The organism is Streptomyces cyaneochromogenes, assembly GCF_003963535.1.
Taxonomy (GTDB): Bacteria; Actinomycetota; Actinomycetes; order Streptomycetales; family Streptomycetaceae; genus Streptomyces; species Streptomyces shaanxiensis.
Window position 1 is genome coordinate 5,868,723 of the sequence record NZ_CP034539.1, and the last position, 55,752, is coordinate 5,924,474.

Below are 55,752 nucleotides of genomic sequence, written 5' to 3' on the forward strand. Positions count from 1 at the left end.
TCGGGTTCAGCAACGGAGGAAGACCGGCCCGGCGCGATTCGCGCTCAGCTGACGTCCGGCAGACCGCCCGGCATCCGCCGCGCATCGGCCTGGCGCTGCGCGCACCGCGCGTTCTCCTGACGCAGCGCGTCCAGCCACCGCCACAGCCCGACTTCCTCCAGTGTCAGCCCCGGACACGCCAACCGATGCGGCACCCGGCACTCCGCTCCCGGTGCGGGCTCCTCGGGCCCGCTGTTCCATGCCGTGCCGTTCGAGTCGACGTACCACCTGTGCCACGCCGGCACCATGTGGGCGGGCGCCGTCAGGCCAGGCTCGAAGAGGGCATGCGCTCCGTAGTAGGTCGGGTGGCGCTCACCGATCAGTCCGCACTGCGGACATACGGGCGGAGCCGGTGGCTCGGGTGCGTCGGCGCCGTCCATGACGGCTTGGGCGCGGTCGGCGTTCGCCCACGGCTGTGGGGTGCCGGGCGGTGGCTGTCGCTGCTCGTCCGGGCCGGGTAACGGGATGACGCGCTGTACGTCGCCGTCCGGGTCGGGTAACGCGCCGGTACTCGTCTCAGGTGTTCCCCCCATGCTGTTGAGCGTCCGCGTGCGGCTTATGTGCGAGTAGGGCGCAATCCGGGCGCAATGGTGGAGGAACGCGGGGCAGACGGGCGCGCCGGACGCGGCCAGCCGGTTCCGCGGCTCGGTGTCGGGGCGGCTCAGCCGCCGGCACACCCCGCCCGAACCCCGAGAAACCCATGGTCGCATCCTGTGGTGGGATTCCAGGTCGCCTCGGTCCACTCGATGGTGCTGCGATCGCCCATGGGTCCCCTCCCGTAGCGGGTGGACACTGGTCATTAGCGCTTTCCCGCCCGGCGCTTCGACTGCGCTGCCTAACGAGCGACGTGCCGAACTGACACGTGATCACCCCCATCCTTCGCATCGAACGCATGTTCTGTGAAGGGGGTGTTGGAGTCGAGGTCGGTTCCGGCAGCTGTGCGGCTACCTGAGGGCGTCAACCAGCGCGTCACAAAGAGACTTCGCGTCGTCGAGGGCTTGGCGGCATGCGGCATCGGTGAGTACGAGACGCTGACCGATTCGAGTGGACGAACTGGGCACTCTGGTCAGGTACTTCTCATCCACGATGCCGTCGTTATGCGTGAAGACGTGCCGGGCGGCCCAGGTTTCGAGGAGGCGTTGCCACGACTGTGCGCCCAGGGTGATCCGCAGGTCGGAGAAGCCGGTGGCGACGATCAGGTCGGCCATGTGGTCGAGACGCTGGAAGATGGCCCCCTTGCCGTTCAGGAGGCTGTCGGCGTTCGGCGCGGCCGCGCGAAAGAGCGAGGAGGCCAGAGCCTCTACGACTCCGACCACGTTCTCGATGGTGTCGACCCAGTTGCGCGCGAACACCCCCTGCTCGCGGAGCAGGGACTTCGCGTCCGCGGGCAGGGCTTCCAGGGCGTCCAGGCGGGCGGTGTCGGCCTGGAGGGCGTCGAAAGCGACGGAGGCGGCGGGGAGTTGACCGCACACGGGGCAGTACCGATGTTCCCCGAAGACCGCGTAGTTGTTCTGGCAGTCCGCACAGGTGCGGACACGGACGAGTTGCTCCTCGTCGATCCCCGGCAGCGGGCGGGGGTAGAAGGGCTGCGACTTGTAGGAGAAGGAGATGCTGCTGCCGCGCGAGCCACGTGCCAGCCCACCGAACACCTTGTCCAACTCCTGGCTGACCATCTGCATGGCGAAGTCACCCGCGGCACGCATGATGCGGTCGCGCTGCTGCTCGGTCATGAACTCCGAGTGCTCTGCGTGGTGTCCGCAATAGACGCACCACAGGGTCAGGTCGTCGGGTAGCGCCTCGTACTGCTGGACGTCCATGCGGAAGACCAGCGAACACTCCGGGCACTGGCGGCCGAAGAAACCGTTGTCATCTGAAGGGATGCTGACCCGCATCTCGAAGGAGTCGCCCTGGCGGCCGACGAGTTCCGCACCATCGGCCATTCTGAATCTGCGGTTGTCGCCCATGAGTTGATTGTCTCCCTCGGCACTGACAGTGGCTTCTGCGTGCGTCGCTCATCAGCTGTGGCAGGTGATGCGTTCCTTGAACAGGTCGAAACCGCGTTGCATCATCGCCACGCTTCGGTCCGTGGCCCAGAACAGGACTTTGGGGGAGCTGGTCACCTGGGCGAGGTTCATCCGTCCCTGGGTGACCACCATGTTGCGCTCCAGGATGCTGAGCGTGCCGTAGATGTCGCCGTGTGCCAGGGAACTACAGCTGCTCCACACGATCTCGGCCTCCGCAGCACCCATAGGGGCCAGGGTTCCTGCTTCCCGCACGATCTCCGAGTAGGTCGTCGGTTTGAGGGCCTTCTTGGCGTCGGCCGGGTCCGTTCCCGCCTTGACGACAAGGTCCGTCAGCTGCTGCATCCGCACGTCTAGCGGTCGTCTGGGCTGCCGCTGGAGGAGCGAGTTCATGCGGTCCGAGTTCTTGTGCTCGCCAGCCTGCAGGCGCCGTCGCCGCTGCACGCGTACCAGGCGCTGCTTGGGGCCGAGCATCCATACCGCGCGGGCGCTGTTCTCGAAGGCGCCGCGCACGCGCCTACCAGAATCGTCAAGAGGCAGGCCGCGCGTGTGGTCAGTGCTGTGCCAGGGCGTCGAGCTCGTCGAGGAGTCCGCGGACGCGGCGTTCGATTTCATCGCGGATGGGGCGGACGTCGGCAGCGGTTTTGCCGGCGGGGTCGTCGAGGTTCCAGTCGAGGTACCGCTTACCGGGGAAGACCGGGCAAGTGTCGCCGCAGCCCCGTGTCGGACAGCCACGCTTTACCCATGAGATGAGCAGTCCACAGGACAAGGCATGCCCAGCTCCTGCAGCGGTGGACCTCGATGGCGTACGTGTTGGCGTTGGGAGCCGGGTCGCAGGCGGCGTGGTGGACTTGCCGGCGGGCAGACCCCGGGTAGGTCATGAGGCTCTCCCCGGAGTATCCGTGGATTCCGGGCGCCAGCTGTTCGCTTTCGAACTGTTCCCAAGCACGTCTGTTGACCGTTGCCTGGTCGACCTCCGACATGTCGACCCAGAGACTGCCCTCGCCATCAGCGACGGGTTTCTTGCATGCGTCACAGATGGCGAGAAGCTCGTGCGTCAAGGCGTTCCCGCCCAGCAGGTGCGCGGCTACTTCGAGGCGTCCTCGATGGCCTCGAAGATGTCGGCGTCGGTCTCCTTCTGCCAGTCGGGCAGGTCGGGCCAGTCGGCGACGTATCCGGGCTTGGGGTTCTCGAAGTGCTTGTACATCTGGGCGGTCCAGCAGGTGGCGACGAAGCGGCTCTTCTGCTCGCGGGTGAGGCGGGAGGCGTGGCGGTCGCTGAGGTCGAGGAACTGTCGCACCTGGTTGTACACGGCCCCGGCGGCCTGGCGCTCCCACTCGGGGGTTTCTTCCCAGGGGGTGATGTAGCCGGGCTTGGGTTCGCCGGGGAAGTGCTTTCGAACGCCGGTGATCCAAGCCTCGCGGAACACGCGTGCGCCCTCGATCTGCGACATGCCTTCCCCTCTCGTCACGTCGTGCACAGTGCGTCGATCTCGGCGCCCAGTTCGACCACGCGGGCGTCGCGGGCGAGGGAGCCAAGATCGGTTCGTAGCCCCTGGAGTTTACGGGCGACGTACCCGGAGGACGTCGCTCGGGCGAGCTGCAGGGCCTCGCGGCCGTAGGTGAGGACCTGGTCCGGGTCGTGGCGCTTGGCGCCGATGGACGCGAGGTCGGTGAGGACTGCGCCGCGGCGCCGGAAAGACTGCCCAGAGGCGAGTACGTCCTGGCTCAAAGCAGTGGTGAGGGCCTTCTCGGCGAGGTCGAGGCGGCCGAGTTGGAGGTAGCGGGCGCCGCGTTCCTCGGCGAGGCGGGAGCCGTCGAAGCGCAACCAGCCGCCGTTGTGAAACGGGCCGTTGAGGTCCGTGACCCTCTCCGCCTCGTCCAAGGCGCGCTCGCAGGCGGACAGGTTCCCGAGTCCGGCGTACGCCTCGGCCTGAACGGAGGCGACCCAGTGGCGGGTGGACAGGGAGCTGTCTCCTCGCCGCGCCACCCGCTCTGCAGCCGAGAGTGCGGTGGCGGCCTCGGCGTAACGCCGTTCGTACAGGTCGACGTATGCGTGCCGGACCAGGGCGCATGCCCAGAGGTCGTAGGACTTGGCTTCCTTGCTGGCGGAGGCGGCGAGTGTGTAGGACGCGGCTGCGTCGGTGTAGCGGTTGCCGTCGAAGGCCAGTTCTCCGGCGAGCTGGAAGAGGTCACCGGCCGCGCCGCACAGAGCCTGGGATTCAGCTGCCGGCTGGCCGTCGAGAGTGTCGTTGAGCGTGGTGAGCTGGTCGCGGACGATCGGGTACACGGAACCCTTGGCACGGGCGAGTTGGTACACCTGCCACAGGTGGCCGTTCATGCGCAGGAAGTCCTCCGACACCCCACGGCGGGTCCCGTCGGTGAGGGCGGCGCTCTCGTCGGCGGGCAGAGCCACGAGGGCGCTGGTGACGGCGATGGCGCGTAGAAACTGGCGTCGGATCATGTCGTCGAGGTCCCCTGAGCCGTGGTGGTCGCGAGGCGGCGACCCTGCCGGCGCTGGACGGGCTGCTTGTGGCTGTCCCATCAGGGCGTCGAGTTCGTCAAGGTCGAGGTGCAGCAGCTCGGCCAGCCGTGGCCGTAATGGCGGCTGGGGTGTGGTGGTCCGGGTCTCCCAGCGCCCGATCGTGCGCCGGTCGACGCCGAGGGCGTGCGCGAGCTCTTCCTGACTGTAGCCCAGCGCCCTGCGCCGCTCCGCAAGCCCCATGCCGCCCCCTTTCCACGTTCCCGTCCGTGTCTACCCTGGCGGCGCTGATCTGTCCCATGAGTGTCCCAGGACTGCCTCATGGATGCCGTGGTCCGCGCCAACCCGCTCCGGTTTTCTGGACGTTGTCAGCCACGACAACGGTGGACACCGGAGAAGGGGTGCGGGCATGGGAACACAGAGCGCCATGTCGTCCGAGGCGGCGCAGCTCCCGATCGTCTTGGAGGCGGTCGATGAGAGCGTGGCCACGGCGCTCGCAGTCGGGCTGGCGATGCCGGATCGCTCGGTGATCGAGGCGACGACCCGGGACCTGGTCGGTCACCTCAGAGCGCTGATGGCCGAGGACCTCGGCTTCGACGAGGACCCGGCCGTGCAGGCGCTGTTCCGGGAGGGTTACCGGGTCCTCGACCTGACGCGCCGGCCCACCGTGGAGTCCACCCACTTCGGCGCCTACCAGTACATGCGTGAAGTCGGCCTGCTGACCAGGCGCTTTGCCGATGTCTACCGCGAGGCGCAAGAACAGGACGAAGCCGATGCCTGACGAAGCCCCCACCGATCTGCCCATGCGCTGGCGCGGAGCGACATTGCCCGAGCAGGAACGGGCACGACGCCTCTTCATCAGTCCACCCGGCCTCCCGCCCTTCGTCCGGCAACCCGAGAAGAGCCACCGCGAACAGCGAAGAAACACATCACGGCCCAGGTCATGTACGTCGTCTCGGTCCTTGCGCTCGGCGGCTCGATCACGCTGGCGGTGTCGCGAGGATGATGAGACGGGGAAGCAACAGGCGCCGTGGTCCTTACGGCTGGCGGCAGTGGCTGTTGTCAGCCCTGATCATCGCCTCCACCTCGCCGGTCGCCTGGGCCTTCTGGTACTTCGACCGCTCCTAGCCCTCGACGGGCACTCACTGACTCCCGCTCTGGCCGCGCGAGCCCTCAGGAAGACCCGGTCCCCCACCGGGGCGGGCTCAGCAACTCCCCGGCGGCCGGAGCGGGATCCCACCACGGGGCAACCCGGTGTGCGCCCTGCCGCCGTGGCAGCAGTACCTCCGATAGGCCCCCGTCCCGGTCGCTGGATCTGCCTGCGGACGGGACGGGTCCTGGGCTTCGCAACTTGCGGGGCTCGTCCACTCACTCCGTAGGAGAGGAACGACCATGAACATCGACGAACTGTTCACCGGCGACCTGATCACCGGCGTCCCCAGCATGGACGCGGCGCTGCTCGACAAGATGCCCGGCGGCGGCGACAACAACGGCGACCACTGCAGCTGACCAGCCCGTGAACGCGGTGGAGCAGGGCCGAGCGCTCTGCTCCACCGCCCTGACTGAGGGGGAAGCAGGTGCTTTCGTTTCGTGTTCGGCTGGCTGACACCCGGAGCACAGCCTGGCGCTGGGACACAGATCGTTGGGTGAGCGGCGACAGCTGGATCAGACCCGCTCACGCGGCTGCCCTGGAAGCCGAGCTTGCGCCGGGCGATGGATCCGGCGTCCACGCACTGGTGAGGGAGGACACGGGCGGGGAGGTGGACTTCACATCGCTGCTCCTACGCCCGGACGAGGTTCAGGTTTCAGCGGGAGTGTTCGGCACCGCACCGCTCTACCTAGTAGCGGCCGGAGAAGACCTATACGGCTCATGGGACTTGGCCGACCTACGGCCGCACCTGCGACCCGACCGACTCAATCCCCGGACCGTGGCGCGCACCTTGACCCGCCGACACCGCTACAGCTCCGACACCCTCTTCGACGGCGTGTACCGGCTCACGGAACGCGCCACGGCCGTCTTCACGACCGCGGGACTCGCGATCCTCTACCCCGAGACCGCCCAGCACGTGCTGGAGCCCAGAAGGCTGCGGGCGGGTGTTGACCCGGTGGAGGCGTTCGATGCGCTGCTGACCGAGGCCGTGGCCGGGTGGCGTTCTACGGTGAGCTGCGTCGGCGTGGAGGTGTCTGGCGGGGCCGACTCGGGCAACGTGGCTCTCTCGACCGCCGCAGCCGGCTTCAGCTCGGTCCACACGTTCGGCTTGCTCATGGGCGGCCGGATCGGTCGGCTTCAGCGAGACCGACGTCGCATGCTGGTGGATCACCTGGGACTGCGGGACACCGCCGTCCCGGCCATGCAGCACCCGCCGTTCGTGCCCGGTGGAGTACGGGAGCGCGGATTGCCGCACGACCCGGCAGGAGCCTTCTACCAGGAGGCGTTCGACGTCTTGCGCGGGCACGTGGCCGCCCACGGTTGCGAGGTGGTCTTCACGGGCGGTGGCGGGGATGAGGTCAATGCCTGCCACTCCCGTACGGGCGTCGATCTCCCCGCGGCAGAGCCCATCCCTTGGCTCGGGGACAAGGCCATCGAGGCCCTGGCCCAGGTGGACGAGAACCTCGCCCCCATCCCCGTGCTCCCGGTGCCCACGCTCGTGGCCTTCGGCCTGCACAACCCGGCCTACCTGAGACTCGGAATCTGGCCCGTCGCCCCGCTCGCCCACCCCCGAATCGTCCGCTTCATGGAGCAACTGCCACACGAGCACAAGGGGGGCAAGGCGATGTTCCGCGACCGCCTGCGGCGTGCCGGACTGCCCGAGTCCGTCGCGGCCCCGACCGAACCGGAGAACTTCCTCGCGGTCATGGAGTCGGGCCTGCGCAGTTACGGCCTTCCCCTCCTGGACGACATGTTCCGCGAGTCACTGCTGGTCGACCTCGGCTACGTTGATCCCGTCGCCCTGGCCCGAGCCCGGGAGCACGCCGAGCGAGCCCCCGTGGTGCCTGACCTGCTGTGCGACACACTCGCCCTGGAAGTCGGACTCCGGAGCCTTGCATGAGCAGCCTGGACATCGTGGAGGCAGAACGCCTCGAAGCGTCGAACCTCTTCTACCGGGACCCCACGCTGTACGACCACGTGCAGGCCGACAGCTACAGCGCGAGCCTCTGCCGGGAACTCATCGACCGGCACTACCCCGAAGCCCGCACACTGCTGGACTTCGGCTGCGGCACCGGCAGGGACCTGGAACTGCTCGCCCAGCGCTTCGACTGCATCGGCGTCGATCTCCAGCCCGGCCTGGTCGACTACGCACGCCGCACGCGCCCCGAACTCGACATCCGAGTCGGGGACATGCGCACCGTCCGACTCGACCGCACTGCCGACGTCCTGGTGTGCTTGGGCAACTCGCTCGCGTACGTGCACGACAACGCTGACGTCCGGGCAGCGTTCCAGACCTTCGCCGCACACGCGCACCCGGGCACCCTGTTCGTCCTGTGCTCCCCGGTAGCCCCGATCGAGTCTCCGAGCCCTCAACATGCCCGCGTAGAGACCTCCCTCGGGGCCGCCACGGTGACCATCAGCTACCAGTGGGACCTGCGGACACAGATCAACACCATGCGTCGGCAGTGGGTGTTCGACTCGGGCGAGGAGTGCCACGATGCCATCCGGCGGCGTGTTCTCGGTCCTCGCGAACTGGAGCTGCACGCGCTCCTCGCCGGTTTCGAGGTCTTTGAGATTGTCAACGAAACCGGCGCACTGCCTGTCCTGGGTCCAGGCGCCTATACGGTGGCTCGCTATCAGGGGTGAGGTTCCGGCCAATGAGCGGTGTGCACCGTGAAGTCGCAGGTCGCGGGTCTGGTGTGAACGACGAGTGGGGTACTCGCGCCGGTCGGCGGCCGATGGCCATGGCGTAGATCATCGGGCAGGTCCGGTTCCGGCGGGATGCCGGGGTTCGGCTGCGCCCGCGACCGGCCCCCGCCTACGATCCGTCAGCAGGTCGGCACGCCATGAGAGCGCGGGAGGCTGCGGGGATGCAGGAGCGACAGTGGATCAACGCCCCGCCGGAGATAACTGGAGGTCCTTGCTGAGCAGTTGGCCATGCAGATGCAGGAAGTTCAGGTCGAGCGGGACGAACTGGCGATCGCGGACCGGGTGTTGAACCGCCTGGCCGAGCAGGTCCAGGCCGACGCCGAGGCTGTCGCTCCGGTAACGGCGCAGGTGGCCGGGTGGGCAGTCTTGCTCATCCCGCACCGCAGCGACGCGGCCGATGAGGGCGCGCTGCCCGGCGATTACCGCAAGATCCTGGCGATCGTGCGGGAGACCGACGGCCCGGTGCAGGTCAGGGCGGTCGGAGAGCGGCTGGATCTGGACGCCTCGGTGCGCGGCAAGCTGGAGCCGCTGCGGGCGAAGATGACCAAGCTCGCCGATCGTGGCTGGCTGCACAAACGCCCCGGCGGGAAGTTCACCGCACGCTCGTAGCCACGCCGACGACGGGTGCTTTGAGGACCGTAACGTGATCCGCTCCAGCTCTCCCGGCGTACCGGCCCGGCCACGAATCGTAGGAGCAGCACAGCGGTCCGCGCGGCAGAAACCGCGGACAGCTCCGAACGACATGCCAGACGATCTTCGCCGTGGACACCGGCCGACGACCAGCACGAGTAGCTCTCCCGACCCTCACACCAGAGCCGTGACCAGCAACTTCACGATGCACACCACTCAGTCGAGGACTCGACTTCAAGGGCGGCTGGATCCACGTCAACCGCCAGGTGCGGCTCGTCGGCACGAAGCCTGTCTTCGCCCTGCCCAAGGGCAACAGGATCCGGTCAGTGCCCCTGTCGGCTCAGCTCGCCTCGGCTCTCAAGGCCCACATGAAGGAGTTCCCGCCGGTCGAGGTCACCCTGCCCTGGGCCAAACCGGACGGTGAGCCGAAGACCTTCCGCCTCCTCTTCGTCGACAAGAAGAGCCGGGCCTACAACCGCAGCGTCTTCAACATGGGCGACTGGAAGCGCGCCCTGGCCGCCGCCGGCGTGATCCCTTCCCGAGAGCGGGGCGCGCGCTACCTCCAGGTGGCCCCCGAGGACGGCATGCACGCCCTCCGGCACGCCTACGCCTCCGTACTCCTGGACGCGGGGGAGAGCATCAAGGCGCTCTCCGAGTACCTCGGTCACTCGGACCCGGGTTTCACGCTTCGGACGTGCACGCACCTGCTGCCGTCCAGCGAAATCCGCACCCGCAAGGCGATCGCCTTCACGGAAACGGAAGCCGAGGCGGAAGCGGAAGACGACGGCGACCCACCCGCAACCCAGGGCACATCAGCACCCCCAGCAAAACCAATGTGCCCTCAATGTGCCCTGGCCGCGTGACGCCCCCTCCCCGGCACCAAAAGGGGCGAGGCCCGAAGACCCCGCCCGCTACCAGTGAAACCCCAGGTCAGGGCCACACCAGGCAGTACGGCTGATGCCCCGCCTCATGCAACCGATGGCTGAAGTCCTGCCACTCATGCAGCAGCTGATACACGTTGAACGCATCCCGGGGCCCACCCCGGTCCGGCACCGTCGACCAGATGAACGCGGCCGCGCCGACCGCTTCCTCTCCTATGCCCCGCAGCGGGTCCACCACCGTCATCGGCAGCTTGACCACCGCGTAGTCGGGGTGCAGGACGACCAGCTCCAGCGGCGGGACCTTGTGCAGGGGGACGCCTTCGATGCCCGTCAGGACCATCGCGGCCATCGTCTCCGGCTTGATCTTGGTGAACATGCCGTTCATGCCGAGCTCGTCGCCGCCGAGTTCCTCGGGGCGCATCGAGATCGGGACGCGGGCCGCGGTCGCACCGTCGGGCGCGCCGAAGTACTTGTACGTCACCCCCACCCGACCACCATTCCTGCTCACCCTCAGCCGATCGCGATCGCTGCGTCGGTCGGCCCGCTCTGACTCATTAGGTACACCCGGCATATCCGGTACTACGTGTTCCTTACGCGGTTCGTTCGAATCCTCCGCGTCGCGCCGGTGCCTTCCCCGCCGGGCACGTCGAGGACCCAGGTCATCAGTCCCCTCGCCCAGTCCGCCACCGCGATGCATATCTCCACCCGACTGCTTTTCTAGGACGCGTGGCCCCCGCCGCGCAACCCGATCATCGTGTCAGTGACCTCCCCCACGGCCGCCCGCCGAAACGTGCGCTGAAACACCTGTCCGCAGGATCTTTTCAGTCTCCGACCATCACGCCCCGCATGAGCTGTGAGTATCACGACCAGTCTCGCAGATCCCCGGCGGGGGGCGGGGCGAAGGAGGTCGGAGGGGGAGGGGGTGCGGGGGAGCGGAGGGGGCGGATGGAGGAACGGAAGGGCGGAGGCGCACGGGAGGGCCGGAGTCGGTGCAGCGGTGGCCGACTGCCGTCGCCGCCCCCTGGCCTACCCTGAGGAGGTCACTGGCAACCGGAGTCCGAGATCATCGGAGAAGGTCAGAGAAGGTCGGAGTAGTCGCAGGTCATGAGCGAAGCGCCCTCTTCAGGAACGCCCTATCCATACGATGCGCCTGCCTCGCAGGCTCTGTTCGACCGTGCGGCCGCCGTCACACCCGGCGGCGTGAACTCCCCGGTGCGCGCCTTCCGGGCCGTGGGCGGGACGCCGCGGTTCATGGTGTCCGGCACCGGTCCGTATCTGACCGACGCCGACGGGCGCGAGTACGTCGACCTCGTCTGCTCGTGGGGGCCCATGATCCTCGGGCACTCCCACCCGGAGGTCATCGCCGCCGTCCAGGACGCCGTCTCCCGCGGCACCTCCTTCGGTACGCCGGGGGAGGGTGAGGTCGCGCTCGCCGAGGAGATCGTCGCCCGGATCGAACCCGTCGACCAGGTCCGGCTCGTCTCCAGCGGCACCGAGGCCACCATGTCGGCCATCCGGCTCGCCCGCGGGTTCACCCAGCGGTCCAAGGTGATCAAGTTCGCCGGGTGTTATCACGGGCATGTCGATTCGCTGCTCGCCGCAGCGGGGTCCGGTGTTGCCACCTTCGCCCTTCCCGACACCCCGGGCGTCACCGGCGCCCAGGCCGGCGACACCATCGTCCTTCCGTACAACGATCTTGAGTCCGTCCATGAGGCGTTCCACCGCTACCCCGGTGAGATCGCCTGCGTCATCACCGAGGCCTCGCCCGGCAACATGGGCGTCGTCCCGCCGCTGGCCGGCTTCAACGAGGGGCTCAAGGACGCCTGCCGGAAGAACGGCGCCCTCTTCATCTCCGACGAGGTCATGACCGGGTTCCGGACCAGCCGCGCCGGGTGGTACGGCATCGACGGGGTCAAGCCCGACCTGATGACCTTCGGCAAGGTGATGGGGGGCGGCTTCCCCGCCGCCGCCTTCGGCGGGCGCGCCGACGTCATGGCCCACCTCGCGCCCGCCGGGCCCGTCTACCAGGCCGGCACCCTCTCCGGGAACCCGGTCGCCACCGCCGCCGGCCTCGCCCAGCTGCGGCTCCTCGACGAGGCCGCGTACGACAAGGTCAACGAGGTGTCGGAGACCCTGCAGTCCCTCGTCACCGGGGCCCTCACCAAGGAAGGCGTCGCGCACCGGCTGCAGAACGCCTCCAACATGTTCTCCGTCTTCTTCACGGACCGGGAGGTCCGTAACTACGAGGACGCCAAGCGGCAGGAGTCCTTCCGCTTCAACGCCTTCTTCCACTCGATGCTGGCCCAGGGCGTCTACCTGCCGCCCTCGTCCTTCGAGTCCTGGTTCGTTTCCACCGCACACGACGAGCAGGCCGTCCAGCGGATCGCCGACGCCCTCCCGGCGGCGGCCCGAGCGGCGGCGGAGGCCACGGCGGCATGAGCAACGACATCGACCGAGGCAGCGAGAGCGACATCACCGTCGTCCACGTCATGCGGCACGGCGAGGTGGCCAACCCGGACGGAGTCCTCTACGGCCGGCTCGCGGGGTACCACCTCTCCGAGCTCGGGCGGCAGATGGCCGACCGGGTCGCCGAGCACCTCGCCTCCCGTGACGTCACCTACGTCTGCGCCTCCCCGCTGGAGCGGGCGCAGGAGACCGCGACGCCGATCGCCAAGGCGCACGGGCTGGACCTCGCGACCGACGGGCGGCTCATCGAGGCCGACAACGTCTTCCAGGGCAAGACCTTCGGCGTGGGCGACGGCGCGCTCAAGAAGCCGGAGAACTGGAAGCACCTCGTCAACCCGTTCAGGCCGTCCTGGGGTGAGCCGTACGTCGACCAGGTCGTCCGCATGATGGGCGCGCTCGACTCCGCCAAGGACGCGGCGCGTGGGCACGAAGCCGTGCTGGTCAGCCATCAGCTGCCGATCTGGATCGTGCGGAGCTATGTCGAGAAGCGGCGGCTGTGGCACGACCCGCGCAGGCGGCAGTGCACGCTCGCGTCCCTGACGACGTTCACGTACCAGGGCGACAGGATCGTGTCCGTCGGGTACACCGAGCCCGCCATCGACCTCGTGCCCGCCCATCTCCGCGCCGGCGCCAAGCCGGTGAAGGGGAAGGACAAGGCCTTCGGGGCCTGAGGCGTGTGGGGCGCCAACGACACGTTCGGCGCCTAAGACACGTTTGTGACATTTGTTGCCGATCCTCCGTGATCCGGAGGAACCTCCCCGTTCGTCGTGCCCTCTGACTGGGTGACCACCAGGCAAGCACGACGGATGGGGCAGTCATGGGCAACTTCAGCCGAAGGGGAGCTATCGGGCTCGGTGTCGGTACGGCCGCCGCCGTCGGACTCGCCGGATGCGGCACTCTCACCTCGTCAGATGGGTCGAACCCCACCGGAGGTTCCGGCGACGGCGCGGACAACAAGCCCGGAACGCAGGCGAACCGTGCCCGCCCCATTGGCGACGGCTCCACCTCCTACACCGGCAAGCAGCCTCACCAGCCCGGCAAGCCCGAACCGCTGGAGCCCGGCCAGGAGCCGCCGCAGTTCGTCATCTTCTCCTGGGACGGGGCCGGAGAGGTCGGCAACGGCCTCTTCCCGCGCTTCCTCGAGCTCGCCAAGGAGCACGGGGCGCACATGACCTTCTTCCTCTCGGGGCTGTATCTGCTCCCCGAGTCGAAGAAGCGGCTCTACGAACCCCCGAACAACCCGCGCGGCGCCTCCGACATCGGCTACCTCACCGACGAGCACATCAGGGCGACGCTGAAGAACGTCCGTCAGGCCTGGCTCGACGGCCACGAGATAGGCACCCACTTCAACGGCCACTTCTGCGGCGGTACCGGCACCGTCGGCAACTGGACGCCGAAGCAGTGGCGCAGCGAGATCGACCAGGCCAAGGCCTTCGTCAAGGAGTGGCGGACGAACTCCGGGTGGACCGACCTGCCCTCCCTGCCCTTCGACTACGACAAGGAGCTCGTCGGCGGCCGCACCCCCTGCCTCCTCGGCCAGGAGAACCTGCTGCCCACCGCCCGTGAACTGGGCTGGCGGTACGACGCCTCCTCACCCGGCGGCCACCAGGTGTGGCCGGAGAAGAAGGGGGGCATATGGGACCTGCCGTTGCAGCAGATACCTTTCCCCGGGCACAGCTTCGAGGTCCTCTCGATGGACTACAACATGCTCGCCAACCAGTCGATCAACACGACCAAGGCACCCGCGTACAACTACCCGGGCTGGCGCAAGCAGGCCACCGAGTCCTACATATCGGGCTTCAAGCGGGCATATGAGACAAACCGTGCACCCTTCTTCATAGGCAACCACTTCGAGCAGTGGAACGGCGGCATCTACATGGACGCCGTCGAGGAGGCCTTCAAGCACATCGCGCGGGAGAAGGAGAAGGGCGGCGACGTACGGCTCGTCTCCTTCCGGCAGTTCGTGGACTGGATGGACGTACAGAAGCCGGAAGTCCTCGCCAAGCTGCGGACGCTGGGGAAGGGGCAGCAGCCGCTCGGGGGTTGGAAGGAGTTCCTGAAGGACACCGGCGCGAGCACCGCAACGCCGTCCTCGGGGAGCACCTCGAACGCCGCCTGAAATGCGGGTTTCCGTCCGCAAGGGGGGTGCGCAAGATCCCCGGAACGGACATGCGAAACTTTTCACATGAGTGCCGCCAGTCGTGCCCCCCTGCGCTCGAACCGCAGCCGTGCCGTTCTGCTCGCCGCCACAGCCGCGGTCACCGCGCTGACCCTGTCCGCGTGCAGTTCGGGCGGTTTGTCGGGCGGTGGCGGTGACACCAACTTCGTCCCCGGCGGCAACGGCATCGACACGGTCGCGCAGGGCAAGCGCACCACGGCGCCGGAGCTCTCCGGCGAGACCATCGACGGCAAGCAGCTCAGCACCGCCGACTACAAGGGCAAGATCCTCGTCGTCAACGTGTGGGGGTCGTGGTGCCCGCCGTGCCGGGCCGAGGCGAAGAACTTCCAGACCGTCTACGACGACGTCAAGGGCCAGGGTGTCGAGTTCGTCGGCATCAACACCCGGGACACCAGCACCACCCCCGCGAAGGCCTTCGAGAAGGAGTTCGGGGTCACGTACCCCAGCCTGTACGACCCCACGGGCAAGCAGATGCTCCGCTTCGAGAAGGGCACGCTCAACCCGCAGGCGATCCCGTCCACCCTCGTCATCGACCGGAAGGGCGGGATCGCGGCGCGTGCGCTGACGCCCCTCAGCGAGGAGACGCTGCGCAGCATGCTCAAGCCCGTCCTCGCGGAGAAGTGACGTGAGCGCACTCACGACGCTCGCCGCGGCCACCGGCCCGAACGAGACGGTGCTGAGCGGCGCCTTGCTGATCGCCCTGCCCATCGCGATGCTCGGCGGTCTCGTCTCCTTCTTCTCCCCGTGTGTCCTGCCGCTCGTCCCCGGCTATCTCTCGTACGTCACCGGAGTCGCCGGCACCGATCTGGCCGAGGCGCGGCGTGGGCGGATGGTCATGGGCGCCTCCCTGTTCGTGCTCGGCTTCACCGCCGTGTTCGTCTCCACCGGGGCCCTGTTCGGCTACTTCGGCAACAACCTCCAGGAGCACAAGGACGTCCTGTCCAAGGTGCTCGGCGTGCTCATGATCACCATGGGCGTCTTCTTCATGGGCCTGATGCCGTGGCTGACCCAGCGGGAGTTCCGCTTCCACAAGCGGCCCGCGGCCGGGCTGGTCGGCGCGCCCCTCCTCGGCGCGCTGTTCGGCATCGGCTGGGCGCCGTGCATCGGCCCGACCCTGACGTCCGTGATCGCGCTCTCCTACAACGAGGCCAGTGCCGGCCGCGGCGCCCTGCTGACCGTCGCCTACTGCCTCGGCCTGGGCGTGCCCTTCGTGCTCGCCGCAGTAGCCTTCCGCAAGGCACTCGGCGCCTTCGCCTGGGTCAAGCGCCACTACGTCTGGGTGATGCGCATCGGCGGCACCATGATGATCGTGACCGGTGTGCTGCTGCTGACCGGCGCGTGGGACCGCATCGTGCAGGAGATGCAGGTCTGGTCCGACGGCTTCACTGTGGGGATCTGATCGATGAGCAAGACGACAACCGAGCCGACCCCGGCCGCCGGTGACGAGGACCTGGGCGCCGCCGGCTCCCAGCTCTCCACCGCCCCCGCCGAGGAGGCCCCCAACCTGCCCTCCCTCGGCGTCATCGGCTGGGCCCGCTGGTTCTGGCGGCAGCTCACCTCGATGCGGGTCGCGCTGCTGCTGCTCCTGCTGCTGTCGCTCGGCGCGATCCCCGGCTCGCTCATCCCGCAGAGCGGTATCGACGACACGAAGGTCGCCGAGTTCCGCCAGGCGCACGAGACGCTCGCGCCGGTCTACGACAAGCTCGGCCTCTTCCACGTCTACAGCTCGGTGTGGTTCTCCGCGATCTACATCCTGCTCTTCGTCTCCCTCATCGGCTGCATCGTCCCGCGCACCTGGCAGTTCGTCGGCCAGCTGCGCGGCCGCCCGCCGGGCGCCCCGAAGCGCCTGACCCGGCTGCCCGCCTACACCACCTGGCGCACCGAGGCCGAGCCCGAGCAGGTCCGCGAGGCCGCGCTCGCCCTGCTGAGGAAGCGCCGCTTCCGTGCCCACCCGGCCGGTGACGCCGTCGCCGCCGAGAAGGGCTATCTGCGCGAGGTCGGCAACCTCGCCTTCCACATCGCGCTGATCGTGATGCTGATCGCCTTCGCCTGGGGCCAGCTGTTCAAGTCCGAGGGCAACAAGCTGATCGTCGAGGGCGACGGGTTCTCCAACACCCTCACCCAGTACGACGACTTCAAGTCCGGCAGCCTCTTCAGCCAGGACGACCTCGACCCGTTCAGCTTCACCCTCAAGGACTTCAAGGGCACCTACGAGGCGACCGGCCCCAACCGCGGCACCCCGCGCACCTACGAGGCCGACCTCACCTACAGCGCGGGCGCCGACGGCAAGGACCGGAAGACCACCGTCAAGGTCAACGAGCCGCTGGAGATCGGCGACTCGAAGGTCTACCTCGTCAGCCACGGATACGCCCCCGTCATCACGGTCCGCGACGGCAAGGGCACCGTCGTCTACAGCGATGCCGTCCCCCTCCTTCCGCTCGACGGCAACGTCACCTCCACCGGCGCGATCAAGGTCATGGACGGCTACCGCGACGCCAAGGGCAAGTGGGACCAGCTCGGCTTCCAGGCCTTCTTCCTGCCGTCCTACGGCGGCCCCGACACCGCGGTGGTCTCGCAGTTCCCGGCGCTGCTGAACCCGGTGCTGAACCTGGAGGCCTACCACGGCAGCCTCGGTGTCAACGCCGGGCTCCCGCAGAGCGTGTACCAGCTCGACAAGACGAAGCTGAAGGGCTTCAAGAACTCCAAGGGCGAGCAGCTCCGCGAGAACCTGAAGCCCGGCGAGACCATGAAGCTCCCGAACGGCGCCGGCTCGATCACCTTCGAGAAGGAGATCAAGGAGTGGGCCGGCTTCCAGGTCGCCCGCCAGCCCGGCAGCGGCTGGGCGCTCGCCGGTGCCGTCGCCGCGATCTTCGGCCTCGCCGCTTCCCTGTTCATCCAGCGCCGCCGCGTGTGGGTGCGGGCCACCACCGGTCCCGACGGCGTCACCGTCGTCGAGATGGCCGGCCTCGGCCGCAGCGAGTCCGCCAAGGTCCCCGAGGAACTCGGCGACCTCGCCGGGATCCTGTACGACCAGGCGCCGGGGGCACCCGACCCCGACGACGAACCCGCAGATCCCTCCTCCCCCGACCCCCAAGTCGCACCCGCCGAAGGGGCTGAGACCAAGTGACTCTCGCCGCCGCGACCGAGCTGGCCGCCGCCACCAACGAAAACCTCGCGAACATCAGCAACACGCTGATCTACTCGTCGATGGCCGTCTACACGCTGGCCTTCTTCGCGTACATCGCCGAATGGCTCCTCGGCAGCCGCAGCAAGGTCGGCCGCACGGCCGCCGCGCTCACCCCGGCCAAGGCCAAGAAGGCCGCCGCGCCCGCCGTCACCGTGAAGCAGGGCGGCTCCACCGCCGTACTGGAGCGGCCGAAGGTCGTCGTGCGGGCCACGGCCGGGCAGCGGGACGTGCCGGACGGGCCCGGCGCACACGGCGGGGACGCACAGGGCGACCTCTACGGGCGTATCGCCATCTCCCTCACCGTCCTCGCCTTCCTGATCGAGTTCGGCGGGGTGCTGACACGGGCTCTCTCGGTGGAGCGGGCGCCGTGGGGCAACATGTACGAGTTCAACATCACCTTCTCCACGGTCGCCGTCGGTGTGTACCTCGCGCTGCTGGCGCTGAGGAAGAACGTGCGCTGGCTCGGGCTGTTCCTGATCACCACGGTCCTCCTCGATCTCGGCCTCGCCATCACTGTCTTGTACACCGCCAGTGACCAGTTGGTTCCCGCCCTTCACTCGTACTGGCTGTACATCCACGTCTCCACGGCGATCTTCTGCGGCGCGGTGTTCTACGTCGGAGCCGTCTCCACGCTGCTCTACCTGTTCAAGGACTCGTACGAGAACAAGCTGGCGAACGGCGGCACCCCGGGCCGCTTCGCGAACTCCGTCCTCGACCGGCTGCCCGCCTCGGCGTCCCTCGACAAGTTCTCCTACCGGGTCAACGCCGCCGTCTTCCCGCTGTGGACGTTCACGATCATCGCGGGCGCCATCTGGGCGGGCGACGCCTGGGGCCGCTACTGGGGCTGGGACCCCAAGGAGACCTGGTCCTTCATCACCTGGGTCGCCTACGCCTGCTACCTGCACGCCCGCGCCACGGCCGGCTGGAAGGGCCGCAAGGCCGCCTACCTGGCCCTCATCGCCTTCGGCTGCTGGCTGTTCAACTACTACGGCGTCAACATCTTCGTCTCCGGCAAGCACTCGTACGCCGGGGTCTGACCCGCAGGTCAGCGGCCGTAAGGGTCGCGCATCGCCCCCGGCGGAGTCAGGCTGGTGTCATGACCGGCTCCATCGAACAGGGCACCAGCCAGGCCCACGGGAACACGCACATCCTGCACTTCCTCGTGCGGCTGCCCCGGCGCATGGAGACGGTCTGGCCGGCGCTGGCCACCCCGGAGGGCCTCGCGGCGTGGTTCACCCCCGCCGACGTCCTGGAACCCCGGCTCGGCGGTGCGGTCACCTTGCGTGACATGGGATCCGGGCGGGTCACCGCGTGGGACGTGGAGCGGGTCGCCGAGTACACGCTGGAGGGCGGCGGCCGGCTCCGGTTCCATCTGGAGCGGGACGGGGACGAGGGCAGCGCCCTGCGCTTCACCCATGAGTTCAGGGGCGGCGAGGAGTCGGAGCAGCGTTGGCGGGCGCGCTTCGAGCGGCTGATCGCCGTATGCGAAGCGAGCCCCTGACCCCCTCCCGCAGGGGGTGTCGGGACGTCTACGAAACCGGTGGGGCCGCCGTCGAGGCCATGACGTCCCGCAACCGTTCCACGTACAGCCGCATGTTCTTGCCCGCGACGTCGGTGTCTGGGAAGCGGCTCGCGAACCACAGGCCTTCGTGCAGCCGGGTGACCCAGGCGCACACCTGGTCGCCGTACGACACCCTGATCAGCCCGTACGCCTTCTGCTCGGCCCAGCGCCCGGATCCGGGGACACCGCGGGCGTCGACGTAGGAGACGATCGAGTACATGTCGGGTGACGTGGGGCGGAAGTCCGTGCCGAGCAGTCGCAGCACCCGGGCGAGCGGCATGCGGGCCATGTGCCGGTTGGCGTGCAGCTCGGCGCGTACCGTCCGCAGGGCGCTGGGGAAGTCGCGGGCCTCGGTCATCGGGATCTCGATGGGGGCGCCGCCCACGTACCAGCCCACGGAGTCCGTCCAGCGGGACTTCATCCGGGTGTGGAAGGGCACGACGGTGCGGTAGACGGGCGCGCCGCCGATCTCGTGGACGAAGAGGGCCGTGGCGGCCAGGACGCCGACCGCGCTGCCGCCGTAGGGGCGGCAGTACGCCTCGAAGGCGGCGGCGGTGTCCGGGTCCGTGAGCTCCTCGCGCAGGAACTGCTGGGTGGGCAGCCCGGCGTCGGGGTCCAGGCCGAGGTCGACGGGGAAGGCGGGCAGCCGGCCGTCGCAGCGGCCGACGAACTCCCGCCAGCGGGCGACGACCTCGTGGCCGTCGTCGATCCGGTCGGCCTCGGTCCGCTCGATCTCGCAGAAGTCGACGTAGCTGCTGACCGGCACCGGCTCGATCGGCCGGCCCGCAACGGCCGCCGCGTAGAGCTCGTGGATCTCGCCGGGGATGCGGTGGACGGAGTGCCCGTCGACATTGCTGTGGTCGAAGGCCATGTACACGCTGGTGGAGTCGTCCCGGACGACGGCCGTGTAGATCAGGTTGGGCCAGTGCAGCGCGTCCGCGGTGGCGTCGAAGCGGTCCTCGAGGTAGTCCACCAGCTCCGCCGGGTCGGCGAAGTCGCCGATCTCCACGCGCCGCAGGGACACGTCGTCGGCGTCGAGCGTGAACCGGCGCATCTCGTCGCCGGGTTCGCCGGACCAGCGGAAGCCGCTGCGCAGCGTCTCGTGCCGCAGTGTCCAGCCGCGCAGCGACTCCTCCAGCGCGTCGAGGTCGGCCCGGCCCGGGATGTCGAACGCGGTGCCGACCCAGGTCGGCACGAACAGGCCGTCGTCGCGTACGGTCCGGGCGGTCCTGATGTGCGACTCCTGGATGTACGCCGGCGGCCGCGTGTCCTCGGGCAGGCCCGCCGCCGTCGCGACGGTCGCCGGGCTGAGCGTCCATTCGACGAGACGTCCGGGCCGGACCTCGCAGCGCTGGATATCAGTCATTCGCACGGGCGGCTCCATTCGCGGCGGGGGGAACACCCGAAAGGGTGGTATCCCGCCCAACGAGGCAACCCTTACTCAGAAACGGTTCGCTGTGATCGGCCGAGGGCGAGCCGCAGGTGAGCCGGACGTGATCAGTCGACGGAGATCGAGTCCAGCTTCCCCCGCAGATACACATGCGAGTCGACCGGCGCGTACGCCACCCGCCCCACCGGCGCGGGCACGGACTCCACGAGCGTGCCGGGCGTGCACTCCCCGAAGTAGACGAGGGACATCAGCTCCTCGGCGGGCGCGTCCGCGGGCGGCGGCAGTACGCGATGCCGGCCCGACCGCCACCGGTCACCGGTCCAACGGGCCATCAGGTCCCCGATGTTGATGGTGAAGGCGTCCGGGTCGTAGGGCGCGTCCTCCCACCCGACACCTCCGTCCGCGGGGTCGGTGTAGACCTGCAGCCCGCCCTTGCCCACCTGCCGGTCGAGGATCGTCACCGTGCCGAAGTCGGTGTGCGGTCCGATGCGGAACTGACCGGGCGCCGGTTCCCCGACGACCTCGGTGCCCGGGTACCAGTTGATGTTGAAGCCGTACGTCGGGTGGTCCATGTGCCGTGAGAAGAAGTCCGGTTCGAGGCCCAGGGCGTCGCCGAGCAGGGACAGCAGCTCCTTCTCCAGCTCGGCCATCCGCGCCAGGTACTCCTCGCACAGCTCCCGCAGTTCGGGCACCTCGGCCGGGTACACGTTGGGCGCGTACCACTCGGCGTTGACCACCGGGTCGTCGAAGGGCTCGTGCGTCGCGAAGCTCAGCGACTCCTTCAGGTCCGGCGGCGTCTCGGTCCCCTCCGAGTAGCCGTTGGCCTCCGCCCCGGGGCCGAGCCAGCCGCGGCCGCCGACCTTCACGGCGTAGGGCTGCTTGACGTCCGCCGGGAGGGTGAAGAAGGCGCGGGCCGCCTCCCGGATCCGGGCGCGCAGGACCGGGTCCACACCGTGCCCGGTGACCAGGAGGAAGCCGGCGGTCTGGAGGGCCTCGTCGACGGTGCGGGCGATCGCCGCGCGCGCCTCGGGGTCGCCTTCGAGCCAGGGCCCGAGGTCGATCGTGGGGATTCGTGGGTTACTCACCGATGTCACCGATGTCCTCGTTCCACAGTGCCGGATTGTCCTTGATGAAGTCGCGCATCATCCCGATGCACCCGGGGTCGTCCAGGAGCACGATCTGCACACCGTGCTCGGCCAGCCAGTCATGTCCGCCGGAGAACGTGACCGCCTCCCCGATCACCACCCGCGCCATCCCGAACTGCCGCACCAGCCCCGAGCAGTACCAGCACGGCGACAGCGTGGTCACCATGGTCGTACCCCGGTACGACCGCTGCCGGCCCGCCGCTCGGAAGGCCGCCGTCTCCGCGTGCAGGGACGGGTCGCCGTCCTGCACCCGCCGGTTGTGCCCACGCCCGAGGAGGGCCCCGTCGGGTCCGTAGAGGGCGGCGCCGATCGGGATGCCCCCCTCGCCGAGCCCGGCACGCGCCTCGGCGACGGCCGTAGCGAGCCAGGTACGCGCGGTCGCCTCGTCCAGGAGATCCATGTCTCTCACTGTCCGGTGCACACCAGGTAGTCGTCCAGGCGGCCCGCGCCGGACAGCATGGCCCGGGTGCGCGCCGTGAGCGCCTCGTCGCGCGCCGCGATCGCCGCCCGCAGGGCCTCGCGGCTGCCCTCACGGCGCAGGCCGTCCAGGACCGGGCGGATCTGGTCGAAGAGGTAGTGGCCGCTGCGCAGGGTGTGGATCAGCCGGGCGTCGCGGACGTCGGCGGGGCGGTAGACGCGGTACTTCGTGCCCCGTTCCCGCTCCGGCGCGATCAGTCCGGCCGCCTCCCACACCCGCAGCGCCGACGTGCGTACGCCGAGCAGCGCGGCCACCTCGCCGATGCGCAGCCCGGAGCGGGGCAGCTCGGCAGGGGGTGTCTCGGCCAGGGTCTCCAAGGCCTCGCTCGTCGCCCGCAGCGCCGCCCGCTCCCCGTGCAGCGCGGTGTGCGCGGCGTCGACGAGGGCGAGCGCGGCCGGGACGTCACCGGAGTGCACGGCCCGCATGATCCCGGCCGCCGTCGCCGGCCCGTACCCGCGCCGCAGCGCGCGGTAGGTCAGCAGCGCCCGGCGGTGCACGTCGGTGAAGGTCCGGTAGCCGGACGCCGTGCGCGCGGCCGGAGGCAGGACCCCCGCATCCTCGTAGTTGCGGACCTGCTGCGTCGAGATCCCCGCGAGGCGGGCCAGGTCGACCGGCCGCAGGCGTTCGTCGTCGTTCGTCACGGGAGTTGAAGGTTACGCGATCCCTGTGCCCGATTCACCGGCGAGGCAAGCGGCCAAAGTCTCCACTAGCACTTCAATGAAAAAATTGAAGGCATGGACGACTGCATCCGCATCACCGGCGCCCGTCTGCACAACCTCGACAACGTCACCCTCGCGATCCCCAAGAACAAGCTGGTCGTCATGACCGGTCTGTCCGGCTCCGGCAAGTCCACCCTCGCCTTCGACACCCTCCACCGGGAGGGCCAGCGCCAGTACTTGGAGTCGCTGGGCATGGTCACCGGCCTTGTCAGCCGCCCCTGCGTGGACTCCATCACCGGCCTGTCCCCCTCCATCAGCGTCGACCAGCACCTCACCAACCGCAGCCCCCGCTCCACGGTCGGCACCGTCACCGAGGTGTTCACCTATCTGCGGCTGCTGTGGTCGAGGATCGGGGTACGGCCGTGTCCCGGCTGCGGGAAGGACGTCCCGCCGTCACATGCGTACGAGTACGACCACGACGACGAGGCCGCCGAGGGCGAACAGGCCCCCTGCCCGCACTGCGGCACCCCCGTCCCCGACCTGGTGATGGGCTCCTTCTCCTTCAACAAGCCGGCCGGCGCCTGCCCGGCCTGCACCGGCCTCGGCGAGGTGATCCGGGCGGACGTGGGCCGCCTGGTCGACGGCGGCCGCTCGGTCGCGGGCGGTGCCGTGCTCGGCCTGCACCCGAAGGCCGCCGAGCGCAACGTGACCCTGCTGCGGGCGGCGGCCCGGCACTACGGGTTCACCTTCGACACGGAACGACCACTGGACCAACTGACCGACCCCGAGCGGGACCTGCTCCTGTACGGCGTCGAAAGCCCCGAGTTCCGCCGCCACTTCCCGGGCACCGAGCCGCCCGCCACCGTCACCGCCGGCCGCTTCGAGGGCGTCGCCACCGCGCTGCTGCGGCGCTACGCCGAGCGCATCGAGGACACCGAGTACCGGGAGCGCACCGAGAAGCAGGCGCTGGTGAAGGAGGTCTGCGGGGAGTGCGGGGGTGCCCGGCTGCGGGCGGAGAGCCGGGCGGTCACCGTGCACGGCCTGACGATCGTCGAGGCGGCACGCACCTCCCTCGACGAACTCGCCGCCTGGCTGCGCGGGTTGCGGGAGCGGGTCTCCGAGGAGGAGTGGCTGTTCGTGGAGCCCGTCGTCGCCGATCTCGAAGAGCGCGTACGGCGGCTGGTCGACGTCGGCGTCGGCTATCTGACCCTGGAGCAGCCGACGCCCAGCCTCTCCGCGGGCGAGGCGCAGCGACTGCGGCTGGCCGCGCTGCTCGGCTCGGGGCTCACCGGCGTCCTGTACGTCCTGGACGAGCCGACCATGGGACTCCACCCCGCCGACACCGCCCGCCTGGTCGACGTCCTGCGCAGGCTGCGGGATCTCGGCAACACGGTGCTGGTCATCGAGCACGACCTGGACGTGCTGCGGGCGGCCGACCATGTGGTGGACGTCGGCCCGGGCGCGGGTCGGCACGGTGGGCGGATCGTGGCGCAGGGGACGCCGCAGGAGGTGGCCCGGGCGGGGGGCGCCGACTCGGTCACGGGGGCCGAGGGCGCCTCGGTGACGGGGGCCTATCTGTCCGGTCGGCTGTCGGCGCCGGCCCCGAAGGGGCGGGGAGACGCCGACCGGGCGCTGGTGATTCGCGGGGCGCGGGCGCACAACCTCAAGGACCTCACCGTACGGATCCCGCTCGGCCGCCTGGTCACCGTCACCGGGCCGTCCGGGTCGGGCAAGTCGACGCTGCTGCTGGAGATCCTGGGCCGGGCGGCCCGCAGGCACTTCCACGGCACGGGGGACCGGCCCGGCGAGCACGACGGGATCGACGGCTGGGAGCACCTGGGCAAGGTGGTGACCATCGACCAGGAACCGATCAGCCGACTGCCGCGCTCGAACGCGGCGACCTACTCGGACGTGTTCACGCCGATCAGGGAGACGTTCGCGGCCCGCTCCGGCGGACGGCTGACGCCCGGCGCCTTCTCCTTCAACGTCCCCGGCGGCCGCTGCGAACGCTGCGAGGGCGCCGGCGTGCTCTCGGTCCACATGCACTTCCTGCCGCCGGTGGAGGTGAGGTGCCCGGGCTGCCGCGGCCGGCGGTTCCGGCCGGAGGTGCTGTCGGTGCGGCACGGCGGGCACGACATCGCCGAGGTGCTTCAGGCGACGGTCGACGAGGCCCTGGCGATGTTCGCCGACGTCCCGCCGATCGCCGCCCGCCTGGGCCGCCTCGCCGACGTCGGCCTCGGCTACCTCCCGCTGGGCCAGCCGGCCACGACGCTCTCCGGGGGCGAGGCCCAACGCCTGAAACTGGCGAAGGAACTGGGCCGCAAGGCCGCCGGCAGCACCCTCTACCTCCTGGACGAACCCACCACCGGCCTCCACTCGGCCGACACCGCCCGCCTGCTCGCCGTACTCCAACGCCTCGTCGACACCGGCCACTCGGTCATCACCATCGAGCACAACCTCGACGTCGTCCACGCCTCGGACTGGGTGGTCGACCTGGGGCCGGAAGGCGGGTCGGGCGGCGGGAAGTTGGTGGCGGAGGGGGTGCCGGGGAGGTGACGGGGTGACGCGGCGGTAGAACGGCGCGGCCGCGAGAACGGCGCGGCCGCGAGAACGGCGCGGCCGCGGAGCCGGTCCCGGTCAGGGTTCGTCGCGCTTCGGCCCGTCGTCCCGCTTCTTGTCGTCGTCCTCGTCCAGCGACTTCAGGAACTCGGGGTTGTCGTCGGGAGCCACCCACTCCTGGCGCCGGCGCTGACGGTCCCGTACACCGCCCCAACCCTCCGCGGCCGGGCTGCGCTTCTTGCCCGCGATCAGCCAGGAGATCGAGCCGACCAGTGGGAACACCAGCACGAGGATCGCCCACAGCGGCTTGGGCATGTGGCGGATGTCGTCCTCCTTCGTGCTGATGCAGTCGATGAACGCGTACACGCTCAGCGCCAGTGGCACGAGGAACATCAGCACCCGGAGCATGGGTCCTCTCCAGCGAAACGGTCGTCGGGGCCGGAGGCACGGCCCCCGGGTTCAGGGCCAGGGTAGCCGCTCGGGGATACTTGACCCCATGGCTTACGACGATCTTCGTTCCCTGCTCAGGGCGCTGGAGCGCGAAGGCGACCTCAAGCGCGTCAAGGCTGAGGTCGATCCGTATCTCGAGGTCGGGGAGATCGTCGACCGCGTACAGAAGTCCGGCGGTCCCGCGCTGCTCTTCGAGAACGTGAAGGGGTCGTCGATGCCCCTCGCGATGAACGTGTTCGGAACCGACCGGCGGCTGCTGAAGGCCCTGGGGCTCAAGTCCTACGCGGACATCTCCGACAAGATCGGCGGGCTGCTCAAGCCCGAACTGCCGCACGGGTTCGTCGGGGTCCGCGAGGCCTTCGGGAAGCTCGGCTCCATGACGCACGTGCCGCCGAAGAAGGTGAAGTCGGACAACGCGCCGGTGCAGGAGGTCGTGCTGCACGGGGACGAGGTTGACCTGGAGCGGCTGCCGGCGCTGTTCACCTGGCCCAAGGACGGCGGCTCCTTCTTCAACCTGGGGCTCACGCACACCAAGGACCCGGAGAGCGGCGTACGCAATCTCGGTCTGTACCGCCTCCAGCGCCACGACAAGCGCACCATCGGCATGCACTGGCAGATCCACAAGGACAGCCGCAACCACTACCAGGTGGCGGCGAGAAGGGGAGAGCGGCTGCCGGTCGCGATCGCCTTCGGCTGCCCGCCCGCCGTGTCCTACGCCTCCACCGCGCCGCTGCCCGGTGACATCGACGAGTACATGTTCGCGGGGTTCCTCGCGGGCAAGCGGATCGAGATGGTGGACTGCAAGACGGTGCCGTTGCAGGTGCCGGCGCAGGCGGAGGTCGTGCTGGAGGGGTGGCTGGAGCCGGGGGAGATGCTGCCGGAGGGACCCTTCGGGGACCACACCGGCTTCTACACCCCGCAGGAGCCCTTCCCCGCACTGAAGATCGACTGCGTGACGATGCGCCGACGGCCGCTGCTGCAGTCGATCGTCGTGGGCAGGCCGCCGACGGAGGACGGACCGCTGGGCCGTGCGACGGAACGCTTCTTCCTGCCGCTGCTCAAGATCATCGTCCCGGACATCGTGGACTACCACCTGCCCGAGGCCGGCGGCTTCCACAACTGCGCGATCGTCTCGATCGACAAGAAGTACCCCAAGCACGCCCAGAAGGTGATGCACGCGATCTGGGGCGCCCACATGATGTCCCTGACCAAGCTGATCGTGGTCGTCGACTCCGACTGCGACGTCCACGACCTGCACGAGGTCGCCTGGCGGGCCCTCGGCAACACGGACTACGCCCGTGACCTCTCGGTCGTCGAAGGCCCCGTCGACCACCTCGACCACGCCTCCTACCAGCAGTTCTGGGGCGGCAAGGCGGGCATCGACGCGACGAAGAAGTGGCCCGAGGAGGGCTACACCCGCGACGGCGGCTGGCCGGACATGGTGGAGTCCGATCCCGCGACGGCGGCGAAGGTCGACCGCCGCTGGAAGGAGTACGGGCTGTGAGCAGCGCCTCCGCCGCGATTCCGCAGCCGGGACGCACGAAGGCGTTCCTCCGCCTCGTCATGATCGAGCACTCGGTGTTCGCGCTGCCCTTCGCGTACATCGCCGCGCTCACCGCGATGTTCCAGCTCGACAGGAACATCCACTGGGGGCGGCTGCTCCTGGTGACGGTGTGCATGGTGGGTCTGCGGACCTTCGCGATGGCGGTCAACCGGATCATCGACCGCGAGATCGACGCACGGAACCCGCGGACCGCCCAGCGTGAACTGGTCACGGGCGCGATGACCGTCCGCCACGCCTGGACGGGCGCCCTCATCGCCCTGGTGATCTTCCTGGGCGCGGCGGCCCTGCTGAACCCCCTGTGCCTGGCCCTCGCCCCCATCGCGGTGATCCCGATGGTGGTCTACCCCTACGGCAAACGGTTCACGAACTTCCCCCAGGCCATCCTCGGCCTGGCCCAGGCCATGGGACCGGTCGGCGGCTGGCTCGCCGTCACCGGCACCTGGTCCTGGGACGCGGTGATCCTCGGCCTCGCCGTCGGCATCTGGATCGGCGGTTTCGACCTGATCTACGCCTGCCAGGACGTCGAGACCGACCGCGAGATCGGCGTCATGTCGGTCCCGGCCCGCTTCGGCATCCCGGCGGCGATCTGGGGGGCGCGCGCCTGCCATGCGGCCACTACGGCCCTGTTCGTCTGGTACGCCCTCACAACGGGCGCGGGTGCCTTCTTCTGGCTGGGTCTGCTGATCGTGGCCGGCGCGTTCGTGTACGAGCACTCGATCGTCCGCCCGCACGACCTGTCCCGCCTGAACAGGGCGTTCTTCAGCGTCAACGGGTTCATCGGGATTGCCCTGTTCGTGTGTGCGTTGCTAGACCTCTTGGTTCGGGGCCTGACCGTATGACTAGCCTGCGGCCTACCATCGGGTGCAGGACCAAGGGAGGCCGCCATGACCGTCTCGGACATCGACCGCCTGCACTCGCAGCTCAGCCGGTTCGAGGACATGTTCCCCGGCTATCGGATGGAGATTGTCGAGGGCAACATCATGATGAGTCCGGTCAAGCCTCACCACGCACAGACCATTCGTTTGGTCTGGAACGTTCTTGAGGCGCAGGTCGGCGCGGAGTGGGGCTTCGCCAGTGACGTTGCTTTCCCATTCGACGAGGACAATGAGTTCTGTCCTGACCTGGCTGTCATCCCGGCCGCGGAAGTAGCGAAGAACGAGGGTGCGTACCCGCCCGATCTGATTGAGCTGGTCGTCGAAGTGGTGTCCCAGGGCAGCATCCGGCGCGACTACGAGGTGAAGCCTCGCTGGTACGCCTCCCGAGGCATCGCCAACTACCTGATCCTCGACCCTCTCAAGGGCCACGCCGTCACGCTCTGGAATCCCGGCCCCGAAGGCTACCGAGGCCGCGACACCATCCCCTACGGTCCCGACCTCACCGTCGACTCCCCGCTCGGCAAGCTGACCATCCCCACCGCCGGCCTCCCCGTCGACCCTAAAGCGCGCCCCCGGCCCTGAGCGCCGGCCCGCTCGCCCGGCGTCGCAGCAGAAACGCCGCCGCCACTCCCGCCACCAGCCCCAGCAGATGCCCCTGCCAGCTGACGCCGGACTGGGTCGGGGCGAGGCCCGCCAGTATCGTGCCGCCCCAGATCGCGCCCACCAGCAGGCCGGCCAGGACGCCGAGCGGGCGGCGCTCCACGAAGCCGGTGACGAGCAGGAAGCCGAAGAGGCCGAAGATCAGGCCGGAGGCGCCCGCGGTGTTGGTGTGCGCCGGGGCTATGAGCCACACACCCAGACCGTCGGCCACGATGATCAGCGCGCAGACCGCGAGGAACCGGCGCAGCCCGCCGAGGGCCGCGAGGAAGCCCATGACCAGCAGCGGAACGCTGTTGGCGGCCACATGGGCGAAGCCGAAGTGGATGAAGGCGGCGGGCACGACGTCGACCAGCTCGGCGGGCTCGCGCGGGACGATGCCGAAGCGGTCCAGCGCGTGGCCGCTCGTCACGTCGACCACTTCCAGCAGCCACAGCAGCGCGACCCAGCCCACCATCAGCTTGGCCGCGGTCCTCGCCCGGTCGCCCCGGGACCATTCCGGCCTCGTCTCCGACATGGCACCCCCCGCCACTCGCTCGTCCCCTCCGGTGAACGCCCGACCACCCTTGACCGGTTCCCACCCTGCGACGCCGGATAGGCTCGGGGGCGTGAACCCAGTCAAGCCAGGAGAGACGCGGCGTACGCCTTGGATCGTTGGGGTCTCCGGCGCCTCCGGCACCCCCTATGCCGCCTCGGTGCTGCGCGCGCTGCTCGCCGCCGGGGAGAGCGTCGACCTCATCGTGTCCCGAGCCTCCCGGCTCACCCTGCTCGACGAGACCGGGATCTCCTTCCGGGACGCCCACTGGCGGGACGACCTGCGGGAATGGCTGGCACGCGGGGCCGACGGCAAGCCGGGCACCTTCGAGGCGGACATCGAGGGGGTACGGCACTGGGGTGCCGGGGACCTCGCGGCGGGGCCGTCCTCGGGGTCGTATCCGGTGAAAGGGATGCTCATCGTGCCGGCCTCCACGGCCTGTGTCGCCGGAGTCGCGCTGGGGCTGTCCAAGGACCTGCTGCAGCGGGCCGCGAGCGTGACGCTCAAGGAGCGCCGGCCGCTCGTCGTGGCCGTGCGGGAGACCCCGCTGAACGGCCAGACGCTGCGGCACCTGGTGACCCTGGACGACGCGGGCGCCAGTGTCGTACCGGCTTCGCCCGCCTTCTACGCGGGAGCGACGCACATCCAGGACCTGGTGGACTTCGTCGCCGGACGGGTCCTCGACGCGGCGGGCGTCGAGCACGGCCTCTACCGCCGCTGGCAGGGCGAGATCGGCGGCGGGTCCCGCCCTCCCGCCTGAGCGGCACGCACCACGCACCACCCATCTCAGGAACACCCAGAACTCGCACACCTCTTCAGTGGAAGGCTTCGATCGCATGGACGCGGTGGACAGGCAGCTCATCCAGGCCCTGAGGGAGAACGGCCGGGCCTCCTACGCGGAGCTGGGACGCCTCGTCGGCCTGTCGGGACCCAGCGTCACCGACCGCATCAACCGGCTGGAGGCGGCCGGTGTCATCACCGGTTACCGCGCCACCGTCGACGCCGCCTCGCTCGGCCTCGGCGTCACCGCGCTGATCGGTATCTCGCTCTCCGACGCCACCGACCACGAGGACGTGGCGAACCGCCTGCGGGACCTGGGCGAGATCGAGGACTGCTGGTTCATCGCCGGCGACGACTCGTACATGCTCAAGGTGCGGGCGGCCGATGTGGACGGGCTGGAGAAGATCATCCGGCGGCTCAGCGGCACCACGGGCGTCTCCCGGACCCGTACCACCATCGTGCTCTCCACCAAGTGGGAGAACCGGGTCGGAGAACTGCCCGAAGAGGTGTAGGCGCCTTCAGCGCCGTTTGGGGGCACCTCCCGCCCGAAGGGTGGGGGCGTACGGTTGGACAGGTCGTCGGAGAAAGGTGTGGGCATGGACGTCGGGCTCAAGCGCGAGCTGGAGGAGAAGGTCAGGGCCGGTGAGCGGCTGACCCGCGAGGACGGCATCGCGCTGTACGAGTCGGACGACCTGGCGTGGCTCGGCGGACTCGCCCACGAGGTGCGCACGCGCAAGAACGGCGACGTCGTCCACTTCAACGTCAACCGCCACCTCAACATGACCAACGTGTGCACGGCGTCCTGCGCCTACTGCTCCTTCCAGCGCAAGCCGGGCGAGAAGGACGCGTACACGATGCGTATCGAGGAGGCGGTGAAGCTCGCCAAGTCGATGGAGAGCGAGAACCTCACCGAGCTCCACATCGTCAACGGGCTGCACCCGAACCTGCCTTGGCGTTACTACCCGCGCTCGCTGCGGGAGCTGAAGGCCGCCCTCCCGAACGTCTCGCTGAAGGCCTTCACGGCGACGGAGATCCACCACTTCGAGACCATCTCCGGGCTCTCCGCCTCCGAGATCCTCGACGAGCTCATCGACGCCGGTCTGGAGTCCCTGACAGGCGGCGGCGCGGAGATCTTCGACTGGGAGGTCCGTCAGCACATCGTGGACCACCGCACCCACTGGGAGGACTGGTCCCGCATCCACCGCCTGGCGCACGAGAAGGGTCTGAAGACCCCGTGCACCATGCTGTACGGGCACATCGAGGAGCCCCGCCACCGCGTCGACCACGTCCTGCGCCTGCGTGAGCTCCAGGACGAGACGAACGGCTTCCAGGTCTTCATCCCGCTGCGCTACCAGCACGACTTCGTGGACATGAAGGACGGGAAGGTACGGAACCGGCTGCAGGCGCGCACGCAGATGGCGACGGGCGCGGAGGCCCTCAAGACCTTCGCCGTCTCCCGGCTCCTCTTCGACAACGTTCCGCACGTCAAGGTCTTCTGGGTCATGCACGGCGTCCAGACCGCCCAACTGGCCCTCCAGCACGGCGCCGACGACATGGACGGCTCGGTCGTCGAGTACAAGATCACTCACGACGCGGACAACTACGGCACGCCGAACAAGCTGACGCGTGAGGACCTGCTGGACCTCATCAGGGACGCCGGCTTCCAGCCCGTGGAGCGCAACACGCGCTACGAGGTCATCCGGGAGTACGACGGCCCGGATCCGTCGCGTCGGGAGTCGCCGCAGCCCATGCGCGTCTGACTTCTCAGCCAACCGGGAGCGTGCCCACCCAGGGGCGCGGGGCTGTATCAACATGCGGCTCCGCCGCGTGGGCGCGACCAGCCACAACGTCACTCGCGGCCGACACGGGTCCGACCCCGACGGCGGGTACCCGGACCTCCTGTTGACCACCCGAGCGTCTGAGGACGCCTACACAGCACAACCCTTCATCCCGGAGGGCCCCCGCGGACTCCCGACCCTCCGCCGCGCCGCCGCCGACTGCCGGGGCTGTCCCCTGCACCGCGACGCCACCCAGACGGTGTTCGGCGAGGGCACCGCGCGCGCCCGCGTCATGCTTGTCGGCGAACAACCCGGCGACCAGGAGGACCGCCAGGGCAAACCGTTCGTCGGCCCGGCCGGCCACCTGCTCGACCGGGCCCTCGCGGAGGCCGGTATCAAGCCCGGCGAGGCGTACGTCACCAACGCCGTCAAGCACTTCAAGTTCACGCGGACCGAACCCGGCAAGCGCCGCATCCACAAGCCGCCGACCCTGCGCGAGATGACCGCGTGCGCCCCCTGGCTGGCCGCCGAGCTGGCCGTCGTCGAGCCCGAGCTGATCGTGCTCCTGGGCGCGAGCGCGGGCAAGGCGCTGCTGGGCTCGTCGTTCCGGGTCGGAGAGGTGCGCGGGGCGCTGCTGGAGCGGGAGATCCACGGCCGGCCGGAGAGGCTGGTGGCGACGGTGCATCCGGCGTCGGTACTGCGGATGCGGGACGACACGGAGCGCAAGGCGGCGTACGAGGGGCTGGTCGCGGACCTGAAAGTGGCTGCGCGAGCCCTGATGTAATGGCTACTATGCTGCCGTGTCCCTTACTTTCACACTCGACCCCGCCGTCACCCCCGCCCTCCGGGACGGCATCCTCGACCTGTGGACCGACGTGTCCAACGCGGGCGGAGCCGTGGGCTTCGTGCCGCCGGTGACGCCGGAGGAGGTCCGGCCGGAGCTGGTGCGGCAGCTGGCCGGGATGGCCGACGGGAGCAGGCGGCTGCTCGTCGGGCACGACGAGGACGGGCGGGTCGCCGCGACCGCTTTCCTCACCTTCAACTCGCACCGGCTGATGGTCCACTGGCTCTGGCTGTACACGGTGATGGTGCACCCCCGCCACCAGGGCAAGGGCTACGGCCGTGACCTGCTGGCGGCCGCCGAGCGCGCCGCCCGGACCTTCCACGGCATCGAGGCGATCCGCCTCACCTGCCGGGGCGGCCTCGGCCTGGAGCGGTTCTACGGCTCCTGCGGCTACAAGGAGGTCGGCCGGATCCCCGCCGCCATCCGGGTCGCGCCGGACGACGACCGGGACGACGTGATCATGCTGCTGCCGCTCGGCTGAACCCCGTATCGACCCCCCTGCAAGATCGGCGGGTCGGCGTGCTTCACTGGACGGTGGCCCTTTTTGGAATCGGAAGAGTGGATTGAGATGCTCCGCTACACACTGATGCGCCTCGGGATCTTCGTGGGCTGCCTCGTGGTCGTCTGGGGCCTCGTCTTCTCCGGCCTCGCCCCGCGCGGACTCGGCGACTCCAACGGCATGTGGATCATCCTGCTCGCCCTGCTGATCTCGGCCCCGATCAGCTTCGTCGTCCTGCGCAAGGAGCGCGACCGCGCCTCCGTGCAGATCGTCCAGAAGGTCGACCGCGTGAAGGCCAACCTGGAGGCCAACCGCAGCCAGGAGGACGACGCGGTCGACGAGGCGGCCCGGGCGCAGGGCCAGGCCTCCTAGGGCCTGTCCAGCGGCCCCACCACGGCGCTACCGCCGGGTAATGGCCCCTGGGACCCCCCTTTACTCTTGGCCGATCCCATGGTGTGGGATGGCTGGAAACAACGTAAGGGGGAACCGTGGCACGAGCGCGCGCGAAACAGGGCGCACGACGCGTTGCCGAGGCCGTAGCCTCCGGCACCGATCCGCGGACGGCGGCGCAGGAGGAACTGCGGCGGCAGGCCGGCGGACGGGGAGCATCGGGAGCCGGCGGCGGGGAGTACGACGCACAGGGCTGGGGCATCGACCCGGCCGACTTCCCGGCCGCCCGGGAGCAGGGCGGCTCCACCGCCACCGTGATGCGGCAGAAGACCGTGCCGCTGGACGAGGCCGGGGAGGCGCTCGGCCGCAGCGAGCAGGTGCGCGAGGGCGCCGAGGTGTCGCACGCCATCTGCCCGATGGTGATCCCCAAGGGCCGCTCGTGGGTCTCCATGCTGCCGGTGCTGACGCTGCTCGTGCTGGGCGTGGTCGGTGCGTCACTCGTGGGCGCGGCGGGCGGCGACGTCCTGACCAACCCGCTGTTCGGCGTGCACTCCTGGGTCATCGCCGTCCTCGCCGTCGGCTTCGTGTGGTGGCGCCAGGGCATGGTCATGGTCCCGGACGGCTGCCAGGCGATGATCACCAAGTTCGGCAAGCTGGAGAAGGTCGTCGGCCCGGGCCGGGTCGTGTTGCTGAGCCCGTGGAAGCGGGTGTCGTACATCGTCAACACCACGATCGAGTACCCGTTCAACGCGCCGGTGCGCGAGGCCCCGACCAGGGGCGGCGTGAAGGCGTCGATCGACCTGTTCATCCAGTTCCGGATCAGCGACCCCACCGAGTTCGTCTACACGCTGGGCGCGGTGCGCGGATTCGAGGAGAAGCTGAGCAACGCCGTGAGCGAGACCATCCGCAGTCTCATCTACGAGCAGGAGGCCGCCGGCATCTACGACATGGTCGGCGAGGACACCGGCCGCCTGCTGGAGCAGCTCAACCAGCAGTTCCGCCCGGCCGTCGAGCTGACCAACGCCAACATCACCCACGCCGAGCCCTCCGACCAGCGCTACCGCATGGACCTGGCGGCGCCCGAGATGGTGCGGGTGGCCAAGGAGGCGTACACGCACGAGTACGCGCTCCAGCTCCGCAAGGAGCAGGACGAGGGCGACCTCACCCGCGAACTCGCCTCCAGCCACGAGACGCTCTCCGCGATCCAGGCCGACATCGCCCAGTACCAGGCGCAGATGGACACGGCCGTCGAGCGCGAGACCAACCGCGCCGAGGCCCTCGCCCGGCAGCGCTACGTCCAGGCCGAGTCGGAGGCGAAGGCCAACGCGGCCCTGCTGGAGGCACAGGCCCTGGACATCCGCGCGGTCACGGCCGCCGAGGCGCCGGAGATCCTGGAGTACCGCTACCAGCAGCAGGTGCTGGACACGCTGGAGCAGGTCGCCGACCACCTGCCGCGCCTGGTGCGCATCGGTGGCGCGGCGGACGGCGGCGGCGTCGCCGGGATCGACTTCCTGGAGCTGGCCCGCGAACTGGTAGGCGAGCGCGGCACGGAGCTGTTCAGCGACGAGGACATGGCCGCCGTACGGTCACGTCTCGCCGAGGTGTCCCAGCGGATCGCCGCCCGCGAGACCGAGATCGGCGCGCTGCTGGCCGCCGATCGGCCCACGGTGCCGCAGGTGCCCGGCCAGACCGCGTCGACCGACAGCTCCGACAGCTCCATCAGCTCCGTCGTCACCGAGGAGGCCGACCAGTGAGCACCGCCCGTTCTTCCCACCGCCGGTCGGTCATCTCCGAGAAGGTCGCCCCCTGGGCCGACATCGCGCGGCTGCTGCGCGGCGGCGAGGCCGACACGCTGATCCCGGTCATCATCCCCCGCCACCGGCGCCGCCTGTGGTGGATGCTGCCGCTGTGGCTCGGTGTCTACGCCCTGTTCATGGGCCTGATGCTGTCCCTGGGCGAGGCGGACTCGACCGCCGGGGAACTCGCCTACGGCACCCTCGCCGCCCTCTCCTACGCCGGCGGCGGCGTCCTGCTGCTGATCGGCGCGCTGTGGTGGTGGCGCTCCTCGATCGTCGAGATCGAGCAGGGCACCAACGGTGTGCAGACCCGCTACGGCGCCGTCGTGCGCACCCTCGACGCCGGCCGCCACTACCTGTGGCACCCGTGGTCCCGGGTCGACTTCGTCGTCGACACCGCCACCGAGATCCCGTACTCGGCGCCGGTGATGGCCTGCCCCACGCAGGAGAACGTCCCGCTGCGCTCGATCGAGTTCTTCCTGAAGTTCCGCATCACCGACGCCGTGCTGTTCGTCCGCACCATCGGCGCGGGCAACTTCGACCTGGTGCTCTCCAGCGCCGTACAGGACGCGATCCGGCAGCGGGCGCGCAAGATGCGCACCGAGCGGGCGTACGACCTGCGCGGTTCGGACGTGGCCGACATGCAGGACCTGCTCAACCGCCAGCTGTCCGGCTACGGCGTGCGCATCACCGGCTCCAACATCCCGGACGTCCAGCTGCCGGCGCAGTACCAGCAGCACCTGGCCACCCGGGAGCGGGTCGCCAAGGAGCGCACGGCCTACGAGCAGGAGTGGGGCCTGGTCCGCAAGCGCCGGATCGACCAGCTGGGCATGGACATCGAGCGCGCCAAGAAGGTGCGGGACGCGCGGATCGTCGAGGTCAAGGCAGCGCTGAACCGGGCCCGCGAAGAGGTCGCCCAGCTGCTGGAGGAGCAGGAGACCAACGCCCAGCGCGTGCGGTTCGAGATCGAGACGCGGGGCCGCAGCGGGCTGATCGCCGCCGAGAACGAGGCCCGCGCGCAGCGCGCCCTCGCCAAGGCCTACCGCGACAACCGCGCCGTCCTGCAGTACGAACTCGCCCGGCGCCGCCTGGAGGTGGGCGCGAAGCTCGCCGGCCGGGCCCCGCAGCCGGTGGTCGTACGGACCGACGGCACGGGCGCCGACACGTCCGCCCTGTCCACCCTTCTCACCGCGCAGTTGCTGCCCCGGCTGACGGCCCTGCCGTCGGGCGACGGGCAGGTCTGGGCGGACCGGGTGTCGCGGCTCGCGGACGAGGTGACCGGCGAGGAGTAGGCAGCGGTTCGCAGCGGGCCGGGTGGGAACGCCCTCCCGGCCCGTACGCTAATCGGCATGGGCGCTGTGAGGACCAAACGGATGCCGCGCGCAGTCCGTGAACAGCAGATGCTGGACGCCGCGGTGCGGACCTTCGGCCAGCGGGGGTACATGGCCGCGTCGATGGACGAGATAGCCGAACTGGCGGGTGTGTCCAAGCCGTTGGTGTACCTGTACCTGAATTCGAAGGAAGACCTCTTCACCGCCTGCATCCGGCGGGAGGCGGCGGCGCTCACCGAGGCCGTACGGGCGGGCGTGCGGCGCGAGCTGCCCGCCGACCGCCAACTCTGGGAAGGGCTCGGCGCGTTCTTCGCGCACACCGCGCGGAACCCGGACGGCTGGTCCGTCCTGCACCTGCAGGCCCGCACCCACGGCGAGCCCTTCGCCGGCGAGGTCGCCGCGATGCGCGCGGAGATCGTCGCGTTCGTGACCCAGCTGATCCTCGCGGCGGCCCGCGAGGCCCATCGGGACCCCGACCTCCCCGAGGGCGAGGTGGCCGGCCTCGCCGAGGCCCTGGTCGGCGCCGCCGAGTCGCTCGCCGACTGGGCCAACGTCACGCCCGGCGTGACGGCGAGACAGGCGGCGGCCACCCTGATGAACTTCGCCTGGTCGGGCCTGGGCAACCTGATGGCCGGCCGGCCCTGGACCGCGCCGGAGGCCGCTCACTAGGCGAGCGGACAGACCTCCCCGGCCAGGTGGACGCGGTCCCCGCCGCCCCGCAGCTCGAACCGCCCGCCCTCCGCCGCGTACGTCACCGTCCCCGGCAGCAGCACCGGAGCCCTGAACTCGGCGTCCACCCGCGCCCGATCGGGCACCCCGTGCGCGGCGAGGCAGCGGGCCACCGTCCACATGCCGTGCGCTATGGCACGCGGGAAGCCGAACAAGCGGGCGGTGAGGGGGTGGAGGTGGATGGGGTTGCGGTCACCCGAGGCGGCGCCGTAGCGGCGTCCGACGTCCCCGGCGAGGCGCCAATCGCTGACCACGGGCAGCGGCTTCGGCGCCTCCCGCACGACCTTCGCGGGCTCGGGAGCCCGCCGGGTGGTGCGGTGCCGGGCGAGATACGTGCTCCGTGACTCCCATACGACCTCGTCGCCGGCCCGCAGCTCGGTGACGACGGCGGCCTCGGTGCCGCGCCGGTGCGGCACCAACCCGTCGACGCGCACGGAGAGTTCGTACTCCCCGGTGGCCGTGACGGACTCGTGCCGGGTGATCGTGATCGACGTGTGGACCAGACCGAGCAGCGGCAGCGGGAAGTCCCGGCCGCTCATCAGCCGCATCGCCAGCGGGAAGCCGAGCACATGGGGATACGTCACCGGCAGGGCGTCCTCCCCGGTGGGGAACCCGCACACCCTCTCGTACGCGGCCAGCCGGGCGAGATCGACGCGCAGACGCGGCAGGACGAGCCGGTCGCGCGGGAACTCCGCGTCGGGGCCGGGGCGTTTGAAGGGTGACAGGAGGGCGCCCCGGGCGAGCAGGGGCGGAAGGGAAGGAGCACGGGTGAGGACGAGGGACATCAGGCCCCCAGCAGGCTCTGGCCGCATACGCGTACGACCTGCCCGTTGACGGACCCGGACCCGGGACCGGCCAGCCAGGCCGTCGTCTCGGCGACGTCCACCGGCAGTCCGCCTTGCGCGAGTGAGTTCATCCGGCGCCCCGCCTCCCGGATGAGGAGGGGAACCGCGGCGGTCATCTTCGTCTCGATGAAGCCCGGTGCGACCGCGTTCACCGTCACCCCGTGCTCGGCGAGCGCGCGCGGCGCGAGGGAGCGGACCAGTCCGGCGATGCCCGCCTTGCTCGCGCCGTAGTTGGTCTGACCGGCGTTCCCCGCCAGCCCCGCGATCGACGCCGTCGCCACGATCCGGCCGCCCCGCCGCAGTGCCCCGCCCGCGAGCAGCGCGTCCGTCGTGCGCAGCACGCTCGCGAGGTTGACGTCCAGCACCGAACTCCAGCGCTCGGCGGGCATGTTGACCAGTCGCCGGTCACGCGTGATCCCGGCGTTGTGGACGAGCACGTCAAGGCCGTCGGGCAGTGCGGCCGCGATGCTCTCGCCCGCGTCCGGGGCGGTGATGTCGAGCGCGAGGGCGATGCCGCCGAGCCGGTCGGCCACACGCCGCGCGTCCTGCTCGGCCTGCGGCACATCGAGTACGACGACCTTGGCACCGTCCCGGGCCAGCGTCTCGGCGACCGCCTCGCCGATGCCGCGGGCGGCGCCGGTGACGAGGGCGGTGCGGCCGGTGAGGGGGCGGTCGGGGTCGGTGGGAGGACGGTCGGGATGGGCGGGGGCCGCGCTCTCGTCGTAGGCACCGACCTCGATGACCTGGCCGCTGACGTACGCCGACTTGGGGGAGAGGAGGAAGCGCAGGGTCGACCCGGCGGCGCGGGCGTCCGTCAGCCGGACGAGGTTGACGGTCCTGCCCCGCCCGATCTCCTTGCCGAGGGAGCGTGTGAAGCCCTCCAGGGCCTGCTGGGCGGCGGCCTGGTGATGGTCGGCCGGGTCGAGGGGCGCTCCGAGCACGACGATCCGGCCGCTCGCGGCGACCGACCGTACGACGGGGTGGAGGGCCGCGTGCACGTCGGCGAGCGTCTCGACGTCACGGACTCCCGTGGCGTCGAGAACCACGGCGGTGGGCTTCTCGGAGGAGGCCGTCAGGCCGAGGCCGGGGTCGGCGGCGGCGAGGTCGAGGTCCGACTTGCCGGCCGTGAGCAGCAGCCGGTCACCTTCCGGCGTCGGCCGCTGCGGTGACCAGCGTTTCAGGGGCGCGGGCTGCGGCAACCCCAGACGACGGGTGAGGAAGCGGCCGGGTGCGGTGCCGGTGAAGCTCAGATAGCGGTCGGCCATGTGCGACTCCCAGTGCGCTCCGGAACTGACTCCGGAGTAAGGTTACCGGAGGTAAGCCCATGGTGACGTGAGGAGTGGGTGGAGATGAGCTCCCTGTTGGCCCCGGCGGTTCGGCGCGTCGCGATCATCGGCGGCACCCGCCTCCCGTTCGCCCGCTCCGACGGCCCGTACGCCACCGCGTCCAACCAGGACATGCTCACGGCGGTCGTCGACGGCCTGGTCGAGCGGTACGGCCTCGCCGGTCCCGGCGCGGTCGGCGAACTCGTCGCCGGGGCGGTCCTCAAGCACAGCCGCGACTTCAACTCAAGCGACCCCGGGGCAGTGCGGGCACGCCCCCACGCCGCCTGGCACGCCCTCTCGCCGCACCGGCCAAAGGCCCTAGTAGCTCCGCTACGAGGACCTTCGTCCGGCACGCCGAGAGCACGCACCGAACGACGCGGGAACGCACCCGCACTGCCCCGGACCCGCTAGCCGCGAGACCGTCCTCGGCTCGAAGCTGGACGCGAGCACACCGGCGTACGACATCCAGCAGGCCTGTGGCACCGGGCTCCAGGCCGTCATCGCCGCCGCCAACAAGATCGCGCTCGGCCAGACCGAGTCGGCGATCGCGGGCGGCGCGGACACGGCCGGCGACGCGCCCCTCGGCGTCAACGACGAGCTGCGCCGGATCCTGCTGGCGGCGCGACGGGCGAAGTCGCTGGGGGACCGGCTCAAGGCGCTCTCCCGCGTACGGCCCACCCACCTCGTCCCCGACATCCCGCGCAACGCCGAGCCCCGCACGAGGCTCTCCATGGGCGAGCACGCCGCCGTCACCGCCCGAGCCTGGGACATCACCCGCGAGGCCCAGGATGAACTGGCGGCGACGAGCCATCAGCGGCTGGCGGCGGCATACGAACGCGGCTTCTTCGAGGACCTGGTGGTGCCCTTCCGGGGCCTGACCCGCGATCAGAACATGCGCCCCGGCTCGACACCGGAGAAACTCGCCGCGCTCAAGCCCGTGTTCGGTCTCGATGGCCCCACCCCGACCATGACGGCGGGCAATTCGACGCCGCTGACCGACGGGGCGGCGGTCGTGCTGCTGGCGAGCGAGGAGTGGGCGCGGCGGCGGGGCCTGGAGCCCCTGGCGTACCTCACGGCGTACGAGACGGCGGCGGTGGACTTCGTGCACGGCGACGTCGCGGACGGCGAGGACGGGCTGCTGATGGCGCCGGCGTACGCGGTTCCGCGCATGCTGGAGCGGGCCGAACTGACGCTCCCCGACTTCGACTTCGTGGAGATCCACGAGGCCTTCGCCTCCCAGGTGCTGGCGACGCTGGCGGCGTGGGAGAAGCGGGGGCTGGCCCCCGTGGACCGGGCCCGCCTGAACGTGACCGGGTCCTCCCTGGCCACCGGTCACCCCTTCGCGGCGACCGGGGCGCGGATCGTGGCGACGCTGGCCAAGTCGCTGGCGGAGAAGGGAAGTTCGGGCCGTGGGCTGATCTCCGTCTGCGCGGCGGGCGGGCAGGGGGTGACGGCTGTCCTGGAGCGAAGGTAGGGAAAGGGTGAGGCGAAGCTGAGTGCCCCTCACATAACCCTCGACGTTGCACATACCCGGCCCCGGACCCCCGCCGAACCCGCACAACGCCCACACGCGGGCGCCGTACGATCACCTGCCTAACCAGCGGTAACCCCTTTCCGCAGGCCTCCGCCGGTGAACGCCACGGTGCGTGAGGCACGTACGTCATGCAGCAAGCAGTTTCTTCGCTGCACGCCCGCCGCAGGAGCCGCCCGTGTCCACCTCGCTTCCCTCCTTCGCCCCGTCCGCCGCCTTCGACGACGCTCCCGGACCGAGCCTGGTCCAGCCCGAGACGCGGCGGCTGGACGGTGCGGTACGGGAGGCGTACGTACCGCCGTTCGCGCCCCCGGTGACCCATGGGTCGCTCGCGGACCTGCCCTTCGACAACGCGAGCGCGGCTCCGGGGGCGGTGATCCTCAGCCGCAAGGGCGAGGACGGGCAGTGGCGGGACGTGACGGCGGCCCAGTTCGCCGAGCACGTGCAGGCGGTGGCCAAGGGCCTGATCGCCGAGGGGTTCGTGCCGGGCGACCGGATCGCGGTCATGGCGCGCACCCGCTACGAGTGGACGCTCCTCGACTTCGCCGCCTGGGCGGCCGGTCTCGTGACGGTCCCCGTCTACCCCACCTCCTCGGTCTTCCAGACCCGCTGGATCCTCCAGGACTCGGGCGCGGTCGCCCTGGTCACGGAGACCGCCGCCCAGGCCGCCGCCCTCGGCCCCGAGCTGGACCGGGTGCCCGACCTGCGCCACATGTGGGTGATGGAGAAGGGCCATGTGGAGCGGCTGGCCGAGCTGGGCGACCAGCAGCCGGACGGCGAGGTGGGCGTACGGCGGGGCATGCTGGCGCCGGACACGCTGGCGACGCTCATCTACACCTCGGGCACGACGGGCCGCCCCAAGGGCTGCGCCCTGACACACGGCAATTTCTTCGCCGAGGTGGACAACGCGATCGAGCTGCTCTACCCGATCTTCAAGGCGCGGACGAGCGAAGAGGCGTCGGTGCTGCTGTTCCTCCCGATGTCGCACGTCTTCGGCCGCATGGTGGCGGTGGCCTGTATCCGGGCGCGGGTCCGCCTGGGCCACGCGCCGAGCCTGAAGGCGGAGGACCTCCTCCCCGACCTGGCGGCCTTCCGCCCGACATGTCTGCTCACGATCCCCTACATGCTGGAGAAGATCTTCAACTCCGCCCGGGCCAAGGCCGAGGCGGGCGGCCGGGTGTCGTCCTTCGACCGCGCGGCGTCGGTGGCCGAGCGCCTCGGCGAGGCACTGGAGGCCAAGCACGCGGGGACGGGCGGCGGCCCGAGCGCGACGCTCAAGACGGCCCGCGCCTTCTACGACCCCCTCGTCTACCGCCGTATCCGCAACGCCATGGGCGGCCGCGTGAGGTACGCGATCTGCGGCGGCTCACCGCTCGGCCGCCGCCTGGCCGCGTTCTTCGCCGGCGCGGGCATCGAGATCTACGAGGGCTACGGCCTCACCGAGACGACGGGCGCGGCGACGGTGACCCCGCCCCTGAAGCCCCGCCTGGGCACGGTGGGCTGGCCCTTGCCGGGCACCCGCGTGCGTATCGCCGCGGACGGCGAGATCCTCGTCTCCGGCGAGCAGGTGCTGCGCGGCTACTGGGACCCGGCGGCGGGCGGCGTGGTGCCCGCGGCGGCGGACGGCTGGCTGGCGACCGGCGACATCGGCGAGCTCGACGACGAGGGCTACCTGACGATCACCGGCCGCAAGAAGGAAATGCTGATCACGGCGGGCGGCAAGAGCGTGGCTCCGGCGCCCCTGGAGAACTGGCTCCGCTCGCACCCCCTGATCTCGCAGTGCATGGTCGTCGGCGACCGACGGCCGTACGTGTCGGCGCTGATCACCTTGGACATGGACGGCGTCACCCACTGGCGCCGGATGAACGGCAAGCACTCGGTCCCGGCCGAACTCCTCGTCACCGACGACGAGTTGAGGGCGATCCTGCAGCGCGCGGTGAACGAGGCCAACAAACTGGTCTCCCGCCCGGAATCGATCCGCCGCTTCGCGATCCTCCCGACGGACTTCACGGAGATGGACGGCCATCTGACCCCGTCGATGAAGCTGCGGCGGGAGGCGGTTCTGCGGGACTTCGCGGGGGTGGTGGAGGGGTTGTACGAGAAGTAGGGGCTCGGCGCGGCCGGCACCCTCAGCCCGCGCCGTTGGCGGTCTTCAGGGCCCTTTCCAGCAGGCGGTCGGCGAGGCCCGCGAACGCCGTGCTCAGGGCCTTGTCCGTGATGCGGTGGGCGTAGGACTGGAAGACCAGAGCGGCCGAGGCCTGGACGGCGGGGGAGACGCGCTGCGGGTCGCTGATGAGCCGCTCCCGCAACTGGACGGGCACGGGCCACTTCTTCGGCCAGGGCAGCTTCGGCGGTTCGGGGCAGATGTCGTCCCCAACCTCCTTCAGCACCTCGGCGGGCTTCTTCCCCGCCAGGCTGGCGGCGATCGTGGCCTCCGCCACCGAGACGGACATGTCCCGCACGGCCGGCAACAACGCGGGCGGGAGCGGCTGCGGATTCAGCCGCTCTCCGTCCCTGGCCGCCGACCTGAAGCCGACCCCGATGCCGTTGCCGGCGCCGGGGTCGTGGATCGGGTGGGGCGGGACGGGCGGCTCGACGATCTCCCACAACCGGGGGTCGAGCCGGGCCAGCATCTCCATGACCTCGACGGTCAGCGCCGCACGGGAGGCGGTTGCCATGGGGGCTCCCTTCCTGGATCTCGGGTGACAGCGTGAGACCGTAAGGGTGGTTGGTACGGCTGTTCGGGCATTGACCCTTTCGAGGGCGCGGTCGTCGCAGGCCCGTCCGCGCCCGTCGATCGAGCGCTACGGCAGGATCTCCAGCTGAACCGCGCTCTCTGTGCCCCGCAGGCCGGAGGTGAGGCAGTCCGTGGGCAGTTGTCGGGGCAGCGCGGTCACGGTCCGGCGTACGAAGTGGCCCTCGCCGCGCCCCTCCACGACCCGGCCCGATTGCAGCACGACCAGGACGCCCGCGACGCGCGCGGTGGTGGCGCCGTCGATGACGATCAGCGACCGGTTGCCGTCGGCGTAGCGGACGGTCTCGGTGCCACGCGCGCCGGACACCGAGAGGCAGGACGCCGTAGGTGCGACGGCGTCGAAGGAGCCGGTGGCCGGGGCGGTGTGGCCGGGAGTGGTGGTGCAGGTGTAGCGCACGTCCGCGTGGTTGTGGGTCCTGCGAGGCTGGAGGCTGAGTGGCGGGTCGTAGCGGCTGCTCGCGTTGCCCGTACAGATGACGGCCTCGTGCCCGTCTGTCCCGGCCTGGCTGGCGGGCGCCGCCATCAGCGACGAGACCACGAGCGCCAGGGCCCCCAGCGTGACTGCCGTACCGCGCCTACCGAACACATGCCCTCCCGAAAATGGCGTACTGCTACCGGTGCCTCAACTGCTCGGGAGAACGGGCTGTTTCAGGCACCTCGAAGCACATCGCCGGCGCACGCCCGCCTGCGCGCCACCGCGCACGCCTCTGCTCCAGTCGGGTTGCTTGGAGCCGGCCGGCGGCCGGGTAGGAAGCGCCGGACGAGCCCTCGTCGAGCGCGAGCATGAACCCGAGCAGGGGAGACCCGAGTGAGCCGTACGACCGCCGACGCCGCGACGACCGCACGCGTGCGCGTGTTCGCCATGATGGACGCCGACGGAGACCAAGTCGTCACGCGGCACGACTACCTCTCTCGCATCGACCGCACCGTGGTCGCCACGGGGCGCACGGAGGACGATCCGCTCGTCGTCACCGCTCGCGCGGAAGGCGTCAAGGCATGGGGTGAGATGGATGGGGACGGTGACGGCAAGCTGACCTTTGACGAGTACAACGCGTGGGTGGGCGCCGACAAGTTCGACAACATCTGCCGCTTCGCGCTCGGCGCGCTCTTCGACCTCGCCGACGCGGACGGCGACGGCGCCCTGGACAAAGCGGAGTTCACGACGCTGCGCACCGCACTGAACAATCCCGCCGACAACGCCGCCGCCGCGTTCGACGCGCTGGACACCGACGGCGACGGCCGGGTCGCCCGCGACGCGTACCTGGCGTCGATCCGGGCCTACATCGTGGGCGACGGGTCACCGATGGGGGAGGTCCTGTACTAGCGGGTGAGGTCGAGGAAGGGGACGCCTCGTCCGTCGTACGCCTTGGCCGCGACGGTGGCGACCAGTGCGTCCGTGCCCCAGTCCGGTAGGTGGCGTACGGCGTGGATGGCAGCGCCGATGCCGGGAGGCACGCCGTCCCGGCGTAGCTGGGCGATGGCGAGCGTGGCCGGGTAGTCCAGATCGACGGTGTGGATCACTTCGAGTTGACCGATGTGCTCGGCGAGGCCCAGGTGCTCTGCGTCGGCCTCCAGGACGCACACGGTGGGGGCCCACAGCCGGACGTCGGGTTCGAAGTGCGCCCCGTGGATGAGTGCGGACACCTGACGGTTGCCCGAGAGGGCGAGAAGCGTGGGAGTGTCCAGTACGAAATGCTGCTGGATCACGCGGCGGAGTCCGTCCGGTGCGCGAAGGCGTCACGCATCTTGCGCCTCATGGCGGCGCTCTCCTCGTCCGTCACCTCGACGCCGAAGTGTTCGGCGAGGTAGGCGCGGGTCCGCTCAGCGCGCTCGCGCCGCTCTTCGTCGGTGAGTGTGCTTTCTGCGAATTCCTGCACGAGTGATCGGATCGACGTACCCCGAGACTCGGCGATGACCGCGAGGCGGTCTCGGACCTCGGAGGGGACTCGGATCATGACGTCAGACATGGCGAAAGTATACGCCGAGGTATACGCGGTCCGAGGTCCCCGCGGGAAATTCTCCAAGCGGGCCGCCCCCGCTGACGTGTCCCGCTACGGTCCTGCCATGGGGCGGGAGTCGAAGCAGGTGAGGGCCGGCGGCGAGCGGGCGGTGGGGGCGGGCGGTGACGTCAAGGCCGCCGCGACCGGCGATCACAGCACCGCGACGTACACGCACATCGAGAACCAGTACGTGACGCAGGTCCCGGAACCGGACGCGCTGTCTTTGGAGGAGACGGACGAGGCGCTACGGCGGTACTCCACCCGCATCCGTGAGACCTACGGGCGGCTGGACCTGGACGTCCTGATCCCCACCGAGGAGGGCGACCATCCGCCGGTCGGCCTGGACGAGGTGTTCGTGGCGCCCACGGTGCGGGCGGACCCGCCGCCGGTGGAGTTGCCGCGCGACATCCGGCAGCGGTTGGTGGACTCCGGGGAGTGGCCGTCGAGTCTGCCGCCCGGGCTGGAGCGGGAGGCGTTGGAGCGGGCGCGGCGGGCGTATGCGGATCGGCCGGCGAGGGACGTTCTGGAGGTACTGGCCGACCCGGGCGAGGCCCGTATCGTGCTGCTCGGTGATCCGGGGGCGGGGAAGTCGACGCTGGCCCGTCATCTTGCGCTCGCGCTGACGCAGGAGGTGGCTGCTGACGATCCGCTGGCGCCGCTGGCGGGCCGGGTGCCCCTGGTCGTGGAGCTGCGGGAGTACGCGGCGGGGGAGTGGCGGGAGCGGACGTTCGAGGACTTCCTCAGGCATCTGCACGGTACGAAGGGGATGGCGCCGCCGGTGGCGGTGGCGGAGCGGCTGTTGGCCGAGGGGCGGGCGGTCGTCGTCTTCGACGGCCTGGACGAACTCTTCGACCCGGCCGCCCGGGAACAGGTCAGTCATCGGATCGCGGACTTCGCCGGGCGGTACGGGGACGCCGGGGTGCGCGTGGTGGTGACGTCGCGGGTCATCGGGTATCGGCGGGGGGTGCTGGAGCGGGCCGGGTTCGCGCACTACATGATCCAGGACCTGAGCAAGGAGCAGGTCGGGCGGTTCGCCGGGCGGTGGTACGCCACTGCGTATCCGCATGACGGGGAGCGGGCGGCACAGCTGTGCCGACGGCTCACCGACGCGGTGGGGTATTCGCGGCCGGTGGGCGAATTAGCCGGGAATCCACTGCTGTTGACGATCCTCGCCATCATCGGGCGCCGCCGGGAACTGCCTCGGGATCGGCAGGGCGTTTATCGGCATGCGGTGGCGGTCCTGGTGGCTCACTGGGACGAGCACGCCAAGAACCTGCGCGCTTCCACTGACGTCGAGGCCCTGTCGTATCTCGGCGATGAGGACCGGCATGAGTTGCTGCGGCTGGTCGCTCGGCGGATGCAGGACGGGGACGGGGGGATCGCGGGCAACCACATTCACCAGGACGACCTGCTGGACACGTTCAAGGAGTACCTGCGCGAACAGTACGAACTGCCGGTCGCCCACGCGGTTTCGGCGGCTCGGACGATGGTGCGGCAGTTCCGGGAACGGAACTTCATCCTCGGTCATTACGGGGGTGGGGTGTACGGGTTCGTCCACCGGGCGTTCCTGGAGTATCTGGCGGCCGTGGATATCGACCGTCGGTATACGCGTGAGCGGGAGTGGACGCCGGAGGAGTTCATCGAGCAGGTCTTCGCTCGGCATGCGGAGGATTCGGCGTGGCATGAGGTGTTGTTGCTGGTGGTCGGGCAGATCGGGGAGCGGGAGGCGGGGGCGGCGATCGACCGGCTGTTGGAAATGCATCGGCGGCGCCTCAGCGCGAGTCCGGAGGTACCCCTGTTGGTGCTGGCCGTGCGAGCGCTGGCCGAGGTCCGCAGGATCGGTGCGCTCGCCGCGCAGAGCAGAGCCGTTGTGGACGGGATCGTGGTGCTTCTGGAGGAGGCGCACTTGAACTACAGCCTGGTCCAGGCTGAGGAGATCGCGGCCGCATTGGCGACGTTTCCGCTTCACTGGAGCGGGCGGTCCCGGCTGCTGCGCTGGTTCCATCTGCGCGGCCAGTTCGGGTACAACTCCGTGACGGGACGGTACGCGGTCGGGCTCTACCCACGCTCCGCGCTTCCCCAGGCCATGGCCGTGCATGCCGAAGACCCAAGCGTTCGGGCGGCTTCGCTCGACGCGTTGGCGGCCCGCTGGAGCACTGAGCAAGAGGTGCGGGAGCTGCTCCGGGTTCGCGCGGTCATGGATCCGGTGCCCAGAGTTCGTGGAGGGGCTCTGGCACTTCTACCCGGACTCGGCCCCGACGAGGACGACAGCAGCGTTTTGATCGCGGACCGTTCCGTCGACGATCCCTCGCTCCAGGTCCGTGCCCTTGCGCTGTCCCTCCGCAGAGACCCCGAAGCCGGTGGGCTGTGGGCGCTGCTGGTCGACTTCGCCGTATCCGCGGACAGTGAGTACGACCGTGGAGCGGCGTTGTCCGCGCTTGCTCTGTACTGGAGCAACGCTCCCGAGGTCAGGGCGTTGCTGTGCCGCCGGGCCGTCGAGGACCCGAAGGGAGGTGTCCGTGCGGAGGCGCTGCGCGGTTTGGGCCACGTACTCGACGACGAGCGCGTGGTGGCGCTCATGCGCAGCCGGGCGGTTGAGGACACGTTTTACGAAGCGCGGTACGCGGCCCTGTCCTATCTCACTCAGCACTGGGGGGACTGGCAACTGGCACGCAGACGTGCCGTCGAGGACGAGGACTGGTTTGTCCGGTCGGAGGCCTTGTTCAGCCTGCGAAACCTGCGCGGCGAAGACACCGACACATGGCGACTGGCCCGTCTCCGAGCCGTGGAGGACCCGGACGAACAGGTCCGTGCCACAGCCTGTTCCGTGCTGTGGCAGACGGCAGGGACCCAGGCAGCCGATACCTGGGAGTTCCTACGTGCCCGAATCGCAGACGAGCCCAGTGGGAGCGCTCGGCAGGCCGCGCTCTCCGGGCTCGTACGGCTCGGGACGAGCGAGGCTCGTACCTGGGAACTGGTGCACAGGCTGGCTGTCAGTGACCACAGCGAGGGCGTACGTGCGGCGGCCGTGGAGCATTTGTGCGGGCACAGAGGTGACAAGGCCGCTACGTGGGAGTTGGCCTTCGACCGGTTGAGGAACGATCAGGACGCCCATGTTCGGCAGCAGACGCTGCGAGCACTGAGGCATTACCGCGGTGATGAGACGGTCAAGTGGGAGGCGATCCGTGTGTGTGCGTACACCGCCACCGCCACTCCTGTCCGGTATCAGGCGCTGGCGCTGCTGGCCACTGGCCGGGGCGACGACGCGACGACCCTTGAGTTGATCCGTGACTTGGCCACTGCCGATGCCGCTCCCACGGTCCGAGCCGAGGCCTTGCGCTGGTACGCGGTCTGCGTGAGGGACGAGAACGCAGCCGAGTTCCTGCGGGACCGGGCTGTCGTCGACCCTGACCCCGACCCCCGGGGTGCCGCCCTGCAATCGCTCGCCTTCGGCTGGCCCGCTCACCCCGCAACCCTGCCGTTCCTCCGCGATCACGCCGACGCCGTCACTGTGGCAGCGGCCGAGGCGCTAGCCCCGCTCGCGGACCAACTCCCCTGACAGGAAGGCCGACCAGGTGGTGGGGGAGAGGGCGAGGTGGGGGCCGGTGGGGTTCTTGGAGTCGCGGATGTGGATGGTGTGGGGGCAGGTGGCGACCTCTACGCATTCGCCGCCCTCGCCGCCGCTGTAGCTCGACTTGAACCAGGCGAGTGTCTCGGTGTTCATAGCTCCCCCAGCTTCTTCTCGATCAAGGCTTGGGACTCCGCGGGCGGGAGTGCCATCGCCCGCATGATCCCATAGCGGTCGGCGATCTTCCGGACCTCTTCCAGGTCGGTGATCAACCGCGGGTATCCCTGGATCTCCGTGTAAGCCACTTGCGGATGCCCCTTAGGTGTCAGCAAGTTGAACGCGCCGTCCATGTTGGGGTGTTGCTCAAGGCAGGTCGGCATTACCTGAATCTCGACGTTCCGCATGCTTCCGATGCGCAGCAGCTGCCTCAGCTGATCTGCGTGGACCTGCCGACCGCCGATCGGTCGGTCGAGGATGACTTCCTCCAGCACGTAGCTGCACATGGGAGCCGGCCACTTGTCGAAGATCTGCTGCCGGTCCAGCCTGTCGGCCACGCGCCTCTCGATCGTCTCCTCGTCGAGCAGCGGCCGCCTGCGGGAGAACACAGCCCCCGCGTAATCCTTGGTCTGCAACAGCCCTGGCACGCCCTGATTGGCGTAGAAGTGCAGCTCAACAGCCTGCGCCTCCAACCCCGCATAACTCCGATACCACTCCGGATGCCGAGTCCGAGCCTTCTTCATCGCCCTCTCGACGTCCTCAATGGCCTCCAGCAACAACCCACCCGCATCCAGCAGCTCATCCGCCTTCACCAGGAACTCCGGCCGAGTGACCCGCACCCCCCGCTCCATCGCTCCGATCTGATCCGGCCCGTACCCGACCTTGCTCCCGAACTCCTTCTGCGTCCACCCCTTCCGCTCCCGCAGCAACCGAAGCATCTTGCCCAGCGCGCTGAAGAGTTCTGTCGTCCCCTCGGCCTCCGCCGGCGTCTCCGGCCTCCGCTCCCTCTCGTCCGCCACGTGCGTCACCGCCCTCACCTCGTCGTGTGGTCACGGCCGACCGCCCGACTCCGCACCCATCGCAGCCGTACAGCTACTCAGAGTCGCACCGTCGCCCCTGGTCAGCGTAGATACAACCGGCCACGCTCAGTGACGTGAACGCCGAAATCACCACCCCCACACCCACCGCCACCCTCACTCAACGCCTCAGCCCCACCCCCCGAGGCGCCCGCCTCGCCAGGCGCCTCACCGCACACCAGCTCACCGCCTGGGGCCACCCGTACGACACCGACGCGAACCGCACCGCCCAGCAACTCGTGGCCGAGCTCGCCGCCAACGCCGTCACCCACGGCCGAGTCCCCGGACGTGACTTCGAGCTGCGCCTGACGCTCCTCCCCGAGGGCGCCCTGCGCATCGAGGTGAGCGACGCCCGTGGCGACCGGCAGCTCCGGTTCGTCACGGAGCCGGACGCCGAGGGCGGACGCGGCCTGCTCCTCGTGTCTCTCCTCGCCCGCACCTGGGGCGTCGCGGAGTGGGGCGTCGGTAAGACGGTGTGGGCGGAAATCGCTCTCAAGCAGGCGGATCGGTAATTGAACTGCAAACGGTTGCCGTCTCGTTACGACAACACCTTGACGTGACATGCCGTATCCGCGTTGGCTACGCCCAACCCGGGTAGCAACGCCGCTCCTCCGCTCGGAAGGCACCACTAGTGAATGCTCGTACCCCCCACACCCCTGCCGTACGCCGTATCGGCATAACCCTCGCCGCATCCGTCTCGGCCCTCTCGCTCACGGCGTGCGGGGTCATCGACGGTATCGGGGGCGGTGACAGCTCGGCGACGCCGGAGAAGGGCGACGACATCACGGTGGGGCTCCTGCTGCCCGACAAGGCCACGGCACGCTTCGAGAAGTTCGACCATCCCCTCATCAAGAAGGAAGTCGACTCTCTCACCAACGGCAAGGGCAAGATCGACTACGCCAACGCCGAGTCGAGCCCGGACAAGCAGAGTCAGCAGTTCCAGCAGATGATCGAGGACCAGGTGGACGTGGTCCTGGTCGACGCGGTGGACGCCAAGGCCATCGCCCCGGACGTGCAGAAGGCCAAGGACGCGGGGATTCCGGTCATCGCCTACGACCGGCTCGCCGAGGGGCCCATCTCCGCGTACGTCTCCCACGACAACGAACTCGTCGGCGAGGTCCAGGGCCGCTCGCTCGTCGAGGAGCTCGGCTCGAAGGCCGCCGCCAGCAAGGTCGTCATGATGAACGGCGACCCCGCCGACCCGAACACGGCCCGGTTCAAGGACGGCGCCCTCGACGAGCTCGAGGGCGAGGTCGACATCGCCAAGCGGTACGACACCGACAAGTGGTCGCCCGAGATCGCCAAGAAGAACATGGAGCGGGCGATCGCCTCCGTCGGGCTGAGCAACATCGCCGCCGTCTACTCGGCGAACGACGGCATGGCCGGCGCGGTCATCGACGCGCTGAAGGAGGCCGGCGCGGGCAAAATTCCTCCGGTGACCGGGCAGGACGCCAACCTGGACGCAATACAGCGGATCGTCGCGGGCGAGCAGTTCATGACGGTGTACAAGCCGTTCGCCCAGGAGGCGACCAACGCCGCGAAGATGGCCGTGTACAAGGTCCAGGGGCGCGACATCGAGTTCGACGCGCTGACCCAGGACTCGGTCGACAGCGAGTCGGAGGAGAACATTCCGGCGCAGCTGGTGTCGGTGGTCGCCGTCACGCAGAAGAACATCGAGAGCACCGTGGTCCAGGACGGCGTCTACACCGTCAAGGAGATCTGCACCGCCGAGTACGCGGCGGACTGCGCGGCCATCGGCCTCAAGTAGGCCGGAAGGAAGCCCTTCAAGGGCCTGCCTCAAGCGCCCGCACCCCCTTCAAGCGCCTGCGCCCCCTTCAAGCACCTGCATCCCCTTCAAAGCACCCCCTCCCAGCGGCTCACCCTCCCCGCCCCGGCGGTACCCCTCCACCAGGTCCGCGAACGCCCGCGCCGGCGGGCTGAGCGCGTCCCAACGGCGGACCGCCCAGCCGACGGGGAGGGGCCGCAGCGCGGGGAGGGGGATCAGGCGCAGGTCGCGGTCGCCGCCCCCGGCGCCGGGGGCGGGCAGCCCCGGAAACGCGGGCACCACCGCCCGCCCCACCCCCAGCTCGGCCAGCAGCAGCGCGGTGTCCCAGTCGGCGACGCTCGTGTCGTGCGCGAGCCGGACGCCCAGCTCGGCGCAGGCGGCGTCCAGATGGGCGGCCGAGGCGGAGTTCGGGGGCAGCCGGATCAGCCGTACGTCCCGCAGGTCGGCGCCGACGTCGACGTACGGCCGCTGTGCCAGCGGATCGTCGGCCCGTACCGCCAGCACCCACGGCAGCTCCACCACCGGCCGCTGCTCGATGCCGCGCACCGATGGGCCGAGGGTGATCCAGGCCAGGTCGAGCGTGCCGTCGGCCAGCGCGTCGAAGCTGCCGCGGCCCGAACTCACCGTACGGAACTCCAGGTTGACCTGGGGATGGCGCCGCCGGTACGCGACGACCGCCTCGGACATGAAGTGCCGTACGGTCGTCGCCCCCGTCGCCACGCGCACGTACCCGCTCTCGCCGTCGACGAGGTCCCGCAGCTGCCGTATCGCCAGGTCCAGCCCGGAGATCCCCTCGGCGGCGGCCGCCTCCAGCACCCGCCCCGCCTGGGTCGGTACGACTCCCCGAGGCTGCCGCTCCAGCAACGCGACCCCCGTCTCCCGCTCCAGCCGTTTCACATGCTGGCTCACCGCCGACTGTGTGCACCCCAGCTCCCGAGCAACCGAACTCAGACTTCCGGCCCGGCACACGGCGACGAACACACGCAGGTCATCAAGGGTCATGACCTCCAAGTTAACGCTTGGGGGCAGTGACAAATCCCAAGGATTGACTGGGCTTTGACCGGTGTACGACGATTTCCACCGGGCCCGGGCGGCAACCCGCTCCACGCCCCCGCGAGGAGTCCGGACCGGTGCGGGGGAGGGAGCGGGTGCCGACCCACAAGCGACCGCAAGTTCCGAAAGGACGGCACGTGTCGACCCCCCTCGCTCACGCCGAGTCCCTCCTGGAGGACCTCGGCGCCGGGACCATCCCGCACCCCGGCGGCACCCTCCTCGCCCATCTGCGCCGCGTACGTTCCCGCCTCGCAGGCTGGAACGCCCGGCCTGCCCTTCAACTCGCCGGTCTCTGCCATGCGTTCTACGGCACGGACGGCTTTCCGACGGCCCTGCTGCCCCTCGACCGACGTGGCGAACTGGCGGGGATCATCGGGGCGGAGGCGGAGTCGGTCGTGTACTTCTACGCCTCCTGCGACCGCGAGGCCGCGTATCCGACCCTCGCGGACGAGGGTTCCCCCTTCCGCGATCGCTTCACCGGTCGCTCCCACGCGCCGGACACGCGCCTGCGCCGCGACTTCGCCGAGCTCACCGCCGCCAACGAACTCGACCTCACCGACCACGATCCCGCGTTCTGTGACCGCTACGGCTCCGACCTGCTCGCCCTGTTCACCCGCTTCCGGCCGCTGCTGAGCGCGTCGGCCTGGAACGACTGCCTGACCCTTGACTTCACAGGGAGGCCGCGCCACATTCGCATTTCTGACACATCGTCAGGGTGTGCGGACGGGGCGGGCGGGAGCGGGGATCATGACGACGACCACGACGACCACGACCACTACCACTGACGCGAGACCCTCGCGAAGAGATGTACTGGCCGCGGGCGCCGTGAGCACGGCCGCGGCCTTCGGTGTCGTGGGAGCCGCCCAACAGACCGCCCGCGCCGCCGACCTACCCCTCCTCGGCACCTACGACGTCGTCGTCATCGGCTCCGGAGCCGCCGGCATGACCGCCGCCCTGACCGCCGCCAAGCAGGGCCTGAGCTGTGTGGTGCTGGAGAAGGCGCCCACCTTCGGCGGGTCCGCCGCCCGTTCCGGCGCCGGGATCTGGATTCCCAACAACTCCGTGATCCTCGCGGCCGGCGTCCCGGACACGCCCGCGAAGGCCGCCGCCTACCTGGCGGCCGTGGTCGGCCCCGACGTCCCCGCCGACCGGCAGCAGGCCTTCCTCGCCCACGGCCCGGCGATGCTCTCCTTCGTCATGGCCAACAGCCCGCTCCGCTTCCGCTGGATGGAGGGGTACAGCGACTACTACCCGGAGCTGCCCGGCGGCCTCCCGAACGGCCGCTCCGTCGAGCCCGGCCAGCTCGACGGCACCATCCTGGGTCCGGAGCTGGCCCGGCTGAACCCGCCGTACATGGACGTGCCCGCCGGCATGGTCGTCTTCAGCGCCGACTACAAGTGGCTGGCCCTGGCCGCGGTGAACGCCAAGGGCGCGGCCGTGGCGGCGCAGTGTCTGGCGCGGGGCACGGCGGCGGCCCTGCGCGGGGAGAAGCCGCTGACCATGGGCCAGGCGCTGGCGGCGGGACTGCGGGCGGGGCTGCGGTCGGCCGGGGTGCCCGTGTGGCTCGGCACGCCCCTCACGGAGCTGTATGTCGAGGGCGGCGCCGTGAGCGGAGCGGTCGTCACGCGGGACGGCGGACCCGGCCTGGTCCGAGCCCGCCGCGGCGTGATCGTCGGCTCGGGCGGCTTCGAGCACAACGCGGCCATGCGCGAGCGCTACCAGCGCCATCCGATCGGCACGGACTGGACGGTGGGCGCGAAGGAGAACACCGGCGACGGCATCCAGGCCGGGCACCGCGTCGGCGCCGCCCTCGGCCTCATGGACGACGCCTGGTGGGGCCCGGCGATCCCGCTCCCCGGCCAGCCGTACTTCTGCCTCGCCGAACGCACCCTCCCCGGCGGCCTGCTGATCAACGCCGCCGGGGCCCGCTTCGTCAACGAGGCCGCCCCCTACAGCGACGTCGTCCACACCATGTACGACGTCAACGACACCGACCCCGCCATCCCGTCCTGGCTGATCGTCGACCAGCACTACCGCAACCGCTACCTCTTCA

Annotated in this window: 54 protein-coding genes and 4 pseudogenes (1 of these 58 cut by a window edge); 36 read left to right on the top strand and 22 right to left on the bottom strand. The window is 70.0% G+C overall.

The genetic code is table 11. From position 1 onward, the window contains the following. Window positions 1-44: 44 nt before the first annotated feature. From EJ357_RS26735 to EJ357_RS26760, 6 genes and pseudogenes are all read right to left on the bottom strand, one after another. Window positions 45-572 (bottom strand): DUF6083 domain-containing protein, encoded by a 528-nt coding sequence (locus tag EJ357_RS26735; protein WP_228472612.1) that lies wholly within the window; start codon window positions 570-572, stop codon window positions 45-47. Window positions 573-983: 411 nt separating this feature from the next. Further along, window positions 984-2,003 (bottom strand): hypothetical protein, encoded by a 1,020-nt coding sequence (locus tag EJ357_RS26740; RefSeq protein ID WP_126394113.1) that lies wholly within the window; start codon window positions 2,001-2,003, stop codon window positions 984-986. A 51-nt stretch (window positions 2,004-2,054) separates the two neighbouring features. After that, window positions 2,055-2,573: a hypothetical protein gene (locus tag EJ357_RS26745; RefSeq protein ID WP_126394114.1), complete on the bottom strand. Its 519-nt coding sequence runs from the start codon at window positions 2,571-2,573 to the stop codon at window positions 2,055-2,057. A 40-nt stretch (window positions 2,574-2,613) separates the two neighbouring features. Beyond that, window positions 2,614-2,784: pseudogene (locus EJ357_RS49540) on the bottom strand (arsenate reductase ArsC); the annotation flags it as partial. A 363-nt stretch (window positions 2,785-3,147) separates the two neighbouring features. Next, entirely contained in the window at window positions 3,148-3,513 is a 366-nt protein-coding gene (locus EJ357_RS26755) for a hypothetical protein (RefSeq protein WP_126394115.1), read from the bottom strand. Window positions 3,514-3,527: 14 nt separating this feature from the next. Continuing rightward, the gene (locus EJ357_RS26760; RefSeq protein ID WP_126394116.1) at window positions 3,528-4,784 is read right to left on the bottom strand and encodes a helix-turn-helix transcriptional regulator; all 1,257 of its coding nucleotides are present in this window, start codon (window positions 4,782-4,784) and stop codon (window positions 3,528-3,530) included. Window positions 4,785-4,968: 184 nt separating this feature from the next. Here EJ357_RS26760 and EJ357_RS26765 point away from each other — a divergent pair, with 184 nt between their 5' ends. From EJ357_RS26765 to EJ357_RS26785, 6 genes and pseudogenes are all read left to right on the top strand, one after another. Beyond that, window positions 4,969-5,322, top strand: a complete 354-nt coding sequence (locus EJ357_RS26765) for a hypothetical protein (RefSeq protein WP_126394117.1) — start codon at window positions 4,969-4,971, stop codon at window positions 5,320-5,322. Window positions 5,323-5,543: 221 nt separating this feature from the next. Beyond that, window positions 5,544-5,669 (top strand): hypothetical protein, encoded by a 126-nt coding sequence (locus EJ357_RS50280; protein ID WP_267132809.1) that lies wholly within the window; start codon window positions 5,544-5,546, stop codon window positions 5,667-5,669. A gap of 800 nt (window positions 5,670-6,469) precedes the next feature. Then, window positions 6,470-7,591 carry an asparagine synthase-related protein gene (locus EJ357_RS26770; RefSeq protein ID WP_228472613.1) on the top strand — a complete coding sequence of 374 codons (1,122 nt, stop codon included), beginning with the start codon at window positions 6,470-6,472 and terminating at the stop codon, window positions 7,589-7,591. Further along, the gene (locus tag EJ357_RS26775) at window positions 7,588-8,337 is read left to right on the top strand and encodes a class I SAM-dependent methyltransferase (RefSeq protein WP_126394119.1); all 750 of its coding nucleotides are present in this window, start codon (window positions 7,588-7,590) and stop codon (window positions 8,335-8,337) included. Before EJ357_RS26770 ends, EJ357_RS26775 begins: the two co-directional genes overlap by 4 nt. Before the next feature lie 291 nt (window positions 8,338-8,628). After that, window positions 8,629-9,009 (top strand): hypothetical protein, encoded by a 381-nt coding sequence (locus EJ357_RS26780; RefSeq protein ID WP_228472614.1) that lies wholly within the window; start codon window positions 8,629-8,631, stop codon window positions 9,007-9,009. 248 nt (window positions 9,010-9,257) lie between these two features. Beyond that, a pseudogene (locus EJ357_RS26785) lies at window positions 9,258-9,893 on the top strand (tyrosine-type recombinase/integrase); the annotation flags it as partial. Window positions 9,894-9,960: 67 nt separating this feature from the next. Here the strand turns inward: EJ357_RS26785 and EJ357_RS26790 are convergent. Then, window positions 9,961-10,398, bottom strand: a complete 438-nt coding sequence (locus EJ357_RS26790; protein ID WP_003974483.1) for a hypothetical protein — start codon at window positions 10,396-10,398, stop codon at window positions 9,961-9,963. Between the two features lie 617 nt (window positions 10,399-11,015). Between EJ357_RS26790 and hemL the strand changes: the two genes are divergently transcribed. From hemL to EJ357_RS26830, 8 genes are all read left to right on the top strand, one after another. Continuing rightward, complete coding sequence (gene hemL / locus EJ357_RS26795) at window positions 11,016-12,350, top strand: glutamate-1-semialdehyde 2,1-aminomutase (protein WP_126394120.1); 1,335 nt, start codon at window positions 11,016-11,018, stop codon at window positions 12,348-12,350. Further along, complete coding sequence (locus EJ357_RS26800; protein ID WP_126394121.1) at window positions 12,347-13,048, top strand: histidine phosphatase family protein; 702 nt, start codon at window positions 12,347-12,349, stop codon at window positions 13,046-13,048. Before hemL ends, EJ357_RS26800 begins: the two co-directional genes overlap by 4 nt. A gap of 146 nt (window positions 13,049-13,194) precedes the next feature. Further along, window positions 13,195-14,496 (top strand): polysaccharide deacetylase family protein, encoded by a 1,302-nt coding sequence (locus EJ357_RS26805; RefSeq protein WP_126394122.1) that lies wholly within the window; start codon window positions 13,195-13,197, stop codon window positions 14,494-14,496. A 66-nt stretch (window positions 14,497-14,562) separates the two neighbouring features. Beyond that, window positions 14,563-15,180 carry a TlpA family protein disulfide reductase gene (locus EJ357_RS26810; protein WP_126394123.1) on the top strand — a complete coding sequence of 206 codons (618 nt, stop codon included), beginning with the start codon at window positions 14,563-14,565 and terminating at the stop codon, window positions 15,178-15,180. 1 nt (window position 15,181) lies between these two features. Then, window positions 15,182-15,955, top strand: coding sequence for a cytochrome c biogenesis CcdA family protein (locus EJ357_RS26815; protein ID WP_126394124.1), 774 nt, complete (start codon window positions 15,182-15,184; stop codon window positions 15,953-15,955). Between the two features lie 3 nt (window positions 15,956-15,958). After that, complete coding sequence (resB, locus tag EJ357_RS26820) at window positions 15,959-17,683, top strand: cytochrome c biogenesis protein ResB (protein WP_126394125.1); 1,725 nt, start codon at window positions 15,959-15,961, stop codon at window positions 17,681-17,683. Continuing rightward, window positions 17,680-18,780, top strand: a complete 1,101-nt coding sequence (gene ccsB / locus EJ357_RS26825; RefSeq protein WP_126394126.1) for a c-type cytochrome biogenesis protein CcsB — start codon at window positions 17,680-17,682, stop codon at window positions 18,778-18,780. Before resB ends, ccsB begins: the two co-directional genes overlap by 4 nt. A gap of 59 nt (window positions 18,781-18,839) precedes the next feature. Then, window positions 18,840-19,244 carry an SRPBCC domain-containing protein gene (locus EJ357_RS26830; RefSeq protein ID WP_126394127.1) on the top strand — a complete coding sequence of 135 codons (405 nt, stop codon included), beginning with the start codon at window positions 18,840-18,842 and terminating at the stop codon, window positions 19,242-19,244. Window positions 19,245-19,272: 28 nt separating this feature from the next. Here EJ357_RS26830 and EJ357_RS26835 read toward each other — a convergent pair whose 3' ends face one another. The 4 genes from EJ357_RS26835 to EJ357_RS26850 form a co-directional block, all read right to left on the bottom strand. Beyond that, window positions 19,273-20,676, bottom strand: a complete 1,404-nt coding sequence (locus EJ357_RS26835) for a condensation domain-containing protein (RefSeq protein ID WP_126394128.1) — start codon at window positions 20,674-20,676, stop codon at window positions 19,273-19,275. A 125-nt stretch (window positions 20,677-20,801) separates the two neighbouring features. Continuing rightward, complete coding sequence (locus EJ357_RS26840; RefSeq protein ID WP_126394129.1) at window positions 20,802-21,788, bottom strand: isopenicillin N synthase family dioxygenase; 987 nt, start codon at window positions 21,786-21,788, stop codon at window positions 20,802-20,804. Continuing rightward, window positions 21,772-22,239, bottom strand: a complete 468-nt coding sequence (locus tag EJ357_RS26845) for a nucleoside deaminase (protein WP_126394130.1) — start codon at window positions 22,237-22,239, stop codon at window positions 21,772-21,774. The genes EJ357_RS26840 and EJ357_RS26845 overlap by 17 nt, the downstream gene beginning before the upstream one ends. 5 nt (window positions 22,240-22,244) lie before the next feature. After that, on the bottom strand, window positions 22,245-22,958 hold the full coding sequence (locus EJ357_RS26850; protein ID WP_126394131.1) for a MerR family transcriptional regulator: 714 nt from the start codon (window positions 22,956-22,958) through the stop codon (window positions 22,245-22,247). 93 nt (window positions 22,959-23,051) lie between these two features. Between EJ357_RS26850 and uvrA the strand changes: the two genes are divergently transcribed. Further along, window positions 23,052-25,532: an excinuclease ABC subunit UvrA gene (gene uvrA / locus EJ357_RS26855; RefSeq protein ID WP_126394132.1), complete on the top strand. Its 2,481-nt coding sequence runs from the start codon at window positions 23,052-23,054 to the stop codon at window positions 25,530-25,532. An 81-nt stretch (window positions 25,533-25,613) separates the two neighbouring features. Here the strand turns inward: uvrA and EJ357_RS26860 are convergent, their stop codons facing one another. Next, window positions 25,614-25,943 (bottom strand): PLD nuclease N-terminal domain-containing protein, encoded by a 330-nt coding sequence (locus tag EJ357_RS26860; RefSeq protein WP_126394133.1) that lies wholly within the window; start codon window positions 25,941-25,943, stop codon window positions 25,614-25,616. An 88-nt stretch (window positions 25,944-26,031) separates the two neighbouring features. Here EJ357_RS26860 and EJ357_RS26865 point away from each other — a divergent pair, with 88 nt between their 5' ends. The 3 genes from EJ357_RS26865 to EJ357_RS26875 are packed head-to-tail and all read left to right on the top strand — an operon-like array spanning window position 26,032 to window position 29,006. Beyond that, window positions 26,032-27,489: a menaquinone biosynthesis decarboxylase gene (locus EJ357_RS26865; RefSeq protein ID WP_126394134.1), complete on the top strand. Its 1,458-nt coding sequence runs from the start codon at window positions 26,032-26,034 to the stop codon at window positions 27,487-27,489. Next, window positions 27,486-28,388: a menaquinone biosynthesis prenyltransferase MqnP gene (gene mqnP / locus EJ357_RS26870; protein ID WP_126394135.1), complete on the top strand. Its 903-nt coding sequence runs from the start codon at window positions 27,486-27,488 to the stop codon at window positions 28,386-28,388. The genes EJ357_RS26865 and mqnP overlap by 4 nt, the downstream gene beginning before the upstream one ends. A 45-nt stretch (window positions 28,389-28,433) precedes the next feature. Next, window positions 28,434-29,006: a Uma2 family endonuclease gene (locus EJ357_RS26875; RefSeq protein WP_126394136.1), complete on the top strand. Its 573-nt coding sequence runs from the start codon at window positions 28,434-28,436 to the stop codon at window positions 29,004-29,006. Here EJ357_RS26875 and EJ357_RS26880 read toward each other — a convergent pair. Further along, a complete protein-coding gene (locus EJ357_RS26880) occupies window positions 28,984-29,598 on the bottom strand; it encodes a rhomboid family intramembrane serine protease (RefSeq protein ID WP_126394137.1) in 615 nt (204 codons plus the stop codon). The two genes, EJ357_RS26875 and EJ357_RS26880, sit on opposite strands and share 23 nt — an antisense overlap. A 91-nt stretch (window positions 29,599-29,689) precedes the next feature. Here EJ357_RS26880 and EJ357_RS26885 point away from each other — a divergent pair, with 91 nt between their 5' ends. The 9 genes from EJ357_RS26885 (at window position 29,690) to EJ357_RS26925 (ending at window position 37,703) form a co-directional block, all read left to right on the top strand. Continuing rightward, the gene (locus EJ357_RS26885) at window positions 29,690-30,376 is read left to right on the top strand and encodes a UbiX family flavin prenyltransferase (RefSeq protein WP_126394138.1); all 687 of its coding nucleotides are present in this window, start codon (window positions 29,690-29,692) and stop codon (window positions 30,374-30,376) included. Window positions 30,377-30,452: 76 nt separating this feature from the next. After that, window positions 30,453-30,908: an Lrp/AsnC family transcriptional regulator gene (locus tag EJ357_RS26890; RefSeq protein WP_030944826.1), complete on the top strand. Its 456-nt coding sequence runs from the start codon at window positions 30,453-30,455 to the stop codon at window positions 30,906-30,908. An 84-nt stretch (window positions 30,909-30,992) separates the two neighbouring features. Continuing rightward, window positions 30,993-32,156 carry an aminofutalosine synthase MqnE gene (mqnE, locus tag EJ357_RS26895; RefSeq protein ID WP_126394139.1) on the top strand — a complete coding sequence of 388 codons (1,164 nt, stop codon included), beginning with the start codon at window positions 30,993-30,995 and terminating at the stop codon, window positions 32,154-32,156. Between the two features lie 142 nt (window positions 32,157-32,298). Then, on the top strand, window positions 32,299-32,958 hold the full coding sequence (locus EJ357_RS26900) for a UdgX family uracil-DNA binding protein (RefSeq protein ID WP_228472615.1): 660 nt from the start codon (window positions 32,299-32,301) through the stop codon (window positions 32,956-32,958). Between the two features lie 16 nt (window positions 32,959-32,974). After that, window positions 32,975-33,499, top strand: a complete 525-nt coding sequence (locus EJ357_RS26905) for a GNAT family N-acetyltransferase (protein WP_126394141.1) — start codon at window positions 32,975-32,977, stop codon at window positions 33,497-33,499. A gap of 87 nt (window positions 33,500-33,586) precedes the next feature. Beyond that, complete coding sequence (locus EJ357_RS26910; protein WP_126394142.1) at window positions 33,587-33,889, top strand: DUF4229 domain-containing protein; 303 nt, start codon at window positions 33,587-33,589, stop codon at window positions 33,887-33,889. A 116-nt stretch (window positions 33,890-34,005) separates the two neighbouring features. Beyond that, complete coding sequence (locus tag EJ357_RS26915) at window positions 34,006-35,661, top strand: SPFH domain-containing protein (protein WP_126394143.1); 1,656 nt, start codon at window positions 34,006-34,008, stop codon at window positions 35,659-35,661. Then, window positions 35,658-36,995, top strand: a complete 1,338-nt coding sequence (locus EJ357_RS26920) for an SPFH domain-containing protein (RefSeq protein WP_126394144.1) — start codon at window positions 35,658-35,660, stop codon at window positions 36,993-36,995. The genes EJ357_RS26915 and EJ357_RS26920 overlap by 4 nt, the downstream gene beginning before the upstream one ends. Window positions 36,996-37,052: 57 nt before the next feature. After that, window positions 37,053-37,703 carry a TetR/AcrR family transcriptional regulator gene (locus EJ357_RS26925; protein WP_126394145.1) on the top strand — a complete coding sequence of 217 codons (651 nt, stop codon included), beginning with the start codon at window positions 37,053-37,055 and terminating at the stop codon, window positions 37,701-37,703. On the opposite strand, the gene EJ357_RS26930 is transcribed toward EJ357_RS26925, so the two are convergent. Both EJ357_RS26930 and EJ357_RS26935 read right to left on the bottom strand, forming a co-directional pair. Further along, window positions 37,700-38,548, bottom strand: coding sequence for a MaoC family dehydratase (locus tag EJ357_RS26930; protein WP_126394146.1), 849 nt, complete (start codon window positions 38,546-38,548; stop codon window positions 37,700-37,702). The genes EJ357_RS26925 and EJ357_RS26930 overlap by 4 nt on opposite strands. Further along, the gene (locus EJ357_RS26935) at window positions 38,548-39,873 is read right to left on the bottom strand and encodes a 3-oxoacyl-ACP reductase (protein WP_126394147.1); all 1,326 of its coding nucleotides are present in this window, start codon (window positions 39,871-39,873) and stop codon (window positions 38,548-38,550) included. The genes EJ357_RS26930 and EJ357_RS26935 overlap by 1 nt, the downstream gene beginning before the upstream one ends. Before the next feature lie 84 nt (window positions 39,874-39,957). On the opposite strand from EJ357_RS26935, the pseudogene EJ357_RS26940 reads away from it, so the two are divergent. The 3 genes and pseudogenes from EJ357_RS26940 to EJ357_RS26950 all read left to right on the top strand — a co-directional run. Beyond that, window positions 39,958-40,176: pseudogene (locus EJ357_RS26940) on the top strand (acetyl-CoA C-acetyltransferase); the annotation flags it as partial. 163 nt (window positions 40,177-40,339) lie between these two features. Beyond that, a pseudogene (locus EJ357_RS26945) lies at window positions 40,340-41,407 on the top strand (acetyl-CoA C-acetyltransferase); the annotation flags it as partial. A gap of 235 nt (window positions 41,408-41,642) precedes the next feature. Next, entirely contained in the window at window positions 41,643-43,571 is a 1,929-nt protein-coding gene (locus EJ357_RS26950) for an AMP-dependent synthetase/ligase (protein WP_126394148.1), read from the top strand. A gap of 22 nt (window positions 43,572-43,593) precedes the next feature. Here EJ357_RS26950 and EJ357_RS26955 read toward each other — a convergent pair whose 3' ends face one another. Both EJ357_RS26955 and EJ357_RS26960 read right to left on the bottom strand, forming a co-directional pair. Continuing rightward, window positions 43,594-44,142, bottom strand: a complete 549-nt coding sequence (locus EJ357_RS26955; protein ID WP_126394149.1) for a hypothetical protein — start codon at window positions 44,140-44,142, stop codon at window positions 43,594-43,596. Window positions 44,143-44,268: 126 nt separating this feature from the next. Further along, the gene (locus EJ357_RS26960) at window positions 44,269-44,805 is read right to left on the bottom strand and encodes a hypothetical protein (RefSeq protein WP_126394150.1); all 537 of its coding nucleotides are present in this window, start codon (window positions 44,803-44,805) and stop codon (window positions 44,269-44,271) included. A gap of 222 nt (window positions 44,806-45,027) precedes the next feature. On the opposite strand from EJ357_RS26960, the gene EJ357_RS26965 reads away from it, so the two are divergent. Beyond that, entirely contained in the window at window positions 45,028-45,543 is a 516-nt protein-coding gene (locus EJ357_RS26965) for an EF-hand domain-containing protein (protein WP_228472616.1), read from the top strand. On the opposite strand, the gene EJ357_RS26970 is transcribed toward EJ357_RS26965, so the two are convergent. Both EJ357_RS26970 and EJ357_RS26975 read right to left on the bottom strand, forming a co-directional pair. Then, a complete protein-coding gene (locus EJ357_RS26970) occupies window positions 45,540-45,926 on the bottom strand; it encodes a PIN domain-containing protein (protein WP_126394151.1) in 387 nt (128 codons plus the stop codon). The genes EJ357_RS26965 and EJ357_RS26970 overlap by 4 nt on opposite strands. After that, window positions 45,923-46,186, bottom strand: a complete 264-nt coding sequence (locus tag EJ357_RS26975) for a hypothetical protein (protein WP_126394152.1) — start codon at window positions 46,184-46,186, stop codon at window positions 45,923-45,925. Before EJ357_RS26975 ends, EJ357_RS26970 begins: the two co-directional genes overlap by 4 nt. Before the next feature lie 97 nt (window positions 46,187-46,283). Between EJ357_RS26975 and EJ357_RS26980 the strand changes: the two genes are divergently transcribed. Then, window positions 46,284-49,778, top strand: coding sequence for a HEAT repeat domain-containing protein (locus EJ357_RS26980; RefSeq protein WP_175647539.1), 3,495 nt, complete (start codon window positions 46,284-46,286; stop codon window positions 49,776-49,778). On the opposite strand, the gene EJ357_RS26985 is transcribed toward EJ357_RS26980, so the two are convergent. Both EJ357_RS26985 and EJ357_RS26990 read right to left on the bottom strand, forming a co-directional pair. Further along, window positions 49,749-49,943, bottom strand: a complete 195-nt coding sequence (locus EJ357_RS26985; protein WP_126394154.1) for a DUF397 domain-containing protein — start codon at window positions 49,941-49,943, stop codon at window positions 49,749-49,751. The two genes, EJ357_RS26980 and EJ357_RS26985, sit on opposite strands and share 30 nt — an antisense overlap. Beyond that, entirely contained in the window at window positions 49,940-50,803 is an 864-nt protein-coding gene (locus EJ357_RS26990) for a helix-turn-helix domain-containing protein (protein ID WP_228473201.1), read from the bottom strand. Before EJ357_RS26990 ends, EJ357_RS26985 begins: the two co-directional genes overlap by 4 nt. 134 nt (window positions 50,804-50,937) lie before the next feature. Between EJ357_RS26990 and EJ357_RS26995 the strand changes: the two genes are divergently transcribed. After that, window positions 50,938-51,372: an ATP-binding protein gene (locus EJ357_RS26995; RefSeq protein ID WP_126394155.1), complete on the top strand. Its 435-nt coding sequence runs from the start codon at window positions 50,938-50,940 to the stop codon at window positions 51,370-51,372. Window positions 51,373-51,491: 119 nt separating this feature from the next. Then, on the top strand, window positions 51,492-52,628 hold the full coding sequence (locus tag EJ357_RS27000) for a sugar ABC transporter substrate-binding protein (RefSeq protein WP_126394156.1): 1,137 nt from the start codon (window positions 51,492-51,494) through the stop codon (window positions 52,626-52,628). A 48-nt stretch (window positions 52,629-52,676) separates the two neighbouring features. Here the strand turns inward: EJ357_RS27000 and EJ357_RS27005 are convergent, their stop codons facing one another. Next, complete coding sequence (locus EJ357_RS27005; protein WP_228472617.1) at window positions 52,677-53,648, bottom strand: LysR family transcriptional regulator; 972 nt, start codon at window positions 53,646-53,648, stop codon at window positions 52,677-52,679. A gap of 188 nt (window positions 53,649-53,836) precedes the next feature. Here EJ357_RS27005 and EJ357_RS27010 point away from each other — a divergent pair, with 188 nt between their 5' ends. Both EJ357_RS27010 and kstD read left to right on the top strand, forming a co-directional pair. Next, window positions 53,837-54,484 carry a DUF6817 domain-containing protein gene (locus tag EJ357_RS27010; protein ID WP_228472618.1) on the top strand — a complete coding sequence of 216 codons (648 nt, stop codon included), beginning with the start codon at window positions 53,837-53,839 and terminating at the stop codon, window positions 54,482-54,484. Next, window positions 54,447-55,752, top strand: the 5' portion of a protein-coding gene (gene kstD, locus EJ357_RS27015; protein WP_126394157.1) for a 3-oxosteroid 1-dehydrogenase. The gene runs 491 nt beyond the window's last position; only the first 1,306 of its 1,797 coding nucleotides appear in the window; the start codon lies at window positions 54,447-54,449; the stop codon falls past the right edge of the window. Before EJ357_RS27010 ends, kstD begins: the two co-directional genes overlap by 38 nt.

Coding starts and splice junctions, on each gene's coding strand:
- EJ357_RS26735 (WP_228472612.1), bottom strand. CDS start 572: ATGGGGGGAACACCTGAGACGAGTACCGGCGCGTTACCCGACCCGGAC.
- EJ357_RS26740 (WP_126394113.1), bottom strand. CDS start 2,003: ATGGGCGACAACCGCAGATTCAGAATGGCCGATGGTGCGGAACTCGTC.
- EJ357_RS26755 (WP_126394115.1), bottom strand. CDS start 3,513: ATGTCGCAGATCGAGGGCGCACGCGTGTTCCGCGAGGCTTGGATCACC.
- EJ357_RS26760 (WP_126394116.1), bottom strand. CDS start 4,784: ATGGGGCTTGCGGAGCGGCGCAGGGCGCTGGGCTACAGTCAGGAAGAG.
- EJ357_RS26765 (WP_126394117.1), top strand. CDS start 4,969: ATGTCGTCCGAGGCGGCGCAGCTCCCGATCGTCTTGGAGGCGGTCGAT.
- EJ357_RS50280 (WP_267132809.1), top strand. CDS start 5,544: ATGATGAGACGGGGAAGCAACAGGCGCCGTGGTCCTTACGGCTGGCGG.
- EJ357_RS26775 (WP_126394119.1), top strand. CDS start 7,588: ATGAGCAGCCTGGACATCGTGGAGGCAGAACGCCTCGAAGCGTCGAAC.
- EJ357_RS26780 (WP_228472614.1), top strand. CDS start 8,629: ATGCAGATGCAGGAAGTTCAGGTCGAGCGGGACGAACTGGCGATCGCG.
- hemL (WP_126394120.1), top strand. CDS start 11,016: ATGAGCGAAGCGCCCTCTTCAGGAACGCCCTATCCATACGATGCGCCT.
- EJ357_RS26800 (WP_126394121.1), top strand. CDS start 12,347: ATGAGCAACGACATCGACCGAGGCAGCGAGAGCGACATCACCGTCGTC.
- EJ357_RS26805 (WP_126394122.1), top strand. CDS start 13,195: ATGGGCAACTTCAGCCGAAGGGGAGCTATCGGGCTCGGTGTCGGTACG.
- EJ357_RS26810 (WP_126394123.1), top strand. CDS start 14,563: ATGAGTGCCGCCAGTCGTGCCCCCCTGCGCTCGAACCGCAGCCGTGCC.
- resB (WP_126394125.1), top strand. CDS start 15,959: ATGAGCAAGACGACAACCGAGCCGACCCCGGCCGCCGGTGACGAGGAC.
- EJ357_RS26830 (WP_126394127.1), top strand. CDS start 18,840: ATGACCGGCTCCATCGAACAGGGCACCAGCCAGGCCCACGGGAACACG.
- EJ357_RS26845 (WP_126394130.1), bottom strand. CDS start 22,239: ATGGATCTCCTGGACGAGGCGACCGCGCGTACCTGGCTCGCTACGGCC.
- uvrA (WP_126394132.1), top strand. CDS start 23,052: ATGGACGACTGCATCCGCATCACCGGCGCCCGTCTGCACAACCTCGAC.
- EJ357_RS26860 (WP_126394133.1), bottom strand. CDS start 25,943: ATGCTCCGGGTGCTGATGTTCCTCGTGCCACTGGCGCTGAGCGTGTAC.
- EJ357_RS26865 (WP_126394134.1), top strand. CDS start 26,032: ATGGCTTACGACGATCTTCGTTCCCTGCTCAGGGCGCTGGAGCGCGAA.
- EJ357_RS26875 (WP_126394136.1), top strand. CDS start 28,434: ATGACCGTCTCGGACATCGACCGCCTGCACTCGCAGCTCAGCCGGTTC.
- EJ357_RS26880 (WP_126394137.1), bottom strand. CDS start 29,598: ATGTCGGAGACGAGGCCGGAATGGTCCCGGGGCGACCGGGCGAGGACC.
- EJ357_RS26890 (WP_030944826.1), top strand. CDS start 30,453: ATGGACGCGGTGGACAGGCAGCTCATCCAGGCCCTGAGGGAGAACGGC.
- mqnE (WP_126394139.1), top strand. CDS start 30,993: ATGGACGTCGGGCTCAAGCGCGAGCTGGAGGAGAAGGTCAGGGCCGGT.
- EJ357_RS26910 (WP_126394142.1), top strand. CDS start 33,587: ATGCTCCGCTACACACTGATGCGCCTCGGGATCTTCGTGGGCTGCCTC.
- EJ357_RS26925 (WP_126394145.1), top strand. CDS start 37,053: ATGGGCGCTGTGAGGACCAAACGGATGCCGCGCGCAGTCCGTGAACAG.
- EJ357_RS26930 (WP_126394146.1), bottom strand. CDS start 38,548: ATGTCCCTCGTCCTCACCCGTGCTCCTTCCCTTCCGCCCCTGCTCGCC.
- EJ357_RS26935 (WP_126394147.1), bottom strand. CDS start 39,873: ATGGCCGACCGCTATCTGAGCTTCACCGGCACCGCACCCGGCCGCTTC.
- EJ357_RS26955 (WP_126394149.1), bottom strand. CDS start 44,142: ATGGCAACCGCCTCCCGTGCGGCGCTGACCGTCGAGGTCATGGAGATG.
- EJ357_RS26975 (WP_126394152.1), bottom strand. CDS start 46,186: ATGTCTGACGTCATGATCCGAGTCCCCTCCGAGGTCCGAGACCGCCTC.
- EJ357_RS26980 (WP_175647539.1), top strand. CDS start 46,284: ATGGGGCGGGAGTCGAAGCAGGTGAGGGCCGGCGGCGAGCGGGCGGTG.
- EJ357_RS26985 (WP_126394154.1), bottom strand. CDS start 49,943: ATGAACACCGAGACACTCGCCTGGTTCAAGTCGAGCTACAGCGGCGGC.
- EJ357_RS27005 (WP_228472617.1), bottom strand. CDS start 53,648: ATGACCCTTGATGACCTGCGTGTGTTCGTCGCCGTGTGCCGGGCCGGA.